The sequence below is a fragment of the Cupriavidus lacunae genome (assembly GCF_003353055.1).
Classification (GTDB): Bacteria; Pseudomonadota; Gammaproteobacteria; order Burkholderiales; family Burkholderiaceae; genus Cupriavidus; species Cupriavidus lacunae.
Genome location: NZ_QKWJ01000031.1, coordinates 1 through 57671 on the forward strand (window position 1 = coordinate 1; position 57671 = coordinate 57671).

Here is a 57671-nt window from a genome sequence, read left to right on the forward strand (position 1 = left end):
CAGTCTTCGAGATCTTCCGTATCAGGCAAAATTGCCACCACTGATTGTCAACTTCACCCGAAGTTAACACCGTCCAATCCGGTTTACAACCTTTCCTATCGAGATGTGGGTAAAGGCAAGCGCCTGCGGGAGAGGGGCTGGGGAGAGCGCGGGGGCTTCAAGCGCTGCCGTCGCCCGAGTGGCTCACGCCGCCGGCTTCGCTTGCAGACATGGGTCCTTGCGCTCGACCGCCGGCACCACCACCGCCATATCGAACTCACCGTCGCCCGGCGGGTTTTCCACATAACCGACGCTGACCACCTGCCCCACGTCCACCCCCAGCCAGCGCGGCACGCCGATATCGCGCCGCACGTGCCCGTTGCCGGCGATCAGCACCGCACCGCGTTGCGCGTACGGGCGCAGCGTCTGCGCCATCACCGCATCGCGCGCGGCCTGCGCCGCCAGCATGCCGGGCAGCATGGCCCTGGGGAAATTGCCGCAGTGGCCGCGGTCCAGCACCGCCGTCTGCGCGGCGACGAGGTCGTCGGGCAACGCACCGGAGAGGCCCAGTTGCCGGCGCTCGCCGGCCGGGAACAGGCTGTCCAGCCCGCCGCGCACGATCTTGCCGGCATCGGCGCGCGACAGGTTGGCCGCCACCAGCGGCAGGTCGTACTGCAGCGCCAGCGCTACCACCGGCCGGTACAGCGGCCACTGCCAGGCGCCGCCGCCGGCCTGCGCGATCAGGTAGTCGGCATCGCGCGGGCGCTCGCGGCGGGCGCGCTCGATATCGGCCTGGCGCTCGCGGTCGAACTGCTCCATGGCGATGGCGGGGCGCCAGCCTTGCTCGACCGCGCGCGTCAGCGCAGCCAGGCGCTGCTGCTGCGCGGCGGCGTTGTCGTGCACCTCGCCCAGCAGCACGTAGGACTTGCCGGCGAAGGCGGCGCTGACGGCCTCGGGCGGCGGGCGCGTGGCCGCACAGCCGGTGGCCAGCACCGCGACAGCGGCAGCCAGCACGCCGGCCTTGCGCAAACGGAATGACATCACGCGGTTCCTTTCCTTATCTCGTTGCGGTGGCCGGGTTGGCGGCCTGCTGCTCCGGCACATACACCATCGACCCGTCCTGCATCCGATAGGCTACGCCAGCCTTGATGCCATCGCCCGAGCCCACCTGCCCGCTGGCCTGGTAGCGCACCACCTTCTCGCCCTGGCGCGACACGATCTCCATATTTGGCTTGCCCGGGTTGGTGATGACGGTCACGTCGTCATGCGTAAACGGGTTGGCCGGATTCTGCGCGATCGCCACCAGCAGCGCGGCGATCACCACCAGGAACACGTCGATCAGGTTGACCACCGACAGGATCGGATCGTCGGCTTCGCTTTCTTCCAGGAACGTCATTCGTCCGCCTCCCATTGCGGCCGCGACTGCCCCAGCCACACCAGTTCCTCGGCCAGCCAGCGGCGGCGCACGTTGACCACCCAGAACGTGATGCTGGCCGCGATCAGCGCCAGGATCACCGCGGAGAAGGCGATGGTCAGATTCTCGCCCACATTGGCCAGGTTGCCGCCGGACAGGCCCTTGAGCGCCGGACCCATCGGGATCATGGTGGCCACCAGCCCCAGCAGGCGCCACCCGCGTGGCGATGCGCGGGCGTTCCAGCAGGCGGTGCGCGGCGACGTCGAGCGCATCGGTATCCGCCACCTTGTGCCGGCGCGCCCAGGCCACCAGCACATAGCCGCGCCCGCTTGCGACCGGATGGCGCGCGCGCAGCCAGGCCTGCATAGCGAATTCGCCCAGCGCCCAGAAGGCATAGAGGAACAGCAGCGCGATCAGCGCCAGCGTCGGGATCAGGAACAGCTGGCCGACGTCGTACATCAGGGTTTCAAGCAGGGTAGGGGTCATGGTGTGTCGTCTTCAGGAATTCGATGGATGCTTCTGCCAGGCGCTCAGCACGGTCCCGGTATCCAGCTGCCGCCGGCAGCGGCCTGGCGCCGCCGCGCGCTGACGGCACCGCCGACGATGGCCGCGGCCAGCGCGATGCCGCCGGCCAGCCACGACAGCACCGGCACGATGGCGGCCGCGGGCGGCATGCGTTCGACCAGCTGCATGCCCTGCACGGGCTGGGGTTGGGACGGGTTCGGCGCGGGCGCAGGCACGGGTGCGGGCTCGGCAGCGGCCGGCCTGGCAGCGCGGGGCGGCGCGGCCGCCGGCGCCTGCATGCCGAAGCCCTCGGCCGCCGCCTGCACCTGTTGCTTGCGGTACTGGTTGAATGCGCGGTTGTTGCTGACGATGTCGTGGCGCTGCGCGAGGTCCTCGTAGCGCTGCGCCAGCGTCTCCAGCAGCTTGCTGTCGGCCTTCCAGTAGCCCTTGCGCGCGACTTCCAGCATGCGCTCGATCACCTGTGCCTGGGCCTGCGGCGCGTTCTTCTCGAACCACGCGTTCAGCCCCAGCTTGTGCTTGTCGTTGACATAGACCTCGGCGAACTCGGTCCACTGGTCGTCGCGCACGATCTCGGGCGAGACCGCGGTCCAGCCCCAGAAGTTATTGACGGTGTCGAGCACCTTCAGCGCGCCGCTGTAGCCCTCGGCCTTCATGCCTTCGATCCAGCCCGGATGGAAGTAGCGCGTGCGCAGCTCGCTGGCGAGGAAGCCCGCCGCGGTCTCGGTGCGCGCGTTGTTCGCATCGCGCAGATTGGAGATCAGCAGTTCCGGCGCCTTGCCGGTCAGGTGCCGCACCGCCAGGCCGATGCCGCCCAGGTACTGGAACGGATCGTCGGTGGTGAGCATGCCGTACAGGTTGGAGCTGCGCGCCAGCAGCGCGCCGTCCACGCCCTTCAGGTTCTCGGCATACAGGTTGACCTGCGGCAGCGCCTCGCCCCAGTGCTGCTCGTCGGGGCCGTAGGCGTACTGCATGCGGGCAAGGTAGAGTTTGGCCAGCCTGGCGTCGGCCTCGCGGCCGCTGCCGAAGGTGTCGGTGGCCATCGCGGCATCGTTCAGGCCGGTGCCGTAGTTGCCCGATTCGCTGGCGAAGATGCGCGTCACCGCCAGTGCGTCGAGACGGTCGGCGGGGACGTTGAGCTTGACCAGCCGTTCGCGCACCGCGCGCGTATTGGCGGCGACGACGTTGCCGGCCTCCGGCTGCGCGGCGGCCAGCTTCACCGCCTCGGCCAGCCACTTCATCAGGTTGGGGAAATGGTCGCGATACAGGCCCGTCGCCGACAGCACCACGTCCACGCGCGGGCGCCCGAGTTCCGCCGCGGGAATCGCTTCCACGCCGACGACGCGACCCCCGTCGTCCCACTTTGGCCGCACGCCCAGCACCGCCATGGCCTGCGCTTCCAGCATGCCCTGGTGGCGCATGGTCTCCACGCTCCACAGCGAGAACGCCAGCTTGTCGGGGTATCGGCCATGGCGCTTGCGCCAGTCGGCAATCATGGCTTCGGCCGCGGCCTGGCCGGCTTTCCAGGCTTCGCGGCTGGGCACCTTGGACGGATCGAAGCCATACAGGTTGCGCCCGGTCGGCAGCGTATCGGGGTTGCGCACCGGGTCGCCACCGGTGCCTGGCAACAGGTACCGCCCGGCCAGCGCGGTCAGCAGGCCGGCATTCTCCGGCGCCGCATCGAGACTGGCGTAGAGCTGCCGCGCGCGCTGCATGTCTTCGCGCTGGCGCGCGTCGCCCAGTTCGTCCAGCGGCGCGCCTTCGGTCACGTAGCGGCGCACCATCGCATAGGGCGCGGTTTGCGACAGTTCTGCGTAGTCGACCGCGAACAGTTCCTCGGGCGCGTCCGGGAACACACGCTTGAGCCAGTCCTTGCCGAGCATCGCCATGGTCGTATAGAGCCGCAGCCCGTCGTCCTGAGACTGGCCGAAGGTGTGCAGGCCATAGGGCTGCAGCGTGCCGCCAAGTTCATGCAAGTGGATATGCAGCGCATCGAGATAGCCGGTGAAATCGGCGCGCGCCCGCACCGCGGTCCAGCCCATGTCCTCGAACAGATGCATCGACGCGCTGCGCGCCAGGATCTGCTGCCTGATGGTGCCCTTCACCGCGCCTTCATCCTGCTGCAGGAACTGGTGCAGCTGGTCGTGCAGCGACACCAGTTCCGTATGCAGGCCCGCCGGGCGGAACGGCGGCGTCTGGTGGCTGACGATCACCGCGCGGCCGCGGCGCCTGGCCTGGATGGCCTCGCCCACGTCGTCGACGATATACGGGTAGATCACCGGCACGCTGCCCAGTACCAGGTAGGGCTGGTCGGTGACGGACAGCCCGCGCTCCTTGCCCGGGGTCCATTCCTGCGTGCCGTGCGTGCCGTAGTGCACCAGCGCGTCTCGGCCTCCGTCTCCGGTACGCGCCCACAGGTATGCGGCAATGTAGAAGTGATTCAGCGGCGTGGTGGTGGAGTGGTACAGCGCCTTCTCGTCCGGTTCATTGCGCTCGCCGCGCGGCGGCACCGGCATCAGCGCCACGTTGCCGAGCTGCAGGCGCGGGATCACGAAGCCGGCCTCGCCGTTGCGTGTGGCGGCCATCGCCGATTGCTCGGGGTTGCCCCAGCGCTGCGCCACCGCGGCGCGGAATGCGGCTGGCTGCGCGTCGTACCAGCGCCGGTATTGCGCCATCGGCACCCATACCGCCAGCCCGGCATCGAGCAGCGGTTCCAGCTTGCCGCCGCGGTAGAACGGTGCCAGCAGCGCGCCAAGGTCACGTTGCAGCCGCGCTTCGTCGGCCGCTTCGGTGGTGTAGCCAGCGGCGCGCAGCGCGGCCAGCGTGCTGGCCAGGCTCTTGGGTAGATTCAGGAACGAGGCCGACAGGTTCTTCTCGCCGGCCGGATAGTTGTAGTACAGGATCGCCACGCGCTTGTCGGCATTGGGCAGGCTCCGCAGCCGCGCCAGGGCCAGCGCCTTGTCGGCCACGCTGTCGAGCTGCGCCGGCAGGCCGACGATGGCGCCGTCGCCCCGGGCCGTCGCGGCGGCGACGATGGGATCGATCACGCCGGCCAGTTCGGGCTGCACCAGGTAGAACGGCGTATCGGTCAGGCTGATGCCATGCGGATCGTCTTGCCACGCCTGCGCATCGCCCTTGCGATACGGCATCACCTGCATCACGGGCACGTCGAGCTTCTCGAACTCGGCCCTGCGCCCCTGCGGGTTCAGCATGATCTGGCCGTTGACCAGCACGTCGACCAGGCGCCTGCCTTCCGGCATGGCCATGCGCAGGATGCCGTCGGCATCCATCACCGGGCCGTAGAAGGTCAGCGCGCGCGCATGGCGGGCTTCCAGGCGGCGGATCAGGTCGTCGATAAAGGCACTGTCCAGCCCCGACACATAGGCCTGGTGGATGGCGATGCCCACCACCGGACCGCTGCTGCCCGACGCGGCCAGCGCTTCGTCGGGCGACGTGGTGATGACGCTGGCCAGCTTCGGGTGGTAGTAGGCCGCCTTGGGGAACGCCACCGGTGCCGGAATATTGCTGTCGGCGCGCAGGCGGAACTGCTGCGCGGCCAGCGTGCGCATCATCGCGCTGAAGTTGGTACGGCCGCCGTTGACGTAGTACGCGTGCAGCTGCGCGGCAAGCTTGTCGTCAACGCCGTGGGTCTCGTAGCGGTCCGTCGCGACCAGCACGCGCGGCACGCGCGCCTGCGTCCACAGCGGGCCCAGCTGCTGCTGCATCGCGGTGACGATATGGTCGCGCGGCGCATCGACGATCAGCAGGTCGGCATCGTTGATAAAGGGCGCGAGCTCCTGCGCTGGCATGCGCTCGAGATAGCGCGCCTCCAGCGTCATGCCTTGCGCCTGCGCCATCTCGCGCAGCGGCGCGAACTTGCCGGCGGGCACCGGCGAGCTGGTCAGGATGGCGATGCGCGGCGCCGCGGCGGCGTGCGCAACACCGGCCAGCATCAGCAGCCATAGCAGCGCCCGCAGGAAGCGGCTTGTCGTGGTGTTTTGTGGGGACATGGCAAAGCTCCTGCGGCTCAGAACGACAGCTTCAGGCTGGCGGCAAAGGTGCGGCCCGGCTGCGTGTAGAAGTCCACGCCAGGCTCGTTGGCGGCCACGCCGGTCTGGCGCACATCGCCCCACAGCCAGTATTTCTTGTCGAACAGGTTGTTCACCGACAGCGCCAGGCTGACATGGCGGTTGAAGCGCCACCACGCCTGCAGGTCGACCACGCCGTAGCCGGCGGGCTTGAAGTAGGTGAACGAGGTATCGTCTGTGCGCGTGACCGGGCGCGCGCCGCGCCAGCGCACGCCTGCACCCTGGCCCGGCGTGCGCTCCCAGCTCAGCCCGGCACTGGCGCGCAGCGGCGACACGCTGTTCAGCGGCTGCCCGGTCTGCTCGTTGTTGCCATGCGCATACGCCACCGCGCCGTCGACGCGCCATTGCGGCAGGAAGCGCCACGCGCCGCGCCACTCGGCGCCGTAGATGCGCACGCTGGTCTGGTTGCGGTACTGGTAGGTCGCGCGCAGGCCGGGCAGGCAGGCCGGGTCGGACGGGCAGGTCAGTTGCACCTGCTCGATAAAGTCGCGGTAGCGGTTGTCGAACACGGCCACGCTGGTCTGCACGTTGTCACGTCGGTATAACGCGCGCCGATCTCGAACGAGCGGCTCTTCTCGGGGTTCAGGTTGGCATTGGGCGCCGCGCCATAGCCCTGGATGGTGTTGCGGAAGCTGCCGTTGACCTCCTGGTAATTCGGCGCGCGATAGCCGAAGACGTATTGCGCCCACAGGCTGACGCGATCGGTCGCCTGCCACAGTGCCGACAGCTTGGGCGACAGGTGCGAATCGCTCTTGCTGACGGCGGGGCCGCCCGCGGCCTTGTTGTAGACCGCATCGTCGCCGTCGGGCGAAAGCGCGTAGTGGTCATAGCGCAGACCCGGCGTCAGCGTGAAGCGGCCATCGAAGAAGCGCAGCTCGTCCTGGACGAACAGGCCCGTCTGGCGCGTCTCGCCGGTGGGGAAGTCGTGCATCGGGAAGTTGTCGCCGGCCAGCGACTTGGTGATGGTGCCGGTGGTCAGGTTGCGCACGGTGCCGTCGCGCGACTCCGTGGTGCGCGTGCGCATGAAATCGACGCCCCCGATCAGGCGTTGCCCGACGCTGCCGGTGGCAAAGGACTTGTCGGCTTGCAGGTTGAAGCCGGTCTATTCCTGGCGGAAGGCAAAGCCGAGTTCGACATTGCACAGGCTGGTGCCGCGCGTGGAGGCCGAGCAGCCGGTGCTGGTATTGCTGCGCACCTGGTTGGTCAGGGTCCTGGTATCGGACTCCTGGTAGTAGACCTGCGCGGTGAGCTGGTCGAGCATGCCGCTAGCCGGCTTCCACGCATAGTCCAGGCTGACGCGGTCGCGGTTCAGGTCTTCGGTGCCGTTGGTCGAGATCACGCGCGGCAGCGCGGTCGACAGGCGCTGGATGTCGGTGTCGGTATGGCCTTCGCGGTGCTCGTAGGTGAGCTTGAACTTGTGCTCGGGGCTGGCGTTCAGCAGGATCTTGCCCAGCCATGCCTGCGTGTGCACGTCCTGCGGATTGGGCCTGGTGCGGTTGACCGAGTTAGAGTCGTCGCTGCCCATGTTCTTCATTTCATGCGCGTTGCGGTTCGCGACCATGAACAGGCCCTGGATGGTGTCGTTGCCGCCCGCGACGCCGGCGGTCTGGCCGAATCCGTTGTCGATGCCGTTCCAGTTCAGGCCGATTTCACCGCCAGCCTTGCGGCCCTGCATCAGGTCGGACGGGTCCTTGGTGGCATACGCCACCACGCCGCCGATGACGTCCGAGCCGTACAGGCTCGACGCCGGCCCGCGCAGCACTTCCACACGCTTGAGGAACGAGAACTCAGGTGCATCGCGCGTGGCGCTGGAAATATTCGACGGCCCGCCGCCACTGAAGAAGTCCGGCAGCCGCACGCCATCGACCATCTGCAGCACGCGGTTGTCTTCGATGCCGCGGATATTGATGCTGCCGGCGCCAAAGCGGCGGCGGTCGCGCGGCACGTCGATATCGGGCTCGTCGGCAAACAGGCCCGTCTCGTCCACCGGCTGCGCGTGTTCGATCTGGCGCGCGTCGCGGGTGGTGATGGTCGAGGCCACCGAATCGGCCCGCTCCTCGGTGCGGGTGGCGGTCACCACCACTTCATTGAGCGCGGCGAGAGTGATGGATTTGTTGTCGCCTTCGGCGGCAATGGCTGGCGCGCCCAGGGCGGCACAGACGGCAGCGACGGGCGTGACCCGGACGGTGGCGCGCAAGCGCGCCAGGCAGCGACGTTTCATGGATTCTCCCCATAAGAAATCGGACGCTGGCTGGCAGGAACCTTGACAGGAAGGCTGGCTCGCGCATGGGCGCGGCGGCCCGCGGCAACAGGTGTCGCGGCGTCTGCGCCGGTTTTTAGTTAACGAGAATTATTATCATTTAAACCTGATTCGTAAAGCACTTATATCGAACCCGTCACTCATGTGGCGGCCAGGCTACATGTCGCTAATGTCTGGGTCATGGCGGGTGCCCTAAAAGCAAAGAGGCCGCAGCGATGCTGCGGCCTCCTTTGCCTTGCCGAACCCTCAGTGCTGGTGCACCGTCTCGCCCGGCGCCTTGTCCGGCAGCCTGTTGCCTTCGGCATCGATCTGCAACGGCCCGGTGCCGGAGAAGCGGTCCAGCGCCAGGTAGATCACCGGCGTGATGAACAGCGTGATCACCTGCGAAAACAGCAGGCCGCCGACCACGGCCAGGCCCAGCGGCTGGCGCAGCTCAGCGCCGGCACCCAGGCCCAGCGCCAATGGCAGCGCGCCCATCACCGCGGCGAAGGTCGTCATCATGATCGGCCGGAAGCGCAGCAGGCACGCCTGCCGGATCGCCCTGGCGGGCGTCATGCCCTGCTCGCGCTGTGCCGCCAGCGCGAAGTCGATCATCATGATCGCGTTCTTCTTGACGATGCCGATCAGCATCAGCACGCCGATCACCGCGATCAGCGACAGCTCGACATTGAAGATAAACAGCGTCAGCAATGCGCCCACGGCGGCCGAGGGCAAGCCCGCCAGGATAGTCAGCGGGTGGATGTAGCTTTCATACAGCACGCCCAGCAGCGTGTAGATCACCGCGATGGCCGCCACCAGCAGCACGATCTGTGTGGCCTGCGACGACTGGAACACCGCCGCGTCGCCGCCCCAGCTGGTGAAGATCGAGGTCGGCATGGCGATCTCCTGCCGGTAGCGGTCGATGCGCGCGGAAGCATCGCCCAGCGCCGCGCCCGGTGCCAGGTTGAACGACACCGTCACCGAAGGCAGCTGCCCCTGGTGGTTGACGGCGATCGGCCCGACCCGGCGCTCGGTGGTGGCGAAGGCCGAGACCGGCACCATCTGGCCGGTCTTGCTGCGCACATAGAGCTTGGAGAACGCGCTTTCGTCGGTGCGGTCTACATCGGCCGCCTGCAGGATCACGTAGTAGTTGTCGATCGGCGTATAGATGGTCGACACCTGCCGCTCGCCGAAGGCCGAGTACAGCGCGGTGCGCACGTCCTGCATCTGCACGCCCAGCGCATTGGCCTTGTCGCGGTCGATGGTCAGCTGCGCCTCCAGCCCGGACTGCTGCGAATCGCTGGTGACGTCGCGGAAGACGGCATCGGCGCGCATCTTCGCCATCAGCCGGTCGGAGAATTCCTGCAGCTGGCCCGCCTTCACGCTCTGCAGCGTGTACTGGTAGCGGCTCTTGCTCTGGCGCCCGCCCAAACGCAGGTTCTGCACCGGCGAGAAATACACCGCCAGCCCCGGAATGCCAGCCACGTCCTTGCGCAGCGACTCCACCACCTTCGGCATCTTGGGCCGCTCGGCAAGCGGCTTGAGCTCGATAAACATGCGGCCGGTGTTGATGGCGGGCGAGGGGCCGCCGCCGATGGAAACCACCACGCTCTTCACCGCAGGATTGGCGCGCATGCGCTCGGCCGCATCGCGCAGCCGCGTCGCCATGGCATCGAAGGAAATATCCTGCGGGCCTTCCGCATTGACCTGGATCTGGCCGATGTCCTCTTCGGGGAAGAAGCCCTTGGGGATGGTCACGAACAGCACCGCGGTCAGCACGAAGGTCAGGCCCGCGGCCACCAGCACGGTGCGCCGGTGCGCCAGGCACCAGTCCAGCCCGCGCGCATAGCGGTGCAGCGTGAACTCGAACAGGTTCTCGAACCACTGCGTGGAGCGCATGCCCAGGGTCTGCTTCTGCGCCACGGCCGCGGGCGCCGGATGGCCCGGCGCGTGGTCGCCATAGGCGTGGTGCGATTCATCCACTGGCACGTTCTCGGCCGACAGGAAGCGCGCGCACAGCATCGGGATCAGCGTCAGCGACACCAGCGCCGATACCAGGATCGCCAGCGACACCACCGCGGCAAATTCATGGAACAGCAGGCCGATCACGCCCGGCATGAAGAAGATCGGGATAAACACCGCCACCAGCGAGATCGAGATCGACAGGATGGTGAAGCCCATTTCGCGCGAGCCCACCAGCGCGGCCTTGAGCGGCGCCACGCCTTCCTCGATATGGCGCACGATGTTCTCGAGCATGACGATGGCGTCGTCCACCACCAGGCCCACCGCGAGCGTGATGGCCAGCAGCGAGACGTTGTCCAGGCTGTAGCCGAAGGCCTTCATCAGCGCCACCGTGCCGATCAGCGAGATCGGCAGCGACACGGTGGGGATCAGCGTGGCCGCGGCGCGGCGCAGGAACAGGAAGATCACCATCACCACCAGCGCCACCGTCAGCGCCAGCGTGAACTGCACGTCGTGGATCGATTCGCGGATCGAGTTGGAGCGGTCGTTGACCACCGCCACATTGACCGAGCCCGGCATCTGCGCGGTCAGGCGGGGCAGGGCGGCCTTGATGGCATCGACCACCGCCACGGTGTTGGCATCGGGCTGGCGCAGCACTGCCAGCACGATCGAGCGCTCGTTGTTGAGCCAGCTGCCGGTCTTGATGGTCTCGACGCTGTCCTCGACCTCGGCCACGTCCGACAGCCGCACCAGCGCGCCGCTGGGCTGGCTGGCGACGATGATATTGCGGAAGGCGTCGGCGCTGGTCAGCTGCCGGTTGGCCTGGATGGTCAGCGTCTGGCGCGCGCTGTCCAGCGTGCCCACCGGGGTGTTGGCGTTGGCGCGGTTCAGCGCCGTGGCCAGCTCGTCCAGCGTGAGCCCGCGCGCGGCCAGCGCATCCGGGTGCGCGCGCACCCGCACCGCAAAGCGCTTCTGCCCGAAGACCTGCACCTGCGCCACGCCCGGCAGTGTGGCCAGCGTGGGCGAGATCAGGTTGTCGCCAAAGGCGTTCAGGTCCGCCAGGCTCATCGCCGGCGAGTTGATCGCCAGCAGCAGCACCGGCGCATCGGCCGGGTTGACCTTGCGGTACGACGGCGGCACCGTCATCTCGATCGGCAGCGAACGCTGCGCGCGGAACAGCGCCGCCTGCACGTCCACGGCGGCGGCGTCGATATCGCGGTCGTTGTTGAATTCGATAGTGATGCTGGAATTGCCGAGCGTGTTCGACGAGCTGATCACCGACACGCCCGGGATCGTCGCGAACTGCTTTTCCAGCTGCGTCGCCACCGACGCCGCCATGGTCTCGGGGCTGGCCCCGGGCAGGGTCGCGGTGACCTGGATCACCGGCGAGTTGAAGCTGGGCAGCGCGGCAATGGGGATGGTCGGGTACAGCACGATGCCGGTGACCACCACGGCCAGGCACAGCAGCACCGTCATCACCGGACGGCGGATGCAGAGTTCCGAGAGCGTCATGGCTCAGTGCCCCGCGGTGGCGGTGGCCGGGCGGGCGGCGGCGCCGGAGGCACCGACAGCCGGGGCTTCGCGCACCAGCGCGCCGGGGCGCAGGTTCTGCGTGCCTTCCACCACCACGCGGGCGCCGGCCTGCACGCCCTCGACCACGGCAGCGGTGGCGGTGGTGGTCACCACCTGCACCGGCACGCGCGCGACCTTGCTGTCGGGCTGGACCACGTAGACGAAGCGGCCTTCGGGGCCGGTCACCACCGCCTGCGGCGGCACCGACAGCGCCCCCTTCAGGGTCTGCACCACAGCGCTGACGTTGGCGTAGGTACCCGGCCACAGGCGCTGCTCGTCATTGTCGAACTGCGCCTTGACGCGGATGGTGCCGTACTGCGGATCGACGGTGTTATCCACAAAGCTGATCTTGCCGGTCACCGGGGCCTTGCTGCCGTCGTTGGGCAGCGCGGTGACCTGCACCGGGCCGGCGCGCAGCGCCTCGCGCAGCGCGCCCAGCTGCCGCTCGGGCAGGGTGAAGGTCACGGCGATCGGCTGTACCTGGGCGATGATGACCATCGGCTGGGTGCTGTTGGGCAGCACCAGCGAGCCCGGGAAGGCATTGATCACGCCGGTGCGGCCGCTGATGGTGGCACGGATGGCGCCGTAGCTGACGGCCACGCGGCTGGCTTCGATGGCGGCCTGGTCGGCGCGCACGGTGGCGGCAAAGCCGTCGACCTTGGCCTGCGCGGTATCGAGCGCGCTCTTGGAGATGAAATTGCGCTGCACCAGCTCCTGGCTGCGCGCGAGCGTGCGGCGGGCATCGGCCAGGTCGGCCTGGTCGCGCAGCAACTGGGCCTGCGCCTTGGCCAGATTGGCCTCGTCCATGCGGGTATCGAGCGAGAACAGCAGGTCGCCCGGCCTGACGGTCTGGCCTTCCTTGATATGGACGGTGCGCACGGTGCTGGACACCTGCGGACGCACCTCGACCGTGGACAGCGCCGTGACATTGCCGTTGGCCGAGACCTGCAGCGGCACGTCGCCCTGCTGCACGGCCACGGTGGACACCACCACCACCGCCGGCGGCTTGGGCGCCGGCCTGGGGGCCAGCCAGGTGCGCCAGGCAAGCCAGCCCAGGCCGGCAAGCACCAGCACCACGGCCACCATGACCCAAGGCGATACGCGGCCGCGCCCCGTTCCGGTGGCCGACCTCCAGTTGCTGTCGACGAAGCCCTTGGGCTGGTCGATCCTGTCAGATTTCATATTGTGTGGACCCTCTGCACCGCGTCTTCGCGCCACTCCCCGTGATCCGCCCGGCTTGTTATGCCCAGATGTTGCCGGTGCGTGTCGCGCAAAGCCTCTACTAGTACCGCGCTTCGCCCGCCGGAGCCAGCGCCGCGTATTACAGTCCGTTACAGGGGTGCAAGGGTCTGGTAATGGCCGGCGCCGGCAAACGCCGCCCGGGCCACAGGGGAGGCCGGAGATGTGTGTAGCGGGGCGCTTGTATGATTAGACAAACATTATCAGAAAAGCTGCCGCCGGCCATCGCGGCGCCACTGATTGACGCTGTCGACCGACAGTTTGCGTGGCCCGGCCTGCACAATCACAGCATCGCCGGCGCGCACTTCCCCCTTGAGCACCACGCTGAGATAGACCCCGGAGTAGCCGCTTTCGACCATGTCGCGCACCGCGTGGCGGTAGCCCAGCGCGGCGTTGAACTTGTAGCAGGGCTGGCGCGGCGACTCCACGCGCAGCAGGGCCGTCCCCACGCGCACCAGGTCGCCGATCCAGAGCTCGGATTCGAGCAGGCCTTCCAGGGTCAGGTTCTCGCCCATGGTGCCATAGGGCAGCGGCGGGCCTGACTCAGGCTGCGCGCAGGCGCGGCGGCGCGCGTTCCACCAGGCGTAATGCTCGGACGGGTAGGCATAGACCGCCTTGTCCAGGCCGCCGTGCACGGTCAGGTCGCCCTGCTCGTCGCCGGCCAGGCCCAGCGGCTGCACCTGCACCCGCAGCGGATGCAGCAGCGTGCTGACCGGGTGCTTGCGGATGCCCGACAGCACCACCGCCTCGGTGCCCGCCCCGGCCACCACCAGCGGGATGGCCTTGCCTAGGCTGACCGCCAGCACACGCGCAAGGCCCGGCCAAGGTCTGGAATCGCTCACGTGGGCCCCCGCTTCGTGGTTGTGGAAAAAGCTGTGGATAAGCTGCGGATATCCCTGAGGATAAGGTGGCGGATAACCCTGTGGGCAAGTGCTTGGTGCGGTTCGTCACAAGGCGCCCGGCGGCGGCGAGACAGGGGAGGGCGGTGCCAGTTTCAGCCCTGCATCACACCTGCTGGGCCGCCTGCGGCCGCTGCCACTGGCAGCCCAGCATGCGGGCGCGCTGCGACACCACCAGCGCCGCCAGCATCAGCGCCGCCGCGCCCCAGTGCAGCGTATCGGGTCCGGCCAGCGTATAGATGGCGGCGCCGCCCATGGCGCCGGCGGCCTGGCCCAGGTAGATCGATGAAGAATTCAGCGAGATCGAGACTGAAGCCCGCTCCGGCGCCAGCAGCACCAGCCGCGCCTGCTGCGCGCTGTTGGTGGCAAACCCGCCCACGCCCCACAGCATGAACAGCGGCACCAGCGCCACGCCGCCCAGCCCGGCCAGCGGCCACAGCACCATGGCCGTGATCGAGGTCAGCAGCGTGACCTGCACGATCCGGCTGGGCGTGACCCGGTCCATGCGCGACGCCGCCATGGCATTGCCGAACACCCCGCAGGCGCCGTAGGCCAGGAACATCAGGCTGAGCGCGCCGCCGCTGATGCCGTAGACGTCGCGCATCAGCGGTGCGATATAGGTATACAGCGTGAACATGCCGGCCGAAGAGATCATGGTGGTCAGCACCACCAGCATGAGCGGCTTGTGGCGCAGCACCGCGCCCCAGGCCTCGCGCCCGGCCGGCGGCACCATCAGCCCGCGCGGCAGCGCACGCCAGACCGCCGCCGACACCAGCAGCGCCATGACGCCGACCAGGGCCATGCTCACGCGCCACCCCATCGTGCTGGAAATCCATGTGCCCAGCGGCACGCCCACCACGCTGGCGATGCTCCAGCCCAGGAACACGAAGCTGATGGCGCGCCCGCGGGTCTGCGCATTGACCAGCAGTGGCAGCGTGGCCGCGGTCTGGGGCGTATAGATGGCCGCGCCGATCGCGGTCAGGAAGCGGATTGCCATCAGCGCCGCAAAGCTCGGCGCGAAGGCTGCGGCCAGGTGCATCACCCCATAGACCAGCAGCGAACCGGTCAGCAGCAGCCGGCGGTCGATGCGCGAGCCCAGCGTGGCGAACAGCGGGGCGCCGATGCAGGTGGCCAGCGCGAAGAGCGAGATCAGCTGCCCGGCGCTGGCCGCGCCCAGCCCGAAATCGCCGGCAATGTCGTTCAACATGCCGGTAACGATCATCGCACCGGTGCCGATGACGAAATTGCCGACGCAGAGCGTCACAAGCCTGGGGTCCATGCCGGCCTTGGGAGAGGGGGCGGCGCGCGGGGCGCCTTGTTATTGTCTGCCGCGGGCCATTGCGGCCGGGCGGTAAGGGAAGTCCCGAGTGTAGCGGGTTCGTGGAAATCGCGTTCGCGGGGGGATCTGCGCCAGCCGCAGCCAACGCCGTTTGAGCCAGGCTCCCCTCGCCCGCTTGCGGGAGAGGGGAGAAAACCGGGCGGCCGGAGAAAGCCCTCAGCGCGTCAGCACCGGCGCCAGCGCCTTCGGATTGACGATGCAGTCATGCTTGCCGTCCAGCACGTCCAGGATGTTCTGGAACGCGGTGCGGAAATACAGCTCGTAGCTGTCGCGCTCCACGTAGCCCAGGTGCGGCGTGCAGATGCAGTTTTCCATGCGCAGCAGCGCGTGGCCCTGCAGGATCGGCTCGGACTCGAACACGTCGATCGCCGCCATGCCCGGGCGGCCCCGGTTCAGCGCGCTGACCAGCGCGTTCTCTTCCAGCAGCTCGGCGCGGCTGGTATTGACGAACAGCGCGGTGGGCTTCATCCGGGTCAGATCGGACTGCTTGACGATGCCGCGGGTGTCGTCGTTCAGGCGCAGGTGCAGGGACAGCACATCGCTGTCCGTAAACAGTTGCTCCTTCGACTCCGCCACGCCCAGGCCATCGGCGCGCGCGCCTTCCAGCGACGCTTCGCGGCCCCAGACCAGCACCTTCATGCCGAAAGCGCGGCCATAGCCGGCCAGCAGCCGGCCGATCTTGCCGTAGCCCCAGATCCCGAGCGTCTGGCCGCGCAGCACCTGGCCCAGGCCGAAATTGGGCGGCATCGTCGTCGATTTCAGCCCGGACTGCTGCCAGGCGCCGTGCTTCAGGCTGGCCACGTACTGCGGAATGCGGCGCTGGGCGGCCATGATCAGCGCCCAGGTCAGTTCGGCCGGGGCCACCGGCGAACCCACGCCTTCGAGCACGGCCACGCCACGGTCGGTGCAGGCCTCCAGGTCGATATGGCTGCCGGGACCGGCGCCGACCCGGCCGGTCTGGCTGATCAGCTTGAGCTTGGGCAGTTTTTCCAGCAGTTGCCGGGTGATGCGGGTGCGTTCGCGGATCAGCACCACGGCTTCCACGTCTGACAGGCGCGCGGCCAGCTGGCCCACGCCCTTGACGGTATTGTTGAACACCTTGACGTCGTGCCCTTCCAGCAGGCTGAAGCAAGGCAGCTTGCGCACGGCATCCTGGTAATCGTCGAGTACGGCAATCTTCATCGGCAACCCTGGTTATCTTCGGGACGTTGTGCCGGTTGGTGCGCGCGCCCACTGAGCCGCGCGCCGGCCAACAGTATTGTTGTGAAACGTTGCGAACCCCGTGCCGGCGCACCGCAACACTGCCGCCGGGCGGCGCAAATGTCGCGCCAGCCGGCACCGGCGATTGTTGCGCAGCAAAAAACAGGGGGGTGCGCCAGTGGTATCCTTGCCCGTTCCGGTGCCGCCGCGGATTGTCGGTCGAGCTTCGCTCCCGTCACGCGGACGCCTCCGGACAAAGCCCGGCCAGCATGTGCAGGCACCCCTGCGCTGGCGAAGCGCAACTGTAGCGCAGCCGCAGGGACCGCCGCGACCTTTTGCATAAACGGGGCCGCCGCGGAGTTGTAACGGGATGTGACCATCCGGAGTTGACGCTCCGGATGTGACGATCCCATCCCGGGACGTATGGCGGACCATGGGCCACTGGCCAGGCTTTGAAAGGATTCCTTCCCTTCCTTCCCTTTACGAACCTGGAGTTTGCAGTATGAACCACCCCACGATGCAAGGCACGGTCGCCGTCAATGCGCCGGCCTGGGTCAAGCACCCCAAGCTGATTGCCTGGGTTGCGGAAATCGCCGCGCTGACCAAGCCCGACAATATCTACTGGTGCGACGGCTCCCAGGAAGAATACGACCGCCTGTGCGAGCAGATGGTCGCCGCCGGCACCATGAAGCGGCTGAACCCGGCCAAGCGCAAGAATTCCTTCCTGGCCCTGTCGGACCCGTCGGACGTGGCGCGCGTAGAAGACCGTACCTTCATCTGCTCCGAGCAGCAGGAAGATGCCGGCCCGACCAACAACTGGACCGCCCCCGCCGAGATGCGCCAGACGCTCGCCGGCCTGTTCGACGGCTGCATGCGCGGCCGCACGCTGTATGTGGTGCCGTTCTCGATGGGCCCGCTGGGCTCGCCGATCGCCCATATCGGCGTGGAGCTGTCGGATTCGCCGTATGTGGCGGTCAATATGCGCATCATGACGCGCATGGGCCGCGCCGTGTACGACGTCCTGGGCACCAACGGCGCCTTCGTGCCGTGCGTGCACACCGTCGGCAAGCCGCTGGCAGCCGGCGAGCAGGACGTGGCCTGGCCGTGCAACCCGACCAAGTACATCGTCCATTTCCCGGAAACGCGCGAGATCTGGTCGTTCGGCTCCGGCTACGGCGGCAATGCGCTGCTGGGCAAGAAGTGCTTCGCACTGCGCATTGCGTCGACCATGGGACGCGACGAGGGCTGGCTCGCCGAGCACATGCTGATCCTGGGCGTGACCTCGCCCGAAGGCAAGAAGTACCACGTGGCCGCCGCTTTCCCGTCGGCCTGCGGCAAGACCAACTTTGCCATGCTGATCCCGCCCAAGGGCTTCGAGGGCTGGCAGGTCACCACCATCGGCGACGACATCGCCTGGATCAAGCCAGGCCAGGACGGCCGCCTGTACGCCATCAACCCGGAAGCCGGCTACTTCGGCGTGGCCCCGGGCACCAGCGAGAAGACCAACTTCAACGCGATGGCGACCCTCAAGGAAAACGTCATCTTCACCAACGTGGCGCTGACCGACGACGGCGACGTGTGGTGGGAAGGCATGACCAAGGAAGCGCCGGCGCACCTGGTCGACTGGCAGGGCAGGGACTGGACCCCGGAAATCGCGAAGGCCACCGGCGCCAAGGCCGCGCACCCGAACGCCCGCTTCACCGCGCCGGCGTCGCAGTGCCCGTCGATCGACCAGAACTGGGACAACCCGGCCGGCGTACCCATTGATGCGTTCATCTTCGGCGGGCGCCGCTCGACCACCGTGCCGCTGGTGACCGAGGCCCGCAACTGGACCGAAGGCGTCTACATGGCCGCCACCATGGGTTCGGAAACCACCGCCGCGGCCGCCGGCCAGCAGGGCGTGGTGCGCCGCGACCCGTTCGCCATGCTGCCGTTCTGCGGCTACAACATGAGCGACTACTTCGGCCACTGGCTGGAGCTCGGCCAGAAGCTGGAAGCCGCGGGCGCGAAGCTGCCCAGGATCTACTGCGTCAACTGGTTCCGCAAGGACGGCGACGGCAACTTCGTGTGGCCGGGCTTCGGCGAGAACATGCGCGTGCTGTCGTGGATGATCGACCGCGTGGAAGGCAAGGGGCAGGGCGCCGAGCATGTGTTCGGCACCTCGCCGCGCTATGAGGACCTGAACTGGAATGGCGTGGACTTCACGCCGGCGCAGTTCACGCAGGTGACCTCGATCGATCGCGATGCGTGGCAGCAGGAGCTGGCGCTGCATGACGAGCTGTTCACCAAGCTGCAGCATCGGCTGCCGCAGGCGCTGGCGCAAGCGCGGACGGCATTGGGGAAGCGGTTGGAGGGGTGATTTCTTTCGTCCGCGCCTTGTGAAAGAACCCGCCTCTTCGGAGGTGGGTTTTTTTTGGGGGCTGCCTGGGTAGTCGCTAGGCGGGTGGGTGTCGCGCTTGGCGGGCGTGGCTGCGCAGCCCCGCTGGTCAATCGCACCTTACCCCCCCTCACTATCCCCCAACGTCTCCACCGCATACTTCACCAGCCCGGCGCGCCCCTCGATCCCCAGCTTGCGCTTGAGGTTTAGCCGGTGCGTCTCGACCGTGCGCACCGACACCCCCAGCTGCGCCGCGATCTCCTTGTTGGCCAGGCCGCGCCCGATGCCGCGCAGGATATCGCGCTCGCGTGGCGTCAGCGCGTCCAGCGGGCCGGCCGCAGGGCTCTGCTCGGCCATGCCGCGGGCAATCCGGGCGCTGTAGAACACGCGCCCGGCCAGCACCGACTGGATCGCCGCCATCAGCTCGTCGGCCGGCGCATCCTTGAGCACATAGCCGCGCGCGCCCGCGCGCACCGCCTGCCGCACGTATTCCAGGTTGTCGTGCATCGACACGATCAGGACGGCCAGTTCGGGATAGCGGTCGTGCAAGGCCGCCGCCAGGGCAATGCCGCCCATGCCGCGCATGCCGATATCGGTAATGACCAGGTCAGGCAGCTCGGCGCTGGCGGCGCGGCCCAGCCATGCCAGCGCGGCTTCGCCGTCGTCGGCTTCGCCCACCACGCGCAGGCCGGGCTGCAGCGCCAGGTGCATGCGCATGCCGTCGCGCACCAGCGCGTGGTCGTCGATCAGCAATACGCGGGCGGGTACGTCGGTGGTGTCGGAAAAAAGCTGGGTCATGACTGCGAGGATCCTGCCGATACGGCATCGTGCGCAATGGCCGCCGGCCTGGCCAGCGGCAGCGAGGCGACGATCTGGGTGCCGCCCATGCCGGAAATGATGTCGAACTGCCCGCACAGCGCGGCGATGCGCTCGCGCAGGTTGCGCAGGCCGATGCCGCGCTGCGGGTCTTCCTGCATGCGCGCCACGTCGAAGCCATGCCCGTCGTCGCGCACGGTGAGGCGCGTGGCATCGGCATCGAAGGCCAGCGACACCGCGACCCGGCGCGCGCCGGCATGGCGCTCGACGTTGGTCAGCGCTTCCTGGGCGATGCGGAACAACGCCGTGGCCTGTTCGTCGGGCAGCTCGCGCGCGATGCCGCCCTGGGTCACCGTGATTTCCAGCCCGCTGCCACCCTGCATCTCGCGCGCCAGGTGCTGGAGCGCGGCGAACAGGCCCAGGTCGTCGAGCAGGGCCGGGCGCAGGTTGCGCGCCACGCGCCGCACTTCATTGAAGACGGTGTCGAGCCGGTTCAGCGCCATGCCCAGCACCGGCGCCACCGCGGCGCCTTCGGCCGGCGCCAGGCGCAGGCGGTTGGTGGCGGTTTCCAGCACCAGCTTGACCGATACCAGCAGCTGGCTGATGCCGTCGTGCAGCTCGCGCGACAGCCGGGCGCGCTCGTCTTCCTGCGACTGCACCACGCGCTGGGCCAGCTGGCGCAGCTTGGCATCGGCCTCGCGGTGTTCGCTGACGTTAAGCGCCAGCCCGCTGGCGGCGACCAGCAGGATGCTGATGGCGGCGATCACGCCGATCCAAGCCATCGTTTCGCGGATGTCGGTCTCGGCGCGGGCGTCGAGCTGACGCAGCGTGCGCTCCACGTCATCCAGGTAGATGCCGGTGCCGAGCATCCAGCCCCATTCGGGCACCGCCACCACATAGCCGAGCTTGGGCGCCAGCTGCTGTGACGACGGCTTTTTCCACAGGTAGCGCACCGCGCCGCCACCGGCCTTGGCCGCGGCAATCAGTTGCTGGATGGTGAGGGCGCCCTGCGGATCGCGCAGCGTCCACAGGTCCTGGCCGACCAGCTCGGGCTGGCGCGGGTGCATCAGGTTGCGGCCCTGCAGGTCGTACAGGAAGAAGTAGCCGTCGCGGCCGTAGTCCAGCCGCGCGAGGGCGTCCATTGCCGCCTGGCGCGTGGCGGCGTCGCCGCGGCCGGAACGCACCAGCGGCGCGATCGCGCTCTGCGCCAGTTCTACGTAGTGGCGCAGCTCGGTTTCCTTGCTCTGCAGGTAGGCCGCCTCGACCAGGGCGCGCTCGTGCCGGGCGAGCTGGGTGGCCTGGAAACGCACGGCGAATGCGATGCCGAGCATGGCCACCGCAAGGGGCGCCACGGCAAGCAACAGGATCTTCTGGCGGAGTTTCATCTGGAGCGGGGGTAAACACCGACGCCGCGCAGGCGGCATGCCACCGTCGACTTGCGTAGTACTACACAGAAGTGCTGCGTAGTTACGCGCTTGTGCGGGGTTTGGCGGGTGTCAATACTACACGCCGAAAGCGCCGACGCCCCAGCAGGGCGCATGCGCCGACGCAGCTGGTGCACCATCCACACCCGGATGGTGCATCGCCTGCCTGCAAGACGAGATCCGGAAACGACGACACAACCGGGCGCGCAGCAGCATCCCCAGGAGACAGCCTCACCGCCGGATTGCCCCCGCTGCCCGCCCTCGGCGCACCTCCGCTGCCGATCCTGCCAGTTGCCTGTTACCAGTCCTTCGCCGCCGCAGGCTATCCATATCCCGGTCTGAGGAGACCTTCACTATGAATCGCATCGGAGAACACCTGGTGTGGCTGGCCGTCGCCATCCTTGGCGCGTTTGCCTTCGGCACCGTCGCGCTGGCGCGCGGCGAGGCCGTCAGCGCGCTATGGATCGTGGTTGCCGCGCTCTGCATCTACCTGATCGCCTACCGCTACTACAGCCGCTTTATCGCCGACAAGGTGATGCAGCTCGACCCCAAGCGCATGACCCCGGCCTGGCGCCATAACGACGGCCTGGACTACGTGCCCACCAACAAGGCGGTGCTGTTCGGCCACCACTTCGCCGCCATCGCCGGCGCCGGCCCGCTGGTCGGCCCCGTGCTGGCCGCGCAGATGGGATATATGCCGGGCATGCTGTGGATCCTGGCCGGGGTGGTGTTCGCCGGCGCGGTGCAGGACTTCATGGTGCTGTTCATCTCCACGCGCCGCGACGGCCGCTCGCTGGGCGACCTGGTCAAGTCGGAGATGGGCACGGTGCCGGGCATGATCGCGCTGTTCGGCTGCTTCATGATCATGATCATCATCCTGGCGGTGCTGGCGCTGATCGTGGTGAAGGCGCTGGCCGGCTCGCCGTGGGGAACCTTCACGGTGGCGGTGACGATTCCGATCGCGCTGTTCATGGGCATCTACACGCGCTACATCCGTCCGGGCCGCATCGGCGAGGTGTCGGTGATCGGCTTCGTGCTGCTGATGCTGGCCATCATCGGCGGCCAGTACGTGCATGAGAGCGCCGTGCTGGCGCCGCTGTTCACGTATGACGGCAAGGCCCTGACCTGGATGCTGATCATCTACGGCTTTATCGCCGCCGTGCTGCCGGTGTGGCTGCTGCTGGCGCCGCGCGACTACCTGTCGACCTTCCTGAAGATCGGCACCATCATCGCGCTGGCCATCGGCATCCTGATCGTCGCGCCGGAACTGAAGATGCCGGCTTTCACGCAGTTCGCCAAGGGCGGCGGGCCGGTGTGGTCGGGCAACCTATTCCCGTTCCTCTTTATCACCATCGCCTGTGGCGCCGTCTCGGGCTTCCACGCGCTGATCTCGTCGGGCACCACGCCCAAGCTGCTGGAAAACGAATCGCACGCGCGCTTCATCGGCTACGGCGCGATGCTGGCCGAGTCGTTCGTGGCCATCATGGCCCTGGTGGCCGCTTCGGTGATCGAGCCGGGCGTGTACTTCGCCATGAACAGCCCGGCTGCTGTGATCGGCACCACGCCGGACGCGGTGGCGCAGGTGGTTTCGACCTGGGGCTTCGTGATCACGCCCGACGTGCTGATCCAGACCGCCAAGGACGTCGGCGAGAACACCATCATCTCGCGCGCCGGCGGCGCACCGACGCTGGCCGTGGGCATCGCCCACATCCTGCACCAGGTGGTGGGCGGCCAGGCCATGATGGCGTTCTGGTACCACTTCGCCATCCTGTTCGAGGCACTCTTCATCCTGACCGCCGTCGATGCGGGCACCCGCGCCGGCCGCTTCATGCTGCAGGACCTGCTGGGCAGCTTCGTGCCTTCGCTCAAGCGCACCGACTCGCTGCCGGCCAACCTGATCGCCACCGCACTGACCGTGGCGGCCTGGGGCTACTTCCTGTACCAGGGCGTGGTCGACCCGCTGGGCGGCATCAACACGCTGTGGCCGCTGTTTGGCATCTCCAACCAGATGCTGGCTGCCGTGGCGCTGGTGCTGAGCACCTGCGTGCTGGTCAAGATGAAGCGCGGCCAGTACGCCTGGGTCACGCTGCTGCCGACCATCTGGCTGCTGGTCTGCACGCTGACCGCCGGCTGGCAGAAGCTGTTCGACGCCGATCCCAAGGTCAGCTTCCTGACCCATGCCTCGAAGTTCAGTGCCGCCATTGCCGAAGGCAAGGTGCTGGCCCCGGCCAAGTCGATCGAGCAGATGCAACGCATCGTCTTCAACGACTACCTGGACGCCGGCCTGTGCGCGCTGTTCATGTTCGTGGTGCTGTCGATCGTGGTCTACGGCTTCAAGACCGCGCTGCAGGCCCGCACGGCCAGCCGCCGCACCGACAGCGAAACGCCGTTCGAGCCGCTGCCGGCGGCCGCCTCGGCACAATCCTGAAGCAGGAGCCCGCCATGCTGGAACAACTCGGAACGATGGGGCGCTATCTCGGGCAGTCGCTGCGGCTGATGGTCGGCTTGCCCGACTACCAGACCTATGTGGCGCACATGGAAAGCACTCACCCGGACCGCGCGCCGATGAGCTACGAGGAATTCTTCCGCGAGCGCCAGGAGGCACGCTACGGCGGCGGGCAGGGCAAGTGCTGCTGAGCACACCCTGAGCGGCGCCGGCCGCAAAGCAGACAGGCGATCACATGATCGCCTGTCTTTTTATTGAGTGTTGCGTTTTTGCCGCGCTTTTGTCGTGCACGGACACCGTTTCTGTGGAGGATTACACGGCCTTACAGGTGGTTACAGCAAGGGCGCGGCTCCTTATCTACACTTGCGGCACATCATGGCAATTAGAGGAAAAAAAGATATGACTCGCCATCCCGTTCGCAACCTGACCGTTGCTCTTGCCCTGGCGGCCTGCGCGCTGCCGGCGGTCGCGGGCGACATGAACAATGCCCTGGGCGGCGCTCTCGGCGGCGTCGCCGGTGCCGCAGTAGGCGGCGCGCTGGGCGGCAGCACCGGCGCAGTGATCGGTGGTGCAGTGGGCGGCGGCGCCGGTGGCGCAGTGACCTCCAACCGCCGCGAGCGCACCGGTGCCATCATCGGCGGCGCACTGGGCGGCGGTGCCGGCACCGCGGCTGGCAACGCGATGGGCGGCCGCACCGGCGGCCTGATCGGCGCCGGCCTGGGCGGCGGCGCGGGTGCGGCGCTGGGCGGCAACGTCTCGCGCAACAACTCGTACGACGATGACCGCGGCTATTACAAGGGCGGCTACAAGCACAAGAAGCACAAGCACCACCACCACGACGACTAAGTCGCGGCTGAGCAGAAAGAACGGGCCCTAACGGCCCGTTTTTCATTTGCGGCGTCTGGCATAATCAATCGCCAATGGTTGCGGACCCGCCGGCTGCAGAAACAAAGAAGCCCGCAACCGGAACCGGTGCGGGCTTCTTCTCCAATAAAGTCGGAGAGGGCTGTGAAGCACTCTCCCAAGGACCTGTGGAGACCAGGTTAAAGCAGGCGGGGCCACCCAAGGGGAGGATGTGGCCCCGGGACCGCGCGCTGCCGGACTGCCCGGGGAAGGCAGGCCCGAGCTGGCCTCAGAGGGGCGCGCGATCGGTAGTGGTGTCGTACTTGGCGCCTTCCGAGAAGGTGTCGAACTTGCCGGCGCGGGCGCCATCGGTGAAGGCATCGAACCTGCCGGCCTTGGCACCATCGGTGTACGGGTCAAACTTGCCCACCTTGGCGCCGTCGGAATACACGTCGAACTTGCCGTTCTTGGCAAAGGCCGGTGCGGCCGACAGGGCGGCGGCGAGGGTGGCGACAGCGATCAGGGCGTAACGATTGGATTTCATGATTCAGACCTTCTTTTATTGCGTAGATGCCTGATTCGTCACTCCGACGACGGACTATGTTGCATTGCGGCATCCAATGGCTAGATATTAGGCATTTCCCTCATATCAATAAATATCAGGATCCACAATGATTAGTTTTGATTCGAACAATAAAATAGGCTGATTACGTAAGAATTCAGCGCAGAACCGGGAGACTGTGTCATGGATCGCCTGCAATCGATGCGTGTGTTTTCCAAGGTTGTCGAACTGGGAAGCTTCGCGCGTGCAGCGCAGCAGCTGGAAATGTCCAACGCCGTGGTGACGCGCTACGTGGCCGACCTGGAGAGCCATCTCGGCACGCGGCTGCTCAACCGCACCACCCGCAGCCTGTCGCTGACCGACGCCGGCGAGACCTACCTGCAGCGCTGCCAGCAAATCCTGGAGGACGTGGAGGAGGCTGAAAGCGTGGTCACCGCGCGCAGCCAGTCGCTGTCCGGCACGCTGCGCCTGGTGACCCCGGTGATGTTCGGCCTGCACCTGCTGCCCGACTTGCTGGCGCGTTTCCAGCAGCTGTACCCGGACGTGGTGTTCGACGTGATCCTGTCGGACCGCAACGTCGATATCGTCGAAGAAGGCCGCGACGTGGCCGTGATGCTGTCCGACCTGGGCCTGGGCTCGCACCTGGTGGCGCGCCCGCTGCTGTCGGCCGAGGTAATCCTGTGCGCGTCGCCGGGGTACGTGGCGGCGCACGCGCCGATCCGCCATGCGCACGAACTGAGCCACCACCGCTGCATCGCCATGCGCTTGCCCAATTCCGAGCACGAATGGACGCTGTTGGGCCCCGAGGGCGAGGTGACCGTGCCGATCCGCCCCGGGCTGATGTGCAGCAATGCCGAGCTGGCGCACCAGGCGGCGCTGGCCGACATGGGCGTGGCCATGCTGTCGTCCTACCTGGCACGGCCCAATATCGAGTCGGGCAAGCTGGTGCACGTGCTGCCGCAATACCAATTACCGCGGCGCGATGTCAGCGTGGTCTACCCGAGCCGCAAATTCCTGCCGACCAAGGTGCGCGCCTTTATCGACTTCCTGCTCGAAGAAGGGCAGGTACGGGGCAAGGAAGTGCAGCCGGCGCCGGCCGCCGGCCAGGGCGCGCAAGCCGTGCGCACCTGAGTTGCCCGCCTGAGGCCCTGAGGCGGCCTACCTGAGGGACGGCCCAAAGCAAAACGCCCGGCGATGCCGGGCGTTTTGCCGTGACGCGCTGGCGCTTACTCGCCGGCCGCCGCCGCGCGCGACTTCTTGGCCGTCGCGGTCTTGGCAGGGGCCTTCTTGGCCGCCGCCTTCTTTGCCGGTGCCTTGGTGGCCGGCGTCTTGGCGGCGGTCTTGGCTGCGGTCTTGGTTGCCGGAGCCGCCTCGTCCCCGGCCGCGCCGCGCGATGCCGCCTTGGCCGGGGCCTTGGCCGCAGTCTTGGCACCCGCCTTGGGCTCGCGCACCTCGAACTCGAAGCCGATCTTGCCGTCCGGCTGCTTGACCAGGAAGGCCTTGAAGTTGCGGCCGGTGCGCGACGACTTGAAGCCGGTCAGCAGGTCGGTCTTGCCTTCGTTCAACAGCTTGCCGATCTGCTCCCGGCTGATTTCCTGCTGCAGGATGATCTTGCCGGTGGTGAAGTCGCAGCTCTTGGGGCTGGTGGTGCTGTTCTCGCAGACGTACTTCATGCCGTGCTCGAACACCGAGCCGCCGCACTTCGGGCAAGTGCCGACCGGCTCCTGACCGCTGAAGTCGACCGGCTCGCCGTCGTTGTCGTCGTCGTTCTGGCCGAAGTCGAATTCCATCTTGTAATGGCCTTCGTCGTCCTTGCCCAGCTTCAGGATGGCGGCAAACGGACGGCCCATCTTGCTGCGGAAGCCCTGCAGCGGACCGATTTCCTTCTTGAGCAGCAGCTCTTCGACCTCTTCGATCTCGAACTGGCGCCCGCCCGGGATCTTGCTGATCGAGAATTCGCACGCGGTGCAGGCAAAGCGGCGGTAGTTTTCCTTGACCTGCGCGCCGCACTGCGGGCAGGGCGTGTCCAGCGTGGCGTAGTCGCCGGGGATGGTGTCGCTGTCGTATTCCTTGGCGCGCTTGACGATCTGCTGCGTCATCTGCGCGATCTCAAGCATGAACTCGTCACGCTTGAGGCGCCCGCGCTCGATCTGCGAAAGCTTGTGCTCCCACTCGCCGGTCAGCTCGGCCTGCGTCAGTTCCTGCACGCCCAGGCCGCGCAGCAGCGTCATCAGCTGGAACGCCTTGGCGGTGGGGATCAGCTCGCGGCCTTCGCGCACCAGGTACTTCTCGGTCAGCAGGCCTTCGATGATGGCCGCGCGCGTCGCCGGCGTGCCCAGGCCCTTGCCGGCCATGGCTTCACGCAGCGCGTCGTCGTCCACCAGCTTGCCGGCGCCTTCCATGGCGGAAAGCAGCGTGGCTTCGTTGTAGCGCGCGGGCGGCTTGGTGGTCAGGCCGACGCCCTCGACCTTGTCGGTCTTGACCTTCTCGTCCCTGGCCACCGGCACCAGGTTGGCGGCATCCTTGTCGCCCTGCGCCTCGCGGCCATAGATCACCAGCCAGCCCGGGTTGACCAGCACCTTGCCTTCCGTCTTGAAGTGGTGGCCGGCGACTTCCGTGATGCGGGTGGTGACCTGGAACTCCGCCGCCGGGAAGAACACCGCCAGGAAGCGGCGCACCACCATGTCGTACAGCTTCTGCTCGGGTTCGGACAGGTTCTTGGGCGCCTGCAGCGTCGGGATGATAGCGAAGTGATCGCTGATCTTGCTGTTGTCGAAGATCCGCTTGTTCGGCTTGACCCAGCCCTGCGCCAGGATCTTCTTGGCGTGCGGCAGGTAGTTGGGCGAACTGTCGGCCAGCATGTCCATGGTCTGCTTGACCGTGTCCAGGTAGTCCTCGGGCAGCGCGCGCGCGTCGGTACGCGGGTAGGTCAGGACCTTGTGCTTCTCATACAGCGCCTGCGCCAGGCCCAGCGTGTTCTTGGCCGAGAAGCCGAAGCGCGAGTTGGCCTCGCGCTGCAGCGTGGTCAGGTCGAACAGCGCCGGCGACTGCTGTGTCGATGGCTTGGATTCTTCCGTGACGGTGCCCGGCTTGTCGCGGCAGGCGGCCACGATGCTCTTGGCCTCGGCCTCGCTCCACAGGCGCGACTCGCGCGCCTCGGGATCGAACTCGTTCTTCTTGAACTTGGGGTCGAACCAGCGGCCTGCGTACAGGCCAGCGGCGGCGATGAACTCGGCGTGCACTTCCCAGTAGTCGCGCGGCACGAAGTGCTTGATCTTCTCTTCGCGCTCCACCACGATCGACAGGGTCGGCGTCTGCACGCGGCCCACGGTGGTCAGGAAGAAGCCGCCGCCCTTGCTGTTGAAGGCGGTCATGGCGCGCGTGCCGTTGATGCCGACCAGCCAGTCGGCCTCGGAGCGGCAGCGCGCGGCGTCGGCCAGCGGCAGCATGTCTTCGTCTTCGCGCAGGCTGGCAAAGCCGTCGCGGATGGCCTGCTGCGTCATCGACTGCAGCCACAGCCGGCGCACCGGCTGCTTGGCCTTGGCCTGCTGCGCGATCAGGCGGAAGATCAGTTCCCCCTCGCGCCCCGCGTCACAGGCGTTGATCAGGGCGGTGACGTCCTTGCGCTTGATCAGCCGGTTCAGCACCTTCAGGCGCGACTCGGTCTTGGCGATCGGACGGAGGTCGAAATGCGGCGGGATCACCGGCAGGTTGGCGAAGCTCCACTTGCCGCGCTTGACCTCGTATTCGTCCGGCGCGGCGATCTCGACCAGGTGGCCGACGGCGGAGGACAGCACGTAGTCGTCGCTCTCGAAATACTCGTCGTGCTTGGTAAACCCCCCGAGGGCACGGGCGATATCCGCCGCGACCGACGGTTTTTCCGCGATGATGAGGGCTTTTGACATGGGAAGGGTCCTTGCGAGCTGCATCCGGCAACCCGCGAATTGCACTACAAACGAAGTAATCAGAACGCCGGGGGGCTATGAGGCGCCAATAATAAGCGCGGTTTCGACGGCGGTGCAAGCAAGCCCCACCGCCGCACGCGACGCCGCCTAGGCGCCGTCGCTCCCCCCGGCGAGCAACCAGTCCAACACCTGCGGTATGTCTTCGGCGCTCGCCGGCATCGCCGCGCCGCGGCTCAGCATGCGTTCCAGCACCTCGATATGCGGCAGCAGGGTGCCATAGAACTGGGGTGTGCCACCCGAGGCTGGCTGCACCAGCAGCGTCGGGAAATTCTCAATATCGACATCGCCCAGCGCATCCGCATGCGTCTCGATATCGATCCAGACAAAGCAATCGTCCGGATGGCGCGCGGCCAGCGCCGTCAGCGCCACCAGGTAATCCCGGCACGTGCCGCACCACTGCGCGCACAGGCAGGCCACCAGGCGGCCCTGCGGCCGCGCCGCCAGGCACCCGGCTATGGCGCCGGCATCACGTTCAGGAAAGTAAACGGTCATGGGTTCGGAATCATGAGGCGCCCGCGGCACGCGGCACACGGACAGCCGGCGATTGTATAGGTATTGCGCTGCGACCCCCTGCCGGGATCAGCCAAGGCGCCGGAACAGGTTTCCCGGTAGACGCTCGGCGTGCCCGGCCAGTTCCAGTTCCAGCAGGCGCGCCGCGGCGGTTTCCGGGGGCTGGCCGCTGCGCTCGCATAACGCGTCCAGCGTAACCGGATCGTAGCCGAGTGCGGCCAACAGGGGGTCCGATCGGTCCGCAAAGTCAGAAAGCTCCGAGCCCGGCTGCGCGGCCGGAGTGGGGGTCGCGGCAGCAGAGCGGGCAGGCGCCCCCGCCGGCACAGGCATCGGCCCAATCATCGGACCGGGCCCCAGGTTGATCTCTTCCAGTACGTCCTCCATGCACTCCACCAGCTTTGCGCCCTGGCGGATCAACACATGGCAGCCCTTGGACAGCGGCGCGTGGATCGAGCCCGGGACCGCGAACACCTCGCGCCCCAGGTCGGCCGCCAGCCGTGCCGTGATCAGCGAGCCCGAACGCGCCGCGGCCTCCACCACCAGCACCCCGCGCGCCAGCGCGGCGATGATTCGGTTGCGGCGCGGGAAGTTGGCCGGCATGCCCGGCATGCCGAGCGGGAATTCGGTGACGATGGCGCCGCGCGCGGCCACGTCGTGCGCCAGCGCCAGGTTCTCGGCCGGGTAGACCCGGTCAGGCCCCGTACCCGTCACAGCGACCGTGCCGCCGGAGCCCAGCAGGCCGCCGGCATGGGCAGCGGCATCGACGCCCAGCGCCAGGCCCGAGATCACCGCCAGGCCCGACTCGGACAGCGCGCGGCCGAAGGCCAGCGCATCGCGCTTGCCCTGCTCGGTGGCGCCGCGCGCGCCGACAATGGCCACCGCGGGGCGTGACAGCAGCGCGGGATCGCCTTTGATATATAGCAGCGGCGGCGGATCGGGCAGGTCGAACAGGCGGGCGGGGTAGGCGTCGTCCGCCAGCGTGACCACGTGGTTGCCGGGCGTGCCGAGCCAGGCGAGGGTGCGCTCGACCAGTGCCGGCAGCCCGGCGCCGGGCCTGGCCAGCACCGCGCGGGCGTGCTTTTTGGGTACGACCGAGGACAGCGCGGCCACGCTCTGCGCCAGGACCTGCTGCGGCAGCCCGAACGCGGCCAGCAGCAGGCGCGCCGTGGCCGGGCCGACCCCAGGGGCACTGGCAAGCTGCAGCCAGGCCTTCAGGTCGTCGGGATCGCGCGTGGCGGCCTGCCGGGCAGCGCCGGCAGGGCAAAGGGAAGCGGCGCTTGCCAAGACCGGCTCAGCGCGGCGAGCTCGCGCGGTCCCCGACCGAGATCACGTTGGAGGCGTCGGTGACCAGCGCATACGACACCCCCGGGAACACGCGGAAGACGAAGGCCAGGCCGTAGCGCTCGTCGGGCAGCCGGATGGCGCGGTTGCTGTCGGTCTTGTCCGTCACGGTCTCGCCGGTGCGCGACAGCGCCAGCACATGGCCCGGTTCCACCCCGGCCTGGCTGCCGAGGTTGAGCACCACCACCTGCCTGGCGCCGCCGAACTCGACCCCGCCATAGACCTTGGCGATGCGGCCGTCGAGCTGCGCATCGGGTGCGTGCGGCACGTAGCGCAGCGCTTCGCGCGCGGGCTGCGGCATCAGCAGCGTGCCCACGCCCATCTCCTGCCGGGCCTGCGTGACCTGCATCGTGGAGACCGCGTCCGGGCCCTGCGCGCCGCGCGCCAGGCGCACGTTGCCTTCGTATTCGGCCTCATAGCCGAGCACGGAATTGGTGACGGGATCGCGCACCGGGGTGACCGGGCGGTATGCCTGCCAGTCGCCGCCCTGCGGCGCGTCGGCGGGGATGCCGCGCGCGTAGCCGGTGTCGTCGCGGCCCAGGATGACGCGCGACTCGGACACGGCGACGATGCGCGCGGAGGTGGCCAGCGTATCCTGGTCGACCACCAGCGGGCGGATCAGGAAGGGCTCGATATCGGCGGCAGCGATGCTCAGGATGGCGGCGCCGTCGGCATCGCCGCCGCGCATCTGCGGCGACAGGCGCACCGTGCCGCTGCCGCCCGGCGTGGTCGACAGCCAGGCACGGCCGTCACGCTGGATCAGGTACAGGATCTGTCCCGGATAGATCAGGTGCGGGTTGCGGATCTGTTGCCGGTTCATGCCCCACAGCTCGGGCCAGCGCCATGGCTGGCGCAGGAAATTGCCCGAGATCCCCCACAGCGTGTCGCCCTTGCGCACGGTGTACTGCGACGGCGCATTGGGAGACAGGTCTGAAACGGGAATGCCCTGCTGGGCAATGCGCTGGGCTTCGGCCTGCTGTGCCGGCGTGACCGTCAGGTCGGCGGCCAGGGCCGGAAGCGCGGCCGCGGCGGTGAAGCCAGCGGCACTCAGCAACAACGCATGAGCAGACTTAGGGATGAACGCGTGCAGCCTGCGGCCCGACGCCGCCTGGTGTTCTTTGGTAAGATCGCGCATTTTCCTGACCAGCCGGTGGTTCGGCCGGATTGACCCGGGAGAGCGCGCCTGTTGCGGCGCACCTTGAATTTTTGTACTTGCGCCCCGATTCTGCATGTAAACATCCGCCGCCGCAACGCGGCCCGGTTGCAGGCAGCAGCCGGCGTTGCGCCCTAGCATCATGGCAAAACTCGACATCCTGACCTACCCCGATCCCCGCCTGCACACCGTCGCCAAACCCGTAGCGGCAGTGGACGACCGCATCCGCCAGCTGGTCAAGGACATGGCTGAAACCATGTACGAAGCGCCCGGCATCGGGCTGGCCGCGACACAGGTCAACGTGCACGAGCAGGTGGTGGTGATCGACGTCTCGGAAACGCGCGACCAGCTCCAGGTCTTTATCAACCCGGAGATTGTCTGGGCCAGCGACAACCGCAAGGTGTGGGAAGAGGGCTGCCTGTCGGTGCCCGAGGTCTACGACCGGGTCGAGCGCCCGGACCGCGTACGCGTGCGCGCGCTCAACGAGAAGGGCGAGAGCTTCGAGCTCGACGCCGACGACCTGCTGGCGGTCTGCATCCAGCATGAGATCGATCACCTGCGCGGCAAGGTCTTTGTCGAATACCTGTCGCCGCTCAAGCTCAACCGCATCAAGAGCAGGCTGCAGAAGCGCGAACGCACCCGCATGTGAGCCGCCAGTGGCTGCACCCAGAGCGGCCACAAATATGTAACAGCCCGCCGGAATCCGGCCTCCTGCGCGCGGCACCCGCGCGGGGTCTGTTATCTTTATGACTTCCGAAGAACAAAGGTACCGGCCGCTATAGCGGCCGGTCCTGTTTCAGGCCACGGAACCTGCCATGTCCCAAGCCAGCCCCTTGCGTGTCGCCTTTGCCGGCACGCCCGAATTCGCGCGTATCGCGCTGGAAGCGATTCACGCCGCCGGTTTCCCGGTGGTGGCCGTGCTGACCCAGCCCGACCGTCCCGCCGGCCGCGGCATGCAGCTGCAGGCCAGCCCGGTGAAGCAGTTCGCCGTCGCCAGCGGCCTTGCGCCGGTGCTGCAGCCGCGCTCGCTGCGCCGCCAGGGCAAGTATCCGGAAGAGGCCGCCGCGGCCATTGAAACGCTGGCCGGCATCGCCCCCGATGTGATGGTGGTCGCCGCCTATGGCCTGATCCTGCCGGCCGAAGTGCTGACCCTGCCGCGCCTGGGCTGCCTGAATATCCACGGCTCGCTGCTGCCGCGCTGGCGCGGCGCGGCGCCGATCCACCGCGCCATCGAAGCGGGCGATGCCGAGACCGGCATCACGCTGATGCAGATGGACGAAGGCCTGGACACCGGCGACATGCTCACGCGTGAAGCCGTGCCGGTCGGCCCGCAGGACACCACCGGCACGCTGCACGACACCCTGGCCGCGCTGGGCGCGCGCATGATCGTGGCAGCCCTGCAGGAGCTGGCCGCCGGCCGCACGCTGGCCGCCACGCCGCAGCCGGCCGAAGGCGTCACCTACGCCGAGAAGATCGCCAAGGACGAGGCCCCGCTGGACCTGCGCCGCCCGGCCGCGGCGCTGGCCAGCCAGGTGCGCGCGTTCAATCCCTTCCCGGGTGCGACGGTGCAGGTCGGCGATACCGTGATCAAGTGCTGGCAGGCCGTGCCGCTGGCCGCCGCCGGCAGCCTGCCGCATCCGCCCGGCACGGTGCTGGCGGCCGACGCGGCCGGCATCCTCATCGCCTGCGGCGAGGGCAGCGCGCTGCAGGTCACCGAGCTGCAGAAGCCGGGCGGGCGCCGCCAGCCGGCGCTGCAGTTCCTGCAGGCCCTGCCGCTGCCGCCGGGCACGCGCTGCGCGGTCCCTGGCAACGGCGCCGCGCAGGCATAATCGGACAGGCCTTTGCCGCACATGGCGGCATAAGTGCCGGGGGCAGCGCCCGGCCGGGTCCCGCGCGCCGCGGCCACCCTGAAACCGTTGAACAACGGTTGAATTTTCGGGTATCACCCCCTATCTAACGGTCATCGCGTCAGCTTTTCCCCGGGACGCTGCTCACGATTACACGGAGATCACCGCAATGTTCAACTGGGTCAAGACCTTCATGCTGATGGCGGCCATCACGGCGCTGTTTATCGTCATCGGCGGCATGATCGGCGGGCGCAGCGGCATGATGATGGCGCTGTTGATCGCGCTGGGCATGAACTTCTTCTCCTACTGGTTCTCGGACAAGATGGTCCTGCGCATGTACAACGCGCAGGAAGTCGATGCCGGCAGCGCGCCGCAGTTCTACGGCATGGTGCAGGAACTGGCGCAGCGCGCCGGCCTGCCGATGCCGCGCGTCTACCTGATCAACGAAGACGCGCCCAACGCCTTCGCCACCGGCCGCAACCCCGAGCACGCCGCAGTGGCGGCCACCACCGGCATCCTGCGGGTACTGTCCGAGCGCGAGCTGCGCGGCGTGATGGCGCATGAACTGGCGCACGTGCGCCACCGCGACATCCTGACCTCGACCATCGCCGCCACCATGGCCGGCGCGATCTCGGCGCTGGCCAATATGGCGATGTTCTTCGGCGGGCGCGACGAGCACGGCAACCGCACCAACCCGATCGCCAGCATCGCCGTGGCGATCCTGGCGCCGCTGGCGGCCTCGCTGATCCAGATGGCGATTTCGCGCGCGCGCGAGTTCGAAGCCGACCGCGGCGGCGCCGAGATCAGCGGCGACCCGCAGGCGCTGGCCAGCGCGCTGGACAAGATCCACCGCTACGCCCAGGGCATCCCGTTCCAGGCGGCCGAGGAACACCCGGCCACGGCGCAGATGATGATCATGAACCCGCTCTCGGGCGGCGGCATCGCCAACCTGTTCTCGACCCACCCGGCCACCGAGGAGCGCATCGCGCGCCTGATGCAGATGGCCCAGACCGGCACCTATCCGGCCTGAACTGCCGGAAATCCGGGGTCAGGCCCCGGCACAGGGTAAACTGCCCGCTGTTCCGCACGGACCGGCGGGCTTTTTGCTATGGCTTTCCCGGTCCGCCTGCCGACTCAAGTCGATTTACACCGATTCACCACTCAACCGCTGCCTGATCCGCCGCCTGACCGATATGCGCCTGCCTCCCGATTCGCTTGCCTTCCAGATGCTTGGTGCCGCCACCGCGGTGCGCGCCGTCAGCGAAGGCACGGCCTTGCCCCAGGCGATCGAGGACGCCGCCGCGCAACTGCGGCTGGACCGTGTGCGCGATGCCGCCACGCGCGGCGCGCTGCAGGACATCGCCTACCGCACCATGCGCCAGTTCGGCACCGCGCGCGCGCTGGTGACCAAGCTGGTCACGCGTCCGCCAGGCGCGCAGGTCGATTCGCTGCTGGCCGTGGCGCTGGCGCTGTTGCTGGAACACGCGCCGGGCCCGCGCGACAGGCAGGACAGCGCGGACAAGGAGCGCCAGGATACCGACGCCGGCCGCCCGGGCTACAGCACCTTCACGGTGGTCGACCAGGCCGTCAGCGCCGCCGCCTCCGAACCCAAGACTGCGCACGCGCGCGGGCTGGTCAACGCAGTGCTGCGCCGATTCCTGCGCGAACGCAAGGCACTGCTGGCCGAGGTCAACCGCGACGAGCAGGCGCGCTGGAACCTGCCGCCGTGGTGGCTGCAGATGCTGCGCGAAGCCTACCCTGACCAATGGATGGCGCTGGCCGCGAGCGCCAACGTGCGCCCGCCGATGACGGTGCGCGTGAACACCGCGCGCGTGTCCGTGCAGCAGTACCAGACCGACCTTGCCAACGCCGGCCTGGCCGGCCACGTGGTCGGCCCGCAGGCCGTGCGCCTGGTGCGCGCGGTGCCGGTGACGCAGCTGCCGGGCTTTGCCGAAGGCGTGGTGTCAGTGCAGGACGCCGGCGCGCAACTGGCCGCGCCGCTGCTCGAAGTGGCCGACGGCATGCGCGTGCTCGATGCCTGCGCCGCGCCCGGCGGCAAGACCGGGCACCTGCTGGAGCTGGCCGATATCGACGTCACCGCGGTGGAAAGCGACCCGCAGCGCGCCACCCGCATCGGCGAGAACCTGGCGCGCCTGGGCACTGAGGCCAGGATCGTGGTCGGCGATGCCAGCCGGCCCGCCGACTGGTGGGACGGCCAGCCCTTCGACCGCATCCTGGCCGACGTGCCGTGCTCGGCCTCGGGCATCGTGCGGCGCCACCCCGATATCCGCTGGCTGCGCCGCGAGACCGATATCGCCAAGCTCATCACCGAGCAGCGCCGCATCGTCTCGCAGCTGTGGCCGCTGCTCAAGCCGGGCGGCATCCTGGTCTATGTCACCTGTTCTATTTTCCCAACGGAAGGGGAGGAGCAGGCGCGCTGGTTTGGTGCACAGCTGGCAGATGCGATACGATTGCAGGCGCCGGGGCAGCTGCTGCCCGGCACCCAAGCAACGCAAGCCGCCGGCGCAGACGGTGACAAGGACGCCCTTGCCGGCACCAGCGGCACCAGCCTGCCATCGGATCACGATGGCTTCTTCTACGCCCGCTTCCAGAAACGCGCCTGATCTGATCCGATGCTGAGCACGCCGCGCCTGTCAGACTTCCGCGTGAATGTGGATACCAGCGTGGGCACCCGGGTGTCCACCCTCGTGGACACCATCGCGGACACGCGCAGCATGCTGGCGCGCTGGTCGCTCGCGCTGGTGCTGACGCTCGCAGCCGTGCTGTGGCTGCCCTTAGCCGCGCGCGCGCAGGTCATCGAGGCCACCGAAGCCCGCATCGAGTACCAGGACGGCGGCTTCGAACTTGCCGCCAGCTTTGACTTCGACCTGCCGCCCGTGCTGGAAGACGCGTTGCACAAGGGCATCTCCCTCTATTTCGCGGTCGACTTCCAGCTCTCGCGCTCGCGCTGGTACTGGTTCGACGACAAGCCGGTCAACACCAGCCGCAGCGTGCGCCTGTCGTACCAGCCGCTGACGCGCCAGTACCGTGTCTCCACCGGCGGCCTGCAACTGCCGTTCACGCGCCTGAAGAGCGCGCTGCAATTTATCCAGCGCGTGCGCGGCTGGCGCGTGTTCGAGCGCAACGCGGTCAAGCCGGGCGAAAGCTACCACGCGGAAGTGCGTATGCGGCTGGACCTTTCGCAACTGCCCAAGCCGTTCCAGATCAACGCCGTCAACACGCGCGAATGGAACCTGGCCTCCGACTGGCGGCGCTTTGTCTATACGGTGCCGACGGACCTGAACGCGCCGCCGCCACCCCCGCCGCCCGCACCACTGCCGCCATCCGCGCCGTTGCCGTCGCTGCCGGCCTCGCCCGCCGTACCCGCACCTGCACCTGCGTCGGCGCCTGCCGCGGCCATTGACCAACGCGGCCTGACCATGCAGACCGTGTCGTACGGGCTGTCGCCCGCACTGCTGGTGCAGCCCGCATCGAGCCAGCCATGAACAACTCGCTGTGGGACAGCCGGTTCCGGCGCGTGCTGTACCGCGTCGTGGCCGGGATCATCGTCTTCCTGGCGCTGGTGCTGGTGGGCCTGTTGGCCGGTGCCTCTGCCAACACCGAATTCTTCGATCGCTATTTCACGCTGCTGTTCAAGGTGAACCTGGTGATCGGCGCCCTGCTGGTGCTGATCGTAGGCGCGCTGGCGCTGACGCTGTGGCTGCGCTATCGCCGCGGCAAGTTCGGCACGCGGCTGATGACCAAGCTTGCCGTGTTCTTCGGCGTGGTGGGCGTGCTGCCCGGCGTGCTGATCTACCTGGTGTCGCTGCAGTTCGTCTCGCGCAGCATCGAGTCCTGGTTCGACGTGCGCGTGGAAACCGCGCTCGAGGCCGGCCTGAACCTGGGCCGCTCCACCATCGACAGCTCGCTCGCCGACCTGCAGACCAAGGCGCGCCTGATGTCCGAGCAGCTTGCCGGCGCCTCCGGCGTGGCCACCTCGCTGCAGCTGAACCGGCTGCGCGAGCAATACGGCGTGCAGGAAGCCGCCATCTTCACCGGCAGCGGCCGCGTGCTGGCTACGGCGTCCAGCAACTATGCGTCGCTGGTGCCGGACCTGCCTTCCGGCGTGCTGGCCGAACAGGCACGCCTGGCCGGCGGCTACGCGGCCGTGGAGGGCGGCACGGATCCGTCGGGCGACGCCAGCCCGGGTCCGGAGCGTGTCGACAGCAGCCACCTGTACCGGCTGCGCGTGATCATTCCGCTGGGCTCGACACCTGCCTCGGCGCAGGATGGGGCGGCCGGCACCGGCGCGGCGCGCGCACTGGCTAAGCCGCCGCGCTGGGCCGGCTCTGGCCTGTCCGTGGAGCGGCGCCCGGAAGACTCGCCGTCAAGCGGCTTCGGCCTGGTCGGCGAGACCATGCGCGAAGAGCGATACCTGCAGGTGCTGAACCCGGTGCCGGCCGTGCTGGCGCGCAACGCCGACGAGGTCCAGCGCGCATACCAGGAATACCAGGAGAAGGCGCTGGGCCGCACCGGCCTGCGCAAGATGTATATCGGCACGCTGACGCTGACGCTGTTTCTGGCCGTGTTCATCGCGGTGATGCTGGCGCTCCTGCTCGGCGGACAGCTGGCACGGCCGCTGCTGATGCTGCTGCAGGGAACCAAGGAAGTGGCCGAGGGTGACCTCTCGCCCAAGCGCGAACTGAAGAGCCGCGACGAGCTGGGCATGCTCACGCAGCAGTTCAACCAGATGACGCGCCAGCTGGCCGAGGCGCGCCTGGCGGTGGAGGAGAATCGCACCGCGCTGGAGCAATCGAAGGCCTACCTGGAAAGCGTGCTGCAGAACCTGACCGCCGGCGTGCTGGTGTTCGACCGCCGCTTCGTGCTGATCACCGCCAACCCCGGCGCGCAGCGCATTTTCCGCCAGCCGTTTGGCGCGGTGATGGGCCTGCCGGTGGAACAGATCCCTGGCATGGGGCCGTTCGGCGAGATCGTGCGCCAGGCCTTCTCGGACCAGAACACCAGCGAGGTGCTGGGCGGCGCCGAGCACTGGCAGAAGCAGATCGAACTGCCGCAGGGCGAGGAACAGCCGCTCACACTGCTGGTGCGCGGCGCGCGCCTGCCCGGCGGCGAGCGCGACGAGCCCGGTTATGTGATCGTCTTCGACGATATTTCCGATGTGATTTCCGCTCAACGCTCGGTGGCGTGGGGCGAGGTGGCACGGCGCCTTGCGCACGAGATCAAGAACCCGCTCACGCCGATCCAGCTCTCGGCCGAGCGCCTGCAGATGAAGCTCTCGCCCAAGCTCGAAGGCACCGATGCCGATGTGCTCAAGCGCGGCGCCGCCACCATCGTCAACCAGGTGGCCGCGATGAAGCGCATGGTCGATGACTTCCGCGACTACGCGCGCACGCCGCCCGCGGTGCTGCAATCGCTGCAGCTCAACAGCCTGGTGGCTGAGGTGCTGCACCTGTACGGCATCGACGATCCCGCGGTGCACGAGCACCCGGTGATCCATCCGGCGCTGGGCACCGCGCTGCACGAGATCAAGGGCGATCCCACGCAACTGCGCCAGGTCATCCACAACCTGCTGCAGAACGCGCAGGACGCCGCCGCGGAGAACGTCGCGGCCGGTAGGGCCGCGCCCCATATCACTCTGCACACCGAGACTGTAGAATACAAAGATTCTGCCGGCGAGAACCGGCAGGCCGTCAAGCTCACCATTGCGGACAATGGTCCCGGTTTTGCACCAAGGATCCTGAGCCGTGCATTCGAGCCTTACGTGACGACGAAAGCCAAGGGCACGGGTCTGGGGCTCGCGATGGTAAAGAAGATCATTGACGAACACGGCGCGCGTATCGAGTTGCGCAATCGCATGGAAGGTGCGGAGGTCGTCGGTGCACAGATCTCGATCCTGTTCGTTAAGCTGACATAGTCAACAATGGCGTCCGGTCCCGGAACGCTGCGGTGGGGTTAAGAGGGGAAGTATGGCAACCATCCTCGTAGTCGATGACGAAATGGGAATCCGGGAGCTGCTCTCGGAGATCCTCAGCGACGAAGGCCACGTGGTCGAACTCGCGGAAAACGCGCATCAGGCGCGCGAATACCGCTCGGCGGGCACGCCCGACCTCGTGCTGCTCGATATCTGGATGCCCGATACCGATGGCGTGACCCTGCTCAAGGAGTGGTCCGCGCAGGGACAGCTGACGATGCCCGTCATCATGATGTCGGGCCACGCGACCATCGACACCGCGGTCGAGGCAACCAAAATCGGCGCGCTCAATTTCCTGGAAAAGCCGATCGCGCTGCAGAAGCTGCTGTCCGCGGTGGAACAGGGCCTGGCCCGCGGCATCGAACGGCCACGCGGCAGCGCCGCCGCCGCGCCCGCCACGGCACCGTCGGCCGAACCCGGCACCACGGCCGCCACGCCCGAGACCACCGCCGAGGCCGCCCCCAACGGCAGCCCCGCGCGCGTGCCCGAGGCCGAGATGCAGTTCTCCTTCGACATGCCGCTGCGCGAAGCGCGCGACCTGTTCGAGCGCGCCTATTTCGAATACCACCTGCTGCGCGAGCACGGCAGCATGACCCGCGTGGCCGAGAAGACCGGGCTGGAGCGTACCCACCTGTACCGCAAGCTCAAGCAGCTCGGCGTCGAACTGGGCCGCAACAAGCCCGAGCCGGCCGAACAATGAAGCAGTGACGCACTTGACGCTTGACTGGCAAAAAAAGTCCAGTTATAGTTTCGCTTCTTTGGCCCGGTAGCTCAGTCGGTAGAGCAGAGGATTGAAAATCCTTGTGTCGGCGGTTCGATTCCGTCCCAGGCCACCAGAACAGAAAAAGCCCGGCTCTTGCAGCCGGGCTTTTTGCATTGGGGCGCAGATCCCCACGCGTGCCCGCCATGCCTCCCGCGCTGTTGCCGCACCGGCGACACACTTCCATCCCGCTTAAGTCGCACTTCCCCGAACATCCCGACACGAGTGATCGAGATCAAGATTCCCCGACGCATGCGGGCACATCTTGAGGCCTTGCCCCGCCAGTAGCCGGACGTTGCCTGCTCCGACTGGCACCAGACAATTTCCGTATAGGCAAATATTCCTTGCCTTGCCAATTTAACGCCCATACAATAAATTGATGCCGCTTGTATTCGATCCCGTCAAGGATCTGGCCAACCAGATCAAGCATGGCGTACCGCTGACATTGGCCGAAGCATTCGAAATGGATGGTGCGCTGATCCGGGACGATCTGCGGTTTGCATACGGTGAAGGGCGCGTGGTCGCTACCGGGCTGATCGGCAACCGTGTGTTTGTGATGGTCTACACCATGCGAGGCGAGACGATGCGCGTCATCAGCCTGCGCAAAGCCAACCGCCGCGAGGTATTGAAGTATGTCGACGAAACGCAGGATCCATATCCCGAATGATGCCGAGGACAAGGCGCTGACGCGCGCTGCCCAGGCAGACCCGGACAACCCGCCGCTGACCGATGCCGAACTGGCGCGCATGCGGCCCGCGCGGGAAGCGCTACCCAGGCTGGTTGGCGAGAAAGCAGCTCAGGCACTGCTGCGGCCCCGCGGCCGCCCGGCACTGCCGGAAGACCAGCGCAAGGTCACGCTGAACATGCGCTGCGACCGCGACGTCGTGGAGGCCTTCAAGGCTACCGGCGACGGATGGCAGACGCGCATCAACGAAGTGCTGCGTGCCTACGCGAAGTCGCACCACATGCTGCCCGGTCGCTAACTGCCCTGGACCTATGTTTTGCGCAACACCCAACCCAGAAGTTAATATCTTCTACTTGGCAGCCGATATATGTATCTCTACGATGCCCTGACGTGCTGCCGCAAGGCAGGGCGGGCCGAGCCGCCCAAGCCGCACCCACAACGCGGACATCCGGCCCGGGGCTGACACTTTCTTACCGGGGGGTCTGATGGATACGTTGATCGGGACGGACGAGCGCTGGCCGCCGCAGACGGCGGGCGGCGAGCGCGGCTTGTGGAAGAGCACCATTGCCGCGGCCAGCCAGGCGCTGGGGGCGGCGGGGCGCGTGCAGCAGGCGGTGTCGCAGACGCTGAAGCTGCAGAACAAGATCCGCGCGCTGCGCGACGAGCTGCACCAGATGGAAGCCGAGCGCGACGTCTACCGCGAGCTGCATGCGCGCACGGTGGAAGAACTGCACCAGTCCATCGACCGCAGCCCGGCCGAGATCAAGCGGCTGCGCGCCGAGACCGAGGCCATGCAGGTGCGCCACCGTGCCTACAAGCTGCTGGTGCAGCACTACATGCGCCTGGGCACGCCGATCGATCCGGCGGTATTCGCCGAGCAGCGCAGCCGCGTGCAGCAGCACATCCTGTTCCAGCGCCGCAAGGGCATTCCGGTGGCGCAGATCGTGGTCGAGGATATTGCGTTCCTGCTGCGCTGAGGTGCGGCGCTGAGGTGCGGCGCCACTATGCAGACTTGTGCATGTCCGTGTGCAGCCCGTCGTCGCCGACGACGCGATCGCGGCGATTCGAAACCCAGCGTCAGCACACAACAACGCGGCCGCGCATTGACGTGCCCGGGCCTGGACGGAACACTGTCGCGACCGGTGCGAGCCCCCTTGCGCACCGGTCCTGCCATGCCAATGGCACCGACATGCCACCGTTCGAGGCGTCGTCTCAGGCGACGTTGTCCATCTTGCCGCTGCACGTTCTCCCTGCCGTCTTTGCCGCGACCCCGCGGCCGTATCCTTGCCACGTCCGTTTTCCATTGCGCCGCGCCGGCGCAGCGCAGCGATGAGTACGCTGGCGCGCCGCCTGGTGGCGGAAGGACTTGGCACGGCGCTGCTGGTGGCGATCGTGGTCGGCTCGGGCATCCGTGCCGAGCGCCTGGCCGCCGGCGACACCGCGCTGGCGCTGCTGGCCAATTCGCTGGCAACCGGCACCGGGCTGGTAGCGTTGCTGGTGTCGCTGGGACCGGTCTCTGGCGGGCATTTCAACCCGGTGGTGAGCCTGTCGGCGCTGGTGCAGGGCGCGTTGTCGCCGCGCGATGCGCTGCGCTATGTGCTGATGCAGGTGGCGGGCGGGGTCTGCGGCGTGCTGGCCGCGCATGCGATGTTCGGCGAGCCGGCGCTGGCCTGGTCGGCGCAGAGCCGCACCGGCGCGGCGATGTGGTGGAGCGAGTGCGTGGCCACCTTCGGCCTGGTCGGCGTGGGCATCGGCACGCTGCGCAGCCGCCCGCAGCTGGTGCCGTTCGTGGTCGCGGGCTATATCACCGCGGGCTACTGGTTCACGTCGTCGACCTCGTTCGCCAACCCGGCGCTGACCATCGCCTGCGCGCTGACCGATACCTTTACCGGGATCCGGCCGCAGGACGTGCCGGGCTTCGTGCTGGCCCAGATCGGCGGCGGCCTGGCGGCCACGCTGCTGTTCCACTGGCTGTGCCGCAAACCCGCTGCGGCGGCCACGGCCGTGCCAGCGCAGGCCGACTGGCGCGCCGCGCCTACCAGCGCCGATTAAGCTGCACGCCGAAGACCGAGCCGCTCGCCTGCGAGGCCCACGCATCGGCCGGCGCGGTGTAGCCGATGCCGTCCACGTCGCTGGCGCGGCTGTAGGTGTAGAAGGCGCGCAGGTTGGCATTGCCGGCCGACTTGCCCAGCGTCAGCGTGGGTGCCACGGTCAGCGCGGTGCGCTGGCCGCCGACGCCGAAGCCCGATGAGATCTGGTCGTGCGAGACCTCGAAGTTCAGGCGGAACTGGTCGCTGGCGATATAGGCGGGGCGCAGGCGCGTGGTAGTCCATTGCATCGTGCCGACCGGCGAACGGTCAAACTGCAGGCTTTGCTCCACCGCGCCGCTCAGCCCTGAACGGCCCTTCCATTCGATCGACTCCGCCACGCGCGTGCGCGACAGCGCCGGCCCCATGCCGGTATAGCCGGTCATGGCATTGCGCGAACCCGAGCCGAACTGCACGCCCAGCCGGTTGGTGCCGAACAGCACGCCCTTCTGCTCATGCAAGGCGGACGCCCACCATGCGCCGCCGGTATCCTGCACCAACGGCTGCGCTTCCACGCGCGTGAAGCCGAGCTGGACCGAACCCTGCGCGTTGGTGTTGATCGGCGCGGTGCGCAGCGAGTGATAGCTGGGCAGGTTCTGGCCGTTCTGGTCGGCGCGCGCGGTGTACTGGTAGTTCAGGCCGATATCGCCGATCACCTTGGCATTGTCCACGCCGAAGCGCATCGCCGTGGAATTCGGCGGCAGCAGGCCGGACGACATCAGGAAGGGCGCGTTGTCGCGCCGGCCGGCCCACATGGTGGCGCCGTCCAGCACGGCCAGGCCGCTGACGGCGGTATAGAACTGCGGCACTAGCGCATAGGGATCGATCGCCGCGGGGCGGCCATTGACGGTGGTGGCGTCGGTGCCGCGCGCCTGCGCGATCAGCATCACCTGCGCGCCGCCGTCCAGGTCGAGCACCGATTCGCGGATCTTGACCTCGCCCGCGCTGCGGCAGGCCAGGCCGCTGCCGATGCCGGTGGACAGCGCGCCGCCGGGGCAGGCGCGCATGGTCGCGGGGCGCTCTTCGGCCGCCGCGCGGCCGCTGTAGCCGAGGCGCCAGACGGATTCCCCGGCGGGGTCGTCGGCGGGCAGCTGCGAGCGCAGCACCGGGGGCGCCTCTGGCGGGGTATCGACCGAAGCGCCGTCCGCGGTCGGGGCGGGTGCCTGGGCCTGGAACTCGCCAAGCCGCGGCGGGAACAGCACCAGGGGCGGCGGCGGGGCGGGGGGCGGTTCGGGCGGGCCGACGAAGTTCGGGTCGGCCGCAGTCGCCGTCGCGGCAACGCTTGCCGCCTCGGACGGCGCTGGCGCCGGCACCGTCACGCTGGCCGCGGGCGCGGCATCGCCCGAGATCAGGGCAGCGAGCGGGTCGTCCGGGGTTGCTGTTGCCTCGGTGGCCGGCTGGGCTGGCTGGGCCGGTGCCGGCGCTACCGCCGAGACCGTCGCCGGCACCGCCGGCCGCGGCTCGATACGCGGCGGCGGCAGGGTCGCGCTGGCCTGGCCCGCAGACAAAGCACCGGTCTGCGCGCACGCCGCCAGCCCCCACGCGGCCAGCACGGCAAAGCCGAGGCGGCGCAGGGGCAGGCCGCGTCCGGCGCAAGCGCTGGGACCAGGCGGCGTAGCGGGGATTCGGCGGAAGGCGGGTGGCAATTCGTACAGCAATTCGGGCAAGCAACAACAATGGCCGGAGCAGGCAAGGGCTCCGGAGGCGGGACTGTTTTTTATCAGCCGACCCATTTGACCGCAAGCCGGGTTACAAAATCCATCACACTGTGGGCCGTCTCACAATGCGAAAAAACCTCGGATATGGCGCAATCGACTAGCGAAAACCCGCACTTGCGCAAAGCCCCGTGACGAAAGGGCCACCGCTATAATCTGCTGGCTTGATGCGACACGCATTCTCGTGTCCGGGTAGCTCCAACGTAAGGAGCATCGACCTTTGTCGAGACAAGGGGAGGGCCTCGGCCTGAACCGTCCAATCTCGACCATTACTTGCTTAGACGAACCCGGCCGAACAGCTAGGGGGAGTCCGATGTGTTGTGAGGAAGCCGGAACACTGGCCGACTTGCAGCTTGCTTTTGCTGGATGGATTTCCAGCCATTGCCCAAGGGCGGGGACGCTCGCCTTTGGGCGAGTTCTCTGTAGACATCCTCCCAACGGAGGGTGTATGCGGTTACACAGCGGAGATTCCGTTGTATCGCCGCAACATAGCATTCAAACCGTTCTGGATAGGACGGCGCTACGTTCTTTGGGACGGCAGCCAGCGCTCGCTTGCATAGGAGCACAGTGGTAAGTAAGTGAGGTTCCGGAGCGGTAGCTCTGTGCATTATGGTTCGGTCGGATATGCCCGAAAGGGCAACACGATAGAGAACCTGCTATGCGACTAGCAGTAGCCTAGGGAGACACGCGTCACTGGTAACGGTGGGGTGTGAAGCTCTCCTGACAATGTAGCCCCCGAAAGGGTGCCATCAGGTCGTGAGACAGGACGGTGGAGGCTCCGAGCAGCAACGGGGTTGAGGCGCTAGGCTGACTGGTACGGGTAACGTAAGTGAACTGCTGATAAACGTCGTAACGATTGAGATGCCAAAGCTGCTGCTAGGCATCAACCAAAAGGTGTGTGGTCGGTTGTCCCACTCAAGCCTTGGGACACGTCGCCACGATGACCACCGGCGGAAAGGCAGACCCTAACCCAGTCGTGTAATGCGCAGGGAACGTGGTAAGCCCGTATGGCTGCCTGAGCGCAGTTTGGCTCAGGCAGGCGAACCGCAAGGAACGCTGTTGGCTGTGCGGGTAAGGGATGTTGGAAAAAGCGAATGCCGGGCTGTAATGGTCCGGATAGGGGTTGAGACATCACCCCACGCGAAAGCGGGCAGACTTCCAACTGGTCAATCGTCGCAGGACGGCTGACTGATCTCGCTTGTTTAAATTTTCTTCCCTTGAGGGGCAACACGCCCCTCAAGGGGCGTGCTGTCTCTCGATGTTGGGGAAGATCCTCAAGATTGGAGAGCAGCATGGAAGCATTGATCCGCAAGGATGAATCTGCGCTCTCCGGCGAGCCGCAAACCTGGGGCGCCATTGATTGGCGCCGCGTGGAGCGGAACGTCCGAGAGATGCAGATTCGAATTGCGAAGGCGACACAGGAAGGGGATTGGCGCAGGGTGAAAGCCCTGCAACGGTCTCTAACCCGCTCGTTTTCCGCTAAAGCATTGGCGGTACGGCGAGTGACGATGAACCAAGGTAAGCGAACGGCAGGTGTCGATCGCGAAAAGTGGACAACGTCTGAAGCCCGGTGGGAAGCCATTGGGAGGTTGAAGCGTCGGGGGTATCGGCCACTGCCATTACGGAGGGTCTATATCCCAAAAGCCAACGGGAAGGAACGGCCTCTGGGCATTCCGACTATGTTGGACAGAGCCATGCAAGCGCTGTATCTGCTGGCACTGGAGCCGGTGTCCGAAGGGACGAGCGATCCGAACTCCTATGGGTTCCGGATTAATCGATCCACGGCGGATGCCATGTCCCAGTTGTTTGTTTCCCTATCTCAGAAGGCCTCGGCTCAATGGGTACTGGAAGCAGACATCAAAGGATGCTTTGACCATATCAGTCACGACTGGCTGGAGAGCAATGTCCCCATGGACAAAGCAATCCTGCGCAAGTGGTTGAAAGCTGGCGTGGTATGTCAGCATCACTGACGGCTTTGACTTCCTAGGGTGGAATTTCCGGAAGTACTCGGGAACACTGCTCATAAAGCCAAGCAAGAAAAACGCGCAAGCGTTCTATCGCAAAGTAAAGGCAGTCATCAGCACCAACAAGACGGTGGAGCAGTCGGTCTTAATTCGACTGTTAAACCCGATGCTACGGGGCTGGGCGCAGTATCACAGTCCTGTGGTGGCGAAAGCGGTGTTCGCCCGTGTGGAGCATGAAATCTTTAATGCTCTACGACGGTGGGCAAAGCGGCGACATCCACATAAGTCCGTCGAATGGGTGCGTAGGAAATACTTTGCGACCGTCGGCGAACGAAACTGGGTGTTTGGAACCAAGTTCGTGAGCGGCAACGGCAGTGTAGGTTGGACGGAGTTGTACTCGCCCGCGGGTACGCCTATCCGGCGGCACAAGAAGATTCGGGGGGATTACAATCCCTTCGATCCAACGCAGGAACGGTACGGCGAGAAGCTGCGACAGGAGCGTATGTTGGAAAACATGGCGCACCGCAAGCAGTGGATCAAGCTGTATCTATCCCAGCAAGGCTTGTGCGCAGTGTGTCAGTGCAAGATAACCAAGGAAACCGGATGGGAAGATCATCACATCGAACCTCGTGTACGCGGGGGCTCCGATGCGCTAGGGAATCGAGTACTGCTGCATCCGAACTGTCACAAGCAAGTGCATCACCAAGGTAGAACTGTTGTGAAGCCGGTGTCCGAAGGGGCATTTAGTTGAGATCCGAGCCGTATGCGGGGAAACTCGCACGTACGGTTCCTAGGGGGGGACAGGTCAGTAATGACCTTCGTCCCTACCCTACTCTTTCGGGTAAGACAGCCCCTTGCCGTGGCCCGCGTCCGGCGCCCGGCATGCAGGGCACGCCGCCGTGCCCGTTCGCAACAGGCACAGCGCTGCGCAGGCTGCCGTACCACGGCGGCCGGTGCGTCACGGTCCGGCGCGCGGCATCATGCAAGCCGCGAGCCCGCATCCGAATCAAAATCTATAAGAGGAGAAGTGGAGATGGAACGTCGTTCCTTTCTGTTGAAAGCGTCGGCCGTGGCTGCCACCGGGGCACTGGCCGCGTGCGGCAAGGGTGAAGAAAAGGCAGCGCCTGCCGCCGCCAGCGGCCCGGCCGCACCGGCCGTGGTGGGCAGCAACCCCGCCGTGGAATGGCGCCTGGCCTCGAGCTTCCCCAAGTCGCTCGACACCATCTTCGGCGGTGCTGAATTGCTGTCGGCCCGCGTCAAGGAACTGACCGAGGGCAAGTTCAATATCAAGGTCTTCGCCGCCGGCGAAATCGTGCCGGGCCTGCAGGTGCTGGACGCGGTGCAGAACAACACCGTGCAACTCGGCCACACCGCCGGCTACTACTACTTCGGCAAGAACCCGACGCTGTGCTTTGACACCACCATCCCGTTCGGCCTGACCGCACGCCAGCAGAACGCCTGGATGCTGCAAGGCAACGGCATGAAGCTGATGCGCGAGTTCTTCAAGGAATACAACGTCGTCAACTTCCTGGGCGGCAACACCAACGCGCAGATGGGCGGCTGGTTCCGCAAGGAAATCAAGACCGTAGCCGACCTGCAGGGCCTGAAGTACCGGATCGCCGGGTTTGCCGGCGTGGTGCTGTCGAAGCTGGGCGTGGTGCCGCAGCAGATCGCCGGCGGCGACATCTACCCCGCGCTGGAAAAGGGCACCATCGATGCGGCCGAGTGGGTGGGCCCGTACGATGACGAGAAGCTGGGCTTCTACAAGGTGGCACCGTACTACTACTACCCGGGCTGGTGGGAAGGCAGCGCGCAGCTGTCGTTCTACGCCTCGGCCACCGAGTACGAGAAGCTGCCGGCGCTGTACAAGCGCGCGCTGGAGACCGCCACCATCGAGGCGCACACCAACATGATGGCCAAGTACGACACGGTCAACCCGCAGGCGCTGGCCCGCCTGCTGGAAAACGGCGTCAAGCTGCGCCCGTTCTCGAAGGAGATCATGGAGGCCTGCTTCAAGGCGACCCAGGAAGCCTACGCCGATGAATCCGCCAAGAACCCGTCGTTCAAGAAGATCTACGACGACTGGCGCGTGTTCCGCAACAACGAGGCCGCCTGGTTCAACGTGGCCGAGCAGGCCTTCGCCCAGTTCAGCTACGCGCGCAAGCTGTAATCGGTACAAGCGGGTACAGCGACCGGGCTGGCCCGGGTCCTGCCGCAAACCCCATGTTCCTTCGGGAGCATGGGGTTTTTTGTTGGCGGCGGCGCCAGCGCCCGCGCCGGGCGCGGATTGCGCGGCGCCGGTAGAATCGCCGGCATCTACCGGAAAACCCTATGCAACTCGGCATTCTCTACGCCTTCCTGGCCTACGTCATCTGGGGGCTGCTCCCGCTCTACATCAAGTCGCTGCCCGGCATCGCACCGGTGGAAATCCTGCTGCACCGGATGGTGTGGTCGCTGGTATTCCTCGGCCTGATCCTGGCGTGGCGGCGCCAGTGGGCGTGGCTGGGCAAGGTGTTCTGGGACCGGGGCCTGTTGCTGTCGTTCGCCGCCAGTGCGGCGCTGCTGTGCGCGAACTGGTTCCTGTATATCTGGGCGGTGTCGGCCAACCGCGTAGTCGATGCCAGCCTGGGCTACTTCATCAACCCGCTGTTCAGCGTGCTGCTGGGCGTGGTGTTCCTGCATGAGCGGCTGCGCCCGCTGCAATGGCTGTCGATCGCGGTGGCCGCGGCCGGCGTGGCCTGGCTGACGGTGGCCGCGGGCCAGCTGCCGTGGATCGCGCTGGGGCTGGCGGCCAGCTTCGGCGGCTATGGCCTGCTGCGCAAGACCGGTGCGCTGGGCGCGCTGGAAGGGCTGTCGCTGGAGACGCTGCTGCTGTTCCCGCTGGCCGCCGCGGTGCTGGCCTGGCTGTTCGCCACCGGCCAGGACAGCTTCACCCACGCAGCACCGGGTACGCAGTGGCTCTTGCTGCTGGCGGGGCCGGTGACGGCGGTGCCGCTGCTGTTCTTCGCGGCCGGCGCGCGGCGCATTCCGCTGTCGCTGCTGGGCCTGCTGCAGTACACCGGGCCGACGCTGCAGCTGCTGCTGGGCGTGTGGCTGTGGAATGAGCCGTTCCCGGCGCAGAAGCAGGCCGGCTACGCGCTGATCTGGCTGTCGCTGGCCTTGTATGCGGCAGAAGGGTTGTGGATGAATACGCGGCAAAAGCCCGTAAACATTTAGGCGACAAATGAATACACCAGGAAATCAAACCAGTTCATTCATCGCGCCGATAATAAACGGATAACCGATCCGGTGCCTGGTCACCATGTCCGCCCCGCCTGACGCCACGCCCGCGGTCCAGCGCAAGATCATCCATTGCGACTGCGACTGCTTCTACGCCTCGGTCGAGATGCGCGACGACCCGTCGCTGCGCGGCCGCCCGATGGCCGTGGGCGGCTCGCCCGACCGGCGCGGGGTCATTGCCACCTGCAACTATGAGGCGCGCGCCTTTGGCGTCCGCTCGGCGATGGCGTCAGCGCAGGCGCTCAAGCGCTGCCCGGAACTGCTGATCGTGCGCCCGTCGATGGACAAATACCGCGAGGTCTCGCGCCGGATCTTTGCGATCTACCGCGAATACACCGAGCTGGTCGAGCCGCTTTCGCTGGACGAGGCCTACCTGGACGTGAGCCTGTGCACGCGCCACGCCGGCAGCGCCACCCGCATCGCCGAGGAGATCCGCCAGCGCGTGCGCGAGGAAGTGGGCGTGACGGTGTCGGCCGGCGTGGGCCCCAGCAAGTTCGTCGCCAAGATCGCCAGCGACTGGAACAAGCCAGACGGGCTGTTCGTGGTCAGGCCGGCAGCGGTCGATGCCTTTGTCGCCACGCTGCCGGTGGAGCGCATCCACGGCGTGGGCAAGGTCACCGCGGCCAGGCTGCGCCGGCTGGGGGCGCAGACCTGCGGCGACCTGCGGCCGTGGTCGCCCGACCGGCTGCACCGCGAGTTCGGCGCTTTCGGGGCGCGCCTCTACAAGCTGTGCCGCGGCCTGGATGAACGCGAGGTCACGCCCGAGCGCGAGCGCAAATCGATCAGCGTGGAAGAGACCTATGCCGACGACCTGCCCGACCTGCAGGCCTGCCTGGCGGAGCTGGAACCGCTCGTCGCCATGCTCGAAGCCCGCATCGACCGCGCGCAGGCGCACGACACCATCGACAAGCTGACCGTGAAGCTGCGCTTCTCGGACTTCCGCCAGACCACGGTGGAATGCCGCGGCCATGCGCCGGACCGCGCCGTCTACGCGCGCCTGCTGGCCGAGGGCCATGCACGCCGGGGCTTGCCGGTACGGCTGCTGGGGGTGGGGGTAGGGACGAGCGACCGGGATACGTCGCAACTGGAGCTGTTCGACTGAGCGCCAAGGTATTCGGGCGAATTATCGATGAATCTGAAATTTCAATGATTCGATAAGTCGCATCGATAATTTACTACTGCAGCGCGTTCCGCATCACCAGCAACCACGGCATATGCGAATTGGTGACGCCGTCAAGCTGGCCTGAATCGCCCAGCTCGATTTCCTCCATCGACACCGACTGCTGGACATTGCCGCCGATGGCGCGCACCACGCGTGCGGCGGGGTCCACGGCCACGACGATGTCGCAATGCATGGGCGTGGTACCGAAGCCGATTTCGGCGATGTCCTCGAGATAGCGGTCGCGCCCGCGGCCGGCGCAGATGATGTCGCCGGGGCGCGGCATGGCGGGGACGGGCTCGATGCGGAAAGCGGGCCTGGGCAAGATGCCGTCGCGGGCGTCGACCACGTACATGGAATGCGACTGCCCGGTCAGGAACTGGCGCTCGTCCAGACCTGCCTTGCGCAATACCCATGAAATGAACACCGCCGACCAGGCCCAGGACCCCTGCGTGATCTGCCGGCAGCTGGGCGTTTCGCCGACGATGCCCCAGTAGCGTCGCGCCAGTGTGCAGCCCAGCGGGGTGGCCTCCATGCCGGTGCCATCCGGGAACGACAGGCAGCTGGTAACGGGCGGGGGATTGCCGTTGGATTTGGACTCGGTATCGGTGGTGGCCGCCCTAGGGGTCCCCGCTTGCGCAGGCGAAGCCGGTTCGGCCTCTGCCATCTCAGGCAACTCCGGCGCGGGCGCCGGGCTGTAAGTGACGCAGGACGTGTCGTCCCGGCCCACCCGCACCACCTGCCCGCCCCAGCGGGTCCATTCCTGGGTGGCGATCTCGACGATGCGCTCGCCCGGCGTGGCGCCCGGGTGCGTCACCGGCCGTTCCGTGTCGGGCAGCGCGCGTGCCTGCGGCCGCACCGGCTCGCTGACCGTGGTGCAAGCGCTCAGGAGGGCCAGCGCCGCCGCCACGCAGGCGGCACGCAGGGTGCCTGCCGCCTGTGGAGAAATCTGTGGAATCGACTGTGGAAAGCGCTGTGCATAACGCTGTGGAGATCTGCGGCGCGGCGGACGGGCAAACATGTTGGCCCCACATGGCACGGCGCCCGGTGCGGCCTGTCGCGGCCACGGCTGGACGCCTGTTGGAAGACTTCGCGCGTCATCGCCGGGGTGTGGATTTGGCGATACGGCGGGTACTGCAGAAAATTCAGATTACGACTGTGGATAACGTCCCCCGCCTGGCGCACGCCTGCGCCCTCGGGCACCGGGGCGGCGGCATGGCGGGGACAGGCAACTCCGGGCTCTGCAGTGCAGCCCGTCAGGCTCACTGGTTGACAGCGTCCTTGAACTTCTGGCCAGCTTTGAACTTCACGGTCTTGGCGGCTTCGACCTTGATTTCTTCGCCGGTACGCGGGTTGCGCGCCATGCGCTCGCCACGCTCGCCCTTGCTGAACGTGCCAAAGCCGATGAGGCTCAGCGTATCGCCCTTGGCCACGGCGTCCATGATGGCCGACAGGGTCACGTTCAGTGCCTGTTCCGCCTTGGCCTTGGTCAGACCGTCCACGCCAGCTGCGATAGCGTCGATCAGTTCGGTTTTCGTCATGCTTCACTCCGTATCGAGTTGATAAAACACAGGCGTCCGCATGCCGGGCGGCCACGCTGGCACCGCTCCGGCAAAGACGCCGCGGGCCACATGATACCGTGTCGGACAAGGCGCACCGGGAACAGATTGTTACCTGGCTGTTTCCGCGAGCCCGCGCCAGGCCGTGCTTCGCGGGAAGTCGACGCAGTCAGGCAAGGGCGGGACGCAGGGCTGCGGGTGACGAAAACGCGCTATGGCCGCATGAGACGCATCAGGGGGCCGTTGCGCGTTGTTGCGTACACGGACAGGGCGAAGCCTCGCCAGAGGCCCTCACAGGGCTCCTGAGCGCCTGCAGGCACGCAGACAGGGCATGGGAGCCAACTCCCGCCAAAAATGCCAGAAGGCTCCTTGCAAGCCTCTTCAACGACATCTGCACTATTGTGCATGTTCCCGGGTCCACGCCACGACCATCCGGCTTAGCTATTCGGCTCATGCATGGTGTGCGTTCGAGCCGGTTTACGGTGTCCCCCGCCGGCTGCAGGCAGGAGCGTATACGCCAGCCACGGCTTTGCCGTATACGCCCGCCGGGTTTACGCGCTGCCAACCAAGCCAAATCACAAAGTCTCTCGCAAACCTGCCGTTTACGCCTGCCGCCATTCGGATGGGCCGCCGCGCCGGGGTCGTTCTTTCGGTTTACCTTTTTCTTTCATGTATACAAATAGTAGTAGTAGGTAAACACCCGCCTCGGATGTGGAAAACCCCGTAAACGTCTTTCAGTTCAAAGGTTTACGTAAACGAGAAGTGGTCGCATCCAGTGTTGGTCGAGGTGGATGACTCAGCCCGATGGATGAGGCCGGTGCCGGACCCCCTCCGACTTATGCCTGAGGCATCCCCATGCCAGCCCCAGGCAGCCCACATCCAATCCGCGTGCTTGTCCACAGAACGGGGCGGGGTTATCCACAATGCGGGGACGTAAACGGACGGCAGGCTGGTTGGGTGAACGGAGTAGGAGGGCGGGTGGGGCCACGTATACCGGTGTGCCGACGTATACGTCTGGCCTGCGGCTGGGTCGGGTGGATGCGGTCGCTGCCCGAAGCGGTTGTCACGTATACGTGTAGCAGCCGCCCCGGTATCATCCCCGATCGCGCCGGCGCGCCCGGCACCGGCCACCCAGGCACAACAGGCGACGAGCACGGAAAGGCAAATGGCGGACAAGGCAAAGCGCAAGGCAGCAGGCGAGGACAGGAAGAAGACGGCGAGCGACCGGATCGAGGTGCGCCAGTCAGGCGTGCACGGCAAGGGCGTCTATGCCATCGCCCAGATCGCCGAAGGCGAACGCGTGATCGAGTACAAGGGCGAGCACATTTCGTGGAAGAAGGCGCTGGAGCGCCATCCGCACGATCCCAGCGATCCCAACCACACCTTCTACTTCAGCCTGGACGACGGCAGCGTGATCGATGCCAAGTACGGCGGCAACCGCGCGCGCTGGATCAATCACGCCTGCGAGCCCAACTGCGAGGCGCGCGAGAAGAAGGGCCGGGTGTTTATCCACGCGCTGCGCGATATTGCCCAGGGCGAGGAGCTGTTCTATGACTACGGCCTGGTGATCGACGCGCGCTATACCGCCAAGCTGAAGAAGGAGTTCGAGTGCCGCTGCGGCAGCCCGCAATGCCGCGGCACCATGCTGGCGCCGAAGGAAAAAAAGAAGAAGGACAAATAAGGCGCTGCCGGATCCGCTAGGCCAGCACGCAGCGGCGGGTTCAGGCCGCCGACCCGGCCGGCTCGCAGGGGATCCGGATCACGAAGCGCATGCTCGGCCGCCGCTCGGGCGCGCTGTCCGCGGCCGGTGCAACGCCAGCCGCAGCCGGACCCTGCGGCACGTCCTCGATGCGGATGGTGCCCTGGTGCAGGGTGACGATCTCATGCACGATGGCCAGACCCAGGCCAGCGCCGCCGGTCTGGTCCGCGCGGCCGCCGCCCGGCTCAGGGGCGCGGTCGCCGCGGAAGAAGCGCTTGAACACTTCCTCGCGCCGCTGCGGCGCGATGCCGGGGCCGTTGTCTTCCACCATGACCACCGCCATGCCGCGGTGGCCCATGGTCTCGCCGCCGGCGCGCACCGTGATGCGCCCGCCGGCGGGCACGTACTTCACCGCATTGTCGATCAGGTTGGACAGGGCTTCGCGCATCAGCAGCCGGTTGCCGCGGACCACCGCGGGCGCGCTGCCGGTGAAGGTGGGGCCGGGCAGGATCTCGAAGCCCAGGTCGATGCGGCGCGCCAGCGCCTGCGGCACCCACTCGGCGCCGGTCTCGAAGGCGAGCTCGGCCAGGTCGAAGTGTTCCACCGGCCCGAGACGCTCCAGCGACAGCCCCGGCTCGGCGCGCGCCAGCGACAGCAGCTGGTTGGAGAGCCGCACCGCGCGGTCGGCGGCGGTCTGTACCTCGCGCAGCGCGTGCCGGGCGACTTCCAGCGAATCGGCTTCCTGCGCCCGGTCGGCATGCAGCTTGACCGCGGTCAGCGGCGTGCGCAGCTGGTGGGCCGCATCGGCAATGAACTTGCGCTGGGCGTCGAGCGCGTCGCGCAGCCGCGCCAGCAGTGCATTCAGGCCGCGGATCAGCGGCGCCACTTCGGCCGGCACCTGGGTTTCATCCAGGGCGGCGAGCGAGCGCGCGGTCTGCCGGTTGAGCTTGTCGGCCAGGATCTGCAGCGGTACCAGTTCTTCCTTGAGCACGTGCGACAGGATCAGGCTGCCGACCAGCAGCAGCAGGATCAGCGGCACCGACACCGACAGCAGGATCTCGTTGGCGGCGGTCTCGCGCCGGTCCAGCAGTTCCGCCACCTCCACCACGATCGGCCCGCGCGCGGGCTTGCCGGCCTCGCTGGTGGCAAGTTCGTCCACCGCGATGCTGGGCAGCATCACCGGCAGCCGCACTGCGCGCACCTGGCGGCCGCTAAACCAGGCGTAGAACAGGCGCGCGTCGTGCAGCGTGGTCTGGCCGGTGCCGTAGCCCAGCCAGGTGTCCATGCCGCCGATCAGCCCGTCGGGACCGTGGATGCGCCAGTAGATGCGGTCGGTGCCCTCGGCCTCGACCAGCGTCTGCGCGATCATCGGGATGTCATGCTCCAGGCGCGGGCCGGCGATGCGGATCTGCTGGGCGATGCTGTTGGCCACGCCATAGAGCGCGCGGTCGAACACCTGCGTGGTGTAGTGCGCCGCCAGCCAGTACGACAGCGAGCCGCTGGTCAGCACCAGCGCAAACAGCGGGGTGGCCAGCGCGCGCAGCAGGTGTACGCGCAGGCTGGGATTGGCGCCGGGCCGGGTGGCCTGGCGCGTGGCGGGCGCGGCAGGTTCGCTGCCGGACGCAGCCTTGCCGCCGCCGCGGGTATCAGCCGTGGCCGAAGCGGAGCGGGCGTTGCGGGATCTGGGCCACATGGCCTAGGCCGGGGGGCGTGAGGGCAGCGGGGGCTTCATTTTCCGGCGCGGATCTGCAGCAGGTAGCCGAAGCCGCGCACGGTGACGATCTCGACATCGCTGTCTTCCAGCTTCTTGCGCACGCGGTGCACGTAGACCTCGATCGCGGTGTCGCCGACGGTGTCGCCGCCCTCGCCGGCGGGGTGGGCAAAGGTGGCCAGGTGGTCCTGCAGCTGCGCCTTGCTGACCACGCGGCCCTGGCGCTGCAGCAGCAGTTCCAGCACCGCGAACTCGCGCGGCGACAGTTCCAGCGGGCGGGCGTCGATAAACATGCGGCGGTCGTTGCCCGACAGCCGCAGGCGCCCCAGGCGCACGTCGCGCTCGGGGGCGGCCTCGCCGTGCTGGCTGCGGCGCAGCAGCACGCGCACGCGCGCTTCCAGCTCGGGCAGGGCGAAGGGTTTGATCAGGTAGTCGTCGGCGCCGGCGTTCAGGCCGGAGAGCTTGTCTTCCAGCTCGTCGCGCGCGGTCAGGATGATGACCGGGGTGGTGCGGTTGCGGGCGCGGTAGCGCGCCAGCAGGGTCATGCCGTCGATGCCGGGCAGGCCCAGGTCGAGGATGACCAGGTCGTGCTGCTCGCGCAGCAGGTGTTCGGTGGCATAGACGCCGTCATGGACGACGCGCACCTGGTGGCCGGCGCGGGACAGGCCGGCTTCGACGCCGCTGGCAATCTGGCGGTCGTCCTCGATCAGCAGGATACGCATGGCGGCAGCTCGGGTAGGACGTTGGGCATGGCTGGAGGGAAGGCCTTGTGGCGCACACGGGAGGTGCGGGCCTGCCGCAGATTGTACAAGGCGCAGGCCCCGGGTTCCTTACGGATTGCCTACAGCCGGAATGCCTGGCCGCCCGATCCAGGCGCTGCCGCGGCCGGGCTCAGTCCGTCACCGCGTCGGCCGCGCGCTCGATGAAGTGGGCCAGGTCGATGTCGCGCTGGGTCAGGCCGTTGGCATCGTGCGTGGACAGCGTGATGTCGACCCGGTTGTAGACGTTGAACCATTCCGGGTGGTGGTCGGCCTTCTCGGCCTGGATCGCCACGCGCGTCATGAAGCCGAAAGCGGCGTTGAAGTCATGGAAGGTGAAGCGCTTGAAGATCGCGTCGCGGTCCGGGACGGTGGTCCAGCCGGGCAGGTCGGCGAGCAGCGTGGCACGGGCTTGCGGAGAAAGAGGGGTCATGATGGGCTCGATCTGAATCTTGGGGAAAAAGCGAAGGTCGCAAAACGCGGACAGCCGGCCCGCCCGCGCCGAGGCGGCGGGCATGCCGGCATTGTTTCACAAAGCGGGAAGCGGGGCAGGGCGACCCGGGTTT

The 57671-nt window shown here is 67.3% G+C and carries 45 protein-coding genes, 1 tRNA gene and 1 pseudogene; 22 read left to right on the forward strand and 25 right to left on the reverse strand.

From position 1 onward, the window contains the following. Positions 1 to 183: 183 nt before the first annotated feature. The 12 genes from DN412_RS22590 to DN412_RS22635 form a co-directional block, all read right to left on the reverse strand. Positions 184 to 1020, reverse strand: coding sequence for a ChaN family lipoprotein (locus DN412_RS22590; protein ID WP_115213625.1), 837 nt, complete (start codon positions 1018 to 1020; stop codon positions 184 to 186). 16 nt (positions 1021 to 1036) lie between these two features. Continuing rightward, positions 1037 to 1375 carry a DUF2149 domain-containing protein gene (locus DN412_RS22595; protein WP_115213626.1) on the reverse strand — a complete coding sequence of 113 codons (339 nt, stop codon included), beginning with the start codon at positions 1373 to 1375 and terminating at the stop codon, positions 1037 to 1039. Next, entirely contained in the window at positions 1372 to 1665 is a 294-nt protein-coding gene (locus DN412_RS44585) for a hypothetical protein (protein ID WP_244222745.1), read from the reverse strand. The genes DN412_RS22595 and DN412_RS44585 overlap by 4 nt, the downstream gene beginning before the upstream one ends. 258 nt (positions 1666 to 1923) lie before the next feature. Continuing rightward, entirely contained in the window at positions 1924 to 5925 is a 4002-nt protein-coding gene (gene cobN, locus DN412_RS22605) for a cobaltochelatase subunit CobN (RefSeq protein ID WP_115213627.1), read from the reverse strand. A 17-nt stretch (positions 5926 to 5942) separates the two neighbouring features. Next, complete coding sequence (locus DN412_RS44590; RefSeq protein ID WP_244222746.1) at positions 5943 to 6530, reverse strand: TonB-dependent receptor domain-containing protein; 588 nt, start codon at positions 6528 to 6530, stop codon at positions 5943 to 5945. Beyond that, positions 6467 to 7027 carry a TonB-dependent receptor domain-containing protein gene (locus DN412_RS44595; RefSeq protein WP_244222747.1) on the reverse strand — a complete coding sequence of 187 codons (561 nt, stop codon included), beginning with the start codon at positions 7025 to 7027 and terminating at the stop codon, positions 6467 to 6469. The genes DN412_RS44590 and DN412_RS44595 overlap by 64 nt, the downstream gene beginning before the upstream one ends. A gap of 78 nt (positions 7028 to 7105) precedes the next feature. Then, on the reverse strand, positions 7106 to 8224 hold the full coding sequence (locus DN412_RS44600; protein WP_244222748.1) for a TonB-dependent receptor plug domain-containing protein: 1119 nt from the start codon (positions 8222 to 8224) through the stop codon (positions 7106 to 7108). A 285-nt stretch (positions 8225 to 8509) separates the two neighbouring features. Further along, positions 8510 to 11716, reverse strand: coding sequence for an efflux RND transporter permease subunit (locus DN412_RS22615; RefSeq protein WP_115213628.1), 3207 nt, complete (start codon positions 11714 to 11716; stop codon positions 8510 to 8512). A gap of 3 nt (positions 11717 to 11719) precedes the next feature. After that, positions 11720 to 12958, reverse strand: a complete 1239-nt coding sequence (locus DN412_RS22620) for an efflux RND transporter periplasmic adaptor subunit (RefSeq protein ID WP_115213629.1) — start codon at positions 12956 to 12958, stop codon at positions 11720 to 11722. A gap of 260 nt (positions 12959 to 13218) precedes the next feature. Then, a complete protein-coding gene (locus DN412_RS22625; RefSeq protein ID WP_115213630.1) occupies positions 13219 to 13857 on the reverse strand; it encodes an MOSC domain-containing protein in 639 nt (212 codons plus the stop codon). A gap of 163 nt (positions 13858 to 14020) precedes the next feature. Next, the gene (locus DN412_RS22630; protein ID WP_115213631.1) at positions 14021 to 15193 is read right to left on the reverse strand and encodes an MFS transporter; all 1173 of its coding nucleotides are present in this window, start codon (positions 15191 to 15193) and stop codon (positions 14021 to 14023) included. A 216-nt stretch (positions 15194 to 15409) separates the two neighbouring features. Beyond that, positions 15410 to 16435 (reverse strand): D-2-hydroxyacid dehydrogenase family protein, encoded by a 1026-nt coding sequence (locus DN412_RS22635; RefSeq protein WP_078198353.1) that lies wholly within the window; start codon positions 16433 to 16435, stop codon positions 15410 to 15412. A gap of 520 nt (positions 16436 to 16955) precedes the next feature. Here DN412_RS22635 and DN412_RS22640 point away from each other — a divergent pair. Further along, on the forward strand, positions 16956 to 18812 hold the full coding sequence (locus tag DN412_RS22640) for a phosphoenolpyruvate carboxykinase (GTP) (protein WP_115213632.1): 1857 nt from the start codon (positions 16956 to 16958) through the stop codon (positions 18810 to 18812). 138 nt (positions 18813 to 18950) lie between these two features. Here DN412_RS22640 and DN412_RS22645 read toward each other — a convergent pair whose 3' ends face one another. Continuing rightward, positions 18951 to 19628: a response regulator gene (locus DN412_RS22645; RefSeq protein ID WP_115213633.1), complete on the reverse strand. Its 678-nt coding sequence runs from the start codon at positions 19626 to 19628 to the stop codon at positions 18951 to 18953. Continuing rightward, complete coding sequence (locus DN412_RS22650) at positions 19625 to 21031, reverse strand: cache domain-containing protein (RefSeq protein ID WP_115213634.1); 1407 nt, start codon at positions 21029 to 21031, stop codon at positions 19625 to 19627. The genes DN412_RS22645 and DN412_RS22650 overlap by 4 nt, the downstream gene beginning before the upstream one ends. Positions 21032 to 21425: 394 nt before the next feature. Between DN412_RS22650 and DN412_RS22655 the strand changes: the two genes are divergently transcribed. The 3 genes from DN412_RS22655 (at position 21426) to DN412_RS22665 (ending at position 24362) form a co-directional block, all read left to right on the forward strand. Continuing rightward, positions 21426 to 23498: a carbon starvation CstA family protein gene (locus DN412_RS22655; RefSeq protein WP_115213635.1), complete on the forward strand. Its 2073-nt coding sequence runs from the start codon at positions 21426 to 21428 to the stop codon at positions 23496 to 23498. 14 nt (positions 23499 to 23512) lie between these two features. Continuing rightward, positions 23513 to 23707 (forward strand): YbdD/YjiX family protein, encoded by a 195-nt coding sequence (locus tag DN412_RS22660; protein ID WP_012354346.1) that lies wholly within the window; start codon positions 23513 to 23515, stop codon positions 23705 to 23707. Positions 23708 to 23915: 208 nt separating this feature from the next. Then, on the forward strand, positions 23916 to 24362 hold the full coding sequence (locus tag DN412_RS22665; protein WP_115213636.1) for a hypothetical protein: 447 nt from the start codon (positions 23916 to 23918) through the stop codon (positions 24360 to 24362). Between the two features lie 286 nt (positions 24363 to 24648). On the opposite strand, the gene DN412_RS22670 is transcribed toward DN412_RS22665, so the two are convergent. Then, positions 24649 to 24903 carry a hypothetical protein gene (locus tag DN412_RS22670; protein ID WP_115213637.1) on the reverse strand — a complete coding sequence of 85 codons (255 nt, stop codon included), beginning with the start codon at positions 24901 to 24903 and terminating at the stop codon, positions 24649 to 24651. 201 nt (positions 24904 to 25104) lie between these two features. On the opposite strand from DN412_RS22670, the gene DN412_RS22675 reads away from it, so the two are divergent. Further along, on the forward strand, positions 25105 to 26052 hold the full coding sequence (locus tag DN412_RS22675; RefSeq protein ID WP_115213638.1) for a LysR family transcriptional regulator: 948 nt from the start codon (positions 25105 to 25107) through the stop codon (positions 26050 to 26052). A gap of 95 nt (positions 26053 to 26147) precedes the next feature. Here DN412_RS22675 and DN412_RS22680 read toward each other — a convergent pair whose 3' ends face one another. The 4 genes from DN412_RS22680 to DN412_RS22695 form a co-directional block, all read right to left on the reverse strand. Next, complete coding sequence (locus DN412_RS22680) at positions 26148 to 28826, reverse strand: DNA topoisomerase III (protein WP_115213639.1); 2679 nt, start codon at positions 28824 to 28826, stop codon at positions 26148 to 26150. Between the two features lie 147 nt (positions 28827 to 28973). Then, positions 28974 to 29378: a thioredoxin family protein gene (locus DN412_RS22685; RefSeq protein ID WP_078198344.1), complete on the reverse strand. Its 405-nt coding sequence runs from the start codon at positions 29376 to 29378 to the stop codon at positions 28974 to 28976. 87 nt (positions 29379 to 29465) lie between these two features. Beyond that, the gene (gene dprA, locus DN412_RS22690) at positions 29466 to 30680 is read right to left on the reverse strand and encodes a DNA-processing protein DprA (protein WP_115213640.1); all 1215 of its coding nucleotides are present in this window, start codon (positions 30678 to 30680) and stop codon (positions 29466 to 29468) included. A gap of 7 nt (positions 30681 to 30687) precedes the next feature. Next, positions 30688 to 31872 (reverse strand): LysM peptidoglycan-binding domain-containing protein, encoded by a 1185-nt coding sequence (locus DN412_RS22695; protein ID WP_115213641.1) that lies wholly within the window; start codon positions 31870 to 31872, stop codon positions 30688 to 30690. A gap of 160 nt (positions 31873 to 32032) precedes the next feature. Between DN412_RS22695 and def the strand changes: the two genes are divergently transcribed. The 12 genes from def (at position 32033) to DN412_RS22755 (ending at position 43226) form a co-directional block, all read left to right on the forward strand. After that, a complete protein-coding gene (def, locus tag DN412_RS22700) occupies positions 32033 to 32539 on the forward strand; it encodes a peptide deformylase (RefSeq protein WP_115213642.1) in 507 nt (168 codons plus the stop codon). A 166-nt stretch (positions 32540 to 32705) separates the two neighbouring features. Then, on the forward strand, positions 32706 to 33719 hold the full coding sequence (fmt, locus tag DN412_RS22705; RefSeq protein ID WP_115213643.1) for a methionyl-tRNA formyltransferase: 1014 nt from the start codon (positions 32706 to 32708) through the stop codon (positions 33717 to 33719). A 187-nt stretch (positions 33720 to 33906) separates the two neighbouring features. Beyond that, positions 33907 to 34767, forward strand: coding sequence for a zinc metalloprotease HtpX (gene htpX, locus DN412_RS22710; protein WP_115213644.1), 861 nt, complete (start codon positions 33907 to 33909; stop codon positions 34765 to 34767). Positions 34768 to 34930: 163 nt separating this feature from the next. Beyond that, a complete protein-coding gene (rsmB, locus tag DN412_RS22715; protein WP_115213645.1) occupies positions 34931 to 36361 on the forward strand; it encodes a 16S rRNA (cytosine(967)-C(5))-methyltransferase RsmB in 1431 nt (476 codons plus the stop codon). Between the two features lie 9 nt (positions 36362 to 36370). Continuing rightward, a complete protein-coding gene (locus tag DN412_RS22720) occupies positions 36371 to 37243 on the forward strand; it encodes a DUF4390 domain-containing protein (RefSeq protein ID WP_115213646.1) in 873 nt (290 codons plus the stop codon). After that, the gene (locus tag DN412_RS22725; protein WP_115213647.1) at positions 37240 to 39672 is read left to right on the forward strand and encodes a sensor histidine kinase; all 2433 of its coding nucleotides are present in this window, start codon (positions 37240 to 37242) and stop codon (positions 39670 to 39672) included. Before DN412_RS22720 ends, DN412_RS22725 begins: the two co-directional genes overlap by 4 nt. Positions 39673 to 39724: 52 nt before the next feature. Beyond that, positions 39725 to 40429: a response regulator gene (locus DN412_RS22730; protein WP_115213648.1), complete on the forward strand. Its 705-nt coding sequence runs from the start codon at positions 39725 to 39727 to the stop codon at positions 40427 to 40429. A 60-nt stretch (positions 40430 to 40489) separates the two neighbouring features. Continuing rightward, positions 40490 to 40565, forward strand: a tRNA-Phe gene (locus tag DN412_RS22735). A gap of 303 nt (positions 40566 to 40868) precedes the next feature. Further along, positions 40869 to 41156 carry a BrnT family toxin gene (locus DN412_RS22740; RefSeq protein ID WP_115213649.1) on the forward strand — a complete coding sequence of 96 codons (288 nt, stop codon included), beginning with the start codon at positions 40869 to 40871 and terminating at the stop codon, positions 41154 to 41156. After that, a complete protein-coding gene (locus DN412_RS22745) occupies positions 41122 to 41472 on the forward strand; it encodes a BrnA antitoxin family protein (RefSeq protein WP_115213650.1) in 351 nt (116 codons plus the stop codon). Before DN412_RS22740 ends, DN412_RS22745 begins: the two co-directional genes overlap by 35 nt. Positions 41473 to 41659: 187 nt before the next feature. Next, a complete protein-coding gene (locus tag DN412_RS22750) occupies positions 41660 to 42151 on the forward strand; it encodes a hypothetical protein (RefSeq protein WP_115213651.1) in 492 nt (163 codons plus the stop codon). 352 nt (positions 42152 to 42503) lie between these two features. Then, positions 42504 to 43226: an aquaporin gene (locus tag DN412_RS22755; RefSeq protein ID WP_115213652.1), complete on the forward strand. Its 723-nt coding sequence runs from the start codon at positions 42504 to 42506 to the stop codon at positions 43224 to 43226. Here the strand turns inward: DN412_RS22755 and DN412_RS22760 are convergent. After that, a complete protein-coding gene (locus DN412_RS22760; protein ID WP_115213653.1) occupies positions 43210 to 44994 on the reverse strand; it encodes a carbohydrate porin in 1785 nt (594 codons plus the stop codon). The two genes, DN412_RS22755 and DN412_RS22760, sit on opposite strands and share 17 nt — an antisense overlap. A gap of 1274 nt (positions 44995 to 46268) precedes the next feature. Here DN412_RS22760 and DN412_RS22765 point away from each other — a divergent pair. From DN412_RS22765 to dinB, 4 genes and pseudogenes are all read left to right on the forward strand, one after another. Further along, positions 46269 to 47691, forward strand: a pseudogene (locus tag DN412_RS22765) (reverse transcriptase N-terminal domain-containing protein). 282 nt (positions 47692 to 47973) lie between these two features. Beyond that, positions 47974 to 49110: a TRAP transporter substrate-binding protein gene (locus DN412_RS22770; protein ID WP_115213654.1), complete on the forward strand. Its 1137-nt coding sequence runs from the start codon at positions 47974 to 47976 to the stop codon at positions 49108 to 49110. 161 nt (positions 49111 to 49271) lie between these two features. Continuing rightward, entirely contained in the window at positions 49272 to 50156 is an 885-nt protein-coding gene (gene rarD, locus DN412_RS22775) for an EamA family transporter RarD (protein ID WP_115213655.1), read from the forward strand. Positions 50157 to 50241: 85 nt separating this feature from the next. Beyond that, the gene (gene dinB / locus DN412_RS22780; protein ID WP_078198326.1) at positions 50242 to 51321 is read left to right on the forward strand and encodes a DNA polymerase IV; all 1080 of its coding nucleotides are present in this window, start codon (positions 50242 to 50244) and stop codon (positions 51319 to 51321) included. 73 nt (positions 51322 to 51394) lie between these two features. Here dinB and DN412_RS22785 read toward each other — a convergent pair whose 3' ends face one another. Together DN412_RS22785 and DN412_RS22790 are read right to left on the reverse strand one after the other, a co-directional pair. Then, entirely contained in the window at positions 51395 to 52399 is a 1005-nt protein-coding gene (locus tag DN412_RS22785; RefSeq protein ID WP_115213656.1) for a DUF2272 domain-containing protein, read from the reverse strand. 241 nt (positions 52400 to 52640) lie between these two features. Beyond that, positions 52641 to 52919, reverse strand: coding sequence for an HU family DNA-binding protein (locus tag DN412_RS22790; RefSeq protein WP_012354324.1), 279 nt, complete (start codon positions 52917 to 52919; stop codon positions 52641 to 52643). 1183 nt (positions 52920 to 54102) lie between these two features. On the opposite strand from DN412_RS22790, the gene DN412_RS22795 reads away from it, so the two are divergent. Further along, entirely contained in the window at positions 54103 to 54618 is a 516-nt protein-coding gene (locus DN412_RS22795) for an SET domain-containing protein (protein ID WP_115213657.1), read from the forward strand. A 40-nt stretch (positions 54619 to 54658) separates the two neighbouring features. On the opposite strand, the gene DN412_RS22800 is transcribed toward DN412_RS22795, so the two are convergent. The 3 genes from DN412_RS22800 to DN412_RS22810 form a co-directional block, all read right to left on the reverse strand. Beyond that, positions 54659 to 56194, reverse strand: coding sequence for a sensor histidine kinase N-terminal domain-containing protein (locus DN412_RS22800; protein WP_425267439.1), 1536 nt, complete (start codon positions 56192 to 56194; stop codon positions 54659 to 54661). A gap of 170 nt (positions 56195 to 56364) precedes the next feature. Next, the gene (locus DN412_RS22805) at positions 56365 to 57069 is read right to left on the reverse strand and encodes a response regulator transcription factor (protein WP_078198322.1); all 705 of its coding nucleotides are present in this window, start codon (positions 57067 to 57069) and stop codon (positions 56365 to 56367) included. A 169-nt stretch (positions 57070 to 57238) separates the two neighbouring features. Continuing rightward, positions 57239 to 57538, reverse strand: coding sequence for a 4a-hydroxytetrahydrobiopterin dehydratase (locus DN412_RS22810; RefSeq protein WP_010811305.1), 300 nt, complete (start codon positions 57536 to 57538; stop codon positions 57239 to 57241). Between the last annotated feature and the right edge of the window lie 133 nt (positions 57539 to 57671).

Coding starts and splice junctions, on each gene's coding strand:
- DN412_RS22755 (WP_115213652.1), top strand. CDS start 42,504: ATGAGTACGCTGGCGCGCCGCCTGGTGGCGGAAGGACTTGGCACGGCG.
- DN412_RS22790 (WP_012354324.1), bottom strand. CDS start 52,919: ATGACGAAAACCGAACTGATCGACGCTATCGCAGCTGGCGTGGACGGT.
- DN412_RS22680 (WP_115213639.1), bottom strand. CDS start 28,826: ATGTCAAAAGCCCTCATCATCGCGGAAAAACCGTCGGTCGCGGCGGAT.
- rarD (WP_115213655.1), top strand. CDS start 49,272: ATGCAACTCGGCATTCTCTACGCCTTCCTGGCCTACGTCATCTGGGGG.
- DN412_RS22685 (WP_078198344.1), bottom strand. CDS start 29,378: ATGACCGTTTACTTTCCTGAACGTGATGCCGGCGCCATAGCCGGGTGC.
- DN412_RS22795 (WP_115213657.1), top strand. CDS start 54,103: ATGGCGGACAAGGCAAAGCGCAAGGCAGCAGGCGAGGACAGGAAGAAG.
- DN412_RS22725 (WP_115213647.1), top strand. CDS start 37,240: ATGAACAACTCGCTGTGGGACAGCCGGTTCCGGCGCGTGCTGTACCGC.
- DN412_RS22750 (WP_115213651.1), top strand. CDS start 41,660: ATGGATACGTTGATCGGGACGGACGAGCGCTGGCCGCCGCAGACGGCG.
- DN412_RS22760 (WP_115213653.1), bottom strand. CDS start 44,994: ATGGGTCGGCTGATAAAAAACAGTCCCGCCTCCGGAGCCCTTGCCTGC.
- DN412_RS22595 (WP_115213626.1), bottom strand. CDS start 1,375: ATGACGTTCCTGGAAGAAAGCGAAGCCGACGATCCGATCCTGTCGGTG.
- cobN (WP_115213627.1), bottom strand. CDS start 5,925: ATGTCCCCACAAAACACCACGACAAGCCGCTTCCTGCGGGCGCTGCTA.
- DN412_RS22655 (WP_115213635.1), top strand. CDS start 21,426: ATGAATCGCATCGGAGAACACCTGGTGTGGCTGGCCGTCGCCATCCTT.
- DN412_RS22660 (WP_012354346.1), top strand. CDS start 23,513: ATGCTGGAACAACTCGGAACGATGGGGCGCTATCTCGGGCAGTCGCTG.
- DN412_RS22695 (WP_115213641.1), bottom strand. CDS start 31,872: ATGCGCGATCTTACCAAAGAACACCAGGCGGCGTCGGGCCGCAGGCTG.
- DN412_RS22740 (WP_115213649.1), top strand. CDS start 40,869: ATGCCGCTTGTATTCGATCCCGTCAAGGATCTGGCCAACCAGATCAAG.
- DN412_RS22810 (WP_010811305.1), bottom strand. CDS start 57,538: ATGACCCCTCTTTCTCCGCAAGCCCGTGCCACGCTGCTCGCCGACCTG.
- DN412_RS22675 (WP_115213638.1), top strand. CDS start 25,105: ATGGATCGCCTGCAATCGATGCGTGTGTTTTCCAAGGTTGTCGAACTG.
- DN412_RS44600 (WP_244222748.1), bottom strand. CDS start 8,224: ATGAAACGTCGCTGCCTGGCGCGCTTGCGCGCCACCGTCCGGGTCACG.
- DN412_RS22635 (WP_078198353.1), bottom strand. CDS start 16,435: ATGAAGATTGCCGTACTCGACGATTACCAGGATGCCGTGCGCAAGCTG.
- DN412_RS22720 (WP_115213646.1), top strand. CDS start 36,371: ATGCTGAGCACGCCGCGCCTGTCAGACTTCCGCGTGAATGTGGATACC.
- DN412_RS22670 (WP_115213637.1), bottom strand. CDS start 24,903: ATGAAATCCAATCGTTACGCCCTGATCGCTGTCGCCACCCTCGCCGCC.
- DN412_RS44595 (WP_244222747.1), bottom strand. CDS start 7,027: ATGCGCACGCGCACCACGGAGTCGCGCGACGGCACCGTGCGCAACCTG.
- DN412_RS22665 (WP_115213636.1), top strand. CDS start 23,916: ATGACTCGCCATCCCGTTCGCAACCTGACCGTTGCTCTTGCCCTGGCG.
- DN412_RS22770 (WP_115213654.1), top strand. CDS start 47,974: ATGGAACGTCGTTCCTTTCTGTTGAAAGCGTCGGCCGTGGCTGCCACC.
- dinB (WP_078198326.1), top strand. CDS start 50,242: ATGTCCGCCCCGCCTGACGCCACGCCCGCGGTCCAGCGCAAGATCATC.
- DN412_RS22730 (WP_115213648.1), top strand. CDS start 39,725: ATGGCAACCATCCTCGTAGTCGATGACGAAATGGGAATCCGGGAGCTG.
- fmt (WP_115213643.1), top strand. CDS start 32,706: ATGTCCCAAGCCAGCCCCTTGCGTGTCGCCTTTGCCGGCACGCCCGAA.
- DN412_RS22805 (WP_078198322.1), bottom strand. CDS start 57,069: ATGCGTATCCTGCTGATCGAGGACGACCGCCAGATTGCCAGCGGCGTC.
- DN412_RS22745 (WP_115213650.1), top strand. CDS start 41,122: ATGTCGACGAAACGCAGGATCCATATCCCGAATGATGCCGAGGACAAG.
- htpX (WP_115213644.1), top strand. CDS start 33,907: ATGTTCAACTGGGTCAAGACCTTCATGCTGATGGCGGCCATCACGGCG.
- DN412_RS22615 (WP_115213628.1), bottom strand. CDS start 11,716: ATGACGCTCTCGGAACTCTGCATCCGCCGTCCGGTGATGACGGTGCTG.
- rsmB (WP_115213645.1), top strand. CDS start 34,931: ATGCGCCTGCCTCCCGATTCGCTTGCCTTCCAGATGCTTGGTGCCGCC.
- DN412_RS22785 (WP_115213656.1), bottom strand. CDS start 52,399: ATGTTTGCCCGTCCGCCGCGCCGCAGATCTCCACAGCGTTATGCACAG.
- DN412_RS22640 (WP_115213632.1), top strand. CDS start 16,956: ATGAACCACCCCACGATGCAAGGCACGGTCGCCGTCAATGCGCCGGCC.
- DN412_RS22650 (WP_115213634.1), bottom strand. CDS start 21,031: ATGAAACTCCGCCAGAAGATCCTGTTGCTTGCCGTGGCGCCCCTTGCG.
- DN412_RS22630 (WP_115213631.1), bottom strand. CDS start 15,193: ATGGACCCCAGGCTTGTGACGCTCTGCGTCGGCAATTTCGTCATCGGC.
- DN412_RS22620 (WP_115213629.1), bottom strand. CDS start 12,958: ATGAAATCTGACAGGATCGACCAGCCCAAGGGCTTCGTCGACAGCAAC.
- DN412_RS22645 (WP_115213633.1), bottom strand. CDS start 19,628: ATGACCCAGCTTTTTTCCGACACCACCGACGTACCCGCCCGCGTATTG.
- def (WP_115213642.1), top strand. CDS start 32,033: ATGGCAAAACTCGACATCCTGACCTACCCCGATCCCCGCCTGCACACC.
- DN412_RS22590 (WP_115213625.1), bottom strand. CDS start 1,020: ATGTCATTCCGTTTGCGCAAGGCCGGCGTGCTGGCTGCCGCTGTCGCG.
- DN412_RS44585 (WP_244222745.1), bottom strand. CDS start 1,665: ATGCGCTCGACGTCGCCGCGCACCGCCTGCTGGAACGCCCGCGCATCG.